Source organism: Nitrosomonas sp. (assembly GCA_031316255.1).
In the GTDB taxonomy this organism is placed as follows: domain Bacteria; phylum Pseudomonadota; class Gammaproteobacteria; order Burkholderiales; family Nitrosomonadaceae; genus Nitrosomonas.
In genome coordinates this window covers 3171712-3229382 of sequence record JALDQW010000001.1, presented here as the reverse complement: position 1 = coordinate 3229382, position 57671 = coordinate 3171712, and the positions used below count along the sequence as shown (strand labels likewise).

At 45.6% G+C, this 57671-nt stretch carries 51 protein-coding genes and 1 pseudogene (2 of these 52 only partly in view); 27 read left to right on the top strand and 25 right to left on the bottom strand.

Going from position 1 to position 57671, the window contains the following annotated elements; genetic code table 11:
- The 7 genes from MRK00_14300 to MRK00_14270 all read right to left on the bottom strand — a co-directional run.
- Nucleotides 1–233 carry the start of a hypothetical protein gene (locus MRK00_14300; GenBank protein MDR4518537.1) on the bottom strand. It extends 478 nt beyond the left edge of the window, so the window shows 233 of its 711 coding nt (coding positions 1–233); it begins with the start codon at nt 231–233; its stop codon lies beyond the left edge, outside the window.
- A 40-nt stretch (nt 234–273) separates the two neighbouring features.
- Nucleotides 274–1590 carry a serine--tRNA ligase gene (serS, locus tag MRK00_14295; GenBank protein MDR4518536.1) on the bottom strand — a complete coding sequence of 439 codons (1317 nt, stop codon included), beginning with the start codon at nt 1588–1590 and terminating at the stop codon, nt 274–276.
- A gap of 91 nt (nt 1591–1681) precedes the next feature.
- The gene (locus tag MRK00_14290; protein MDR4518535.1) at nt 1682–3013 is read right to left on the bottom strand and encodes a replication-associated recombination protein A; all 1332 of its coding nucleotides are present in this window, start codon (nt 3011–3013) and stop codon (nt 1682–1684) included.
- A complete protein-coding gene (gene lolA / locus MRK00_14285; protein ID MDR4518534.1) occupies nt 2997–3641 on the bottom strand; it encodes an outer membrane lipoprotein chaperone LolA in 645 nt (214 codons plus the stop codon). Before lolA ends, MRK00_14290 begins: the two co-directional genes overlap by 17 nt.
- Nucleotides 3642–3704: 63 nt before the next feature.
- Nucleotides 3705–6005, bottom strand: coding sequence for a DNA translocase FtsK 4TM domain-containing protein (locus MRK00_14280; GenBank protein MDR4518533.1), 2301 nt, complete (start codon nt 6003–6005; stop codon nt 3705–3707).
- Nucleotides 6006–6162: 157 nt separating this feature from the next.
- Nucleotides 6163–7101 (bottom strand): GGDEF domain-containing protein, encoded by a 939-nt coding sequence (locus MRK00_14275; protein ID MDR4518532.1) that lies wholly within the window; start codon nt 7099–7101, stop codon nt 6163–6165.
- A gap of 347 nt (nt 7102–7448) precedes the next feature.
- Nucleotides 7449–7865, bottom strand: a complete 417-nt coding sequence (locus MRK00_14270; GenBank protein ID MDR4518531.1) for an RDD family protein — start codon at nt 7863–7865, stop codon at nt 7449–7451.
- Between the two features lie 280 nt (nt 7866–8145).
- Between MRK00_14270 and MRK00_14265 the strand changes: the two are divergent.
- The 5 genes and pseudogenes from MRK00_14265 to MRK00_14245 all read left to right on the top strand — a co-directional run bounded on the left by MRK00_14265 (nt 8146) and on the right by MRK00_14245 (nt 10938).
- Nucleotides 8146–8241: pseudogene (locus MRK00_14265) on the top strand (TetR/AcrR family transcriptional regulator).
- Nucleotides 8215–8667, top strand: coding sequence for a TetR family transcriptional regulator C-terminal domain-containing protein (locus tag MRK00_14260; GenBank protein ID MDR4518530.1), 453 nt, complete (start codon nt 8215–8217; stop codon nt 8665–8667). Before MRK00_14265 ends, MRK00_14260 begins: the two are co-directional and overlap by 27 nt.
- A gap of 344 nt (nt 8668–9011) precedes the next feature.
- On the top strand, nt 9012–9722 hold the full coding sequence (locus MRK00_14255) for an energy transducer TonB (GenBank protein MDR4518529.1): 711 nt from the start codon (nt 9012–9014) through the stop codon (nt 9720–9722).
- A gap of 5 nt (nt 9723–9727) precedes the next feature.
- Nucleotides 9728–10516 carry a MotA/TolQ/ExbB proton channel family protein gene (locus MRK00_14250; GenBank protein ID MDR4518528.1) on the top strand — a complete coding sequence of 263 codons (789 nt, stop codon included), beginning with the start codon at nt 9728–9730 and terminating at the stop codon, nt 10514–10516.
- Nucleotides 10516–10938 (top strand): biopolymer transporter ExbD, encoded by a 423-nt coding sequence (locus MRK00_14245; protein MDR4518527.1) that lies wholly within the window; start codon nt 10516–10518, stop codon nt 10936–10938. Before MRK00_14250 ends, MRK00_14245 begins: the two co-directional genes overlap by 1 nt.
- Before the next feature lie 7 nt (nt 10939–10945).
- Here MRK00_14245 and MRK00_14240 read toward each other — a convergent pair whose 3' ends face one another.
- The 5 genes from MRK00_14240 to MRK00_14220 form a co-directional block, all read right to left on the bottom strand.
- Nucleotides 10946–12244 carry a dicarboxylate/amino acid:cation symporter gene (locus tag MRK00_14240; protein MDR4518526.1) on the bottom strand — a complete coding sequence of 433 codons (1299 nt, stop codon included), beginning with the start codon at nt 12242–12244 and terminating at the stop codon, nt 10946–10948.
- A 54-nt stretch (nt 12245–12298) separates the two neighbouring features.
- Complete coding sequence (locus MRK00_14235; GenBank protein ID MDR4518525.1) at nt 12299–13444, bottom strand: trypsin-like peptidase domain-containing protein; 1146 nt, start codon at nt 13442–13444, stop codon at nt 12299–12301.
- A gap of 61 nt (nt 13445–13505) precedes the next feature.
- Nucleotides 13506–14699: a PhoX family protein gene (locus MRK00_14230; protein ID MDR4518524.1), complete on the bottom strand. Its 1194-nt coding sequence runs from the start codon at nt 14697–14699 to the stop codon at nt 13506–13508.
- 208 nt (nt 14700–14907) lie between these two features.
- On the bottom strand, nt 14908–16065 hold the full coding sequence (locus MRK00_14225; protein MDR4518523.1) for a PQQ-dependent sugar dehydrogenase: 1158 nt from the start codon (nt 16063–16065) through the stop codon (nt 14908–14910).
- A gap of 138 nt (nt 16066–16203) precedes the next feature.
- The gene (locus MRK00_14220) at nt 16204–18246 is read right to left on the bottom strand and encodes a TonB-dependent receptor (protein ID MDR4518522.1); all 2043 of its coding nucleotides are present in this window, start codon (nt 18244–18246) and stop codon (nt 16204–16206) included.
- Between the two features lie 606 nt (nt 18247–18852).
- Between MRK00_14220 and MRK00_14215 the strand changes: the two genes are divergently transcribed.
- Nucleotides 18853–19446 carry a DsbA family protein gene (locus MRK00_14215; protein ID MDR4518521.1) on the top strand — a complete coding sequence of 198 codons (594 nt, stop codon included), beginning with the start codon at nt 18853–18855 and terminating at the stop codon, nt 19444–19446.
- Between the two features lie 107 nt (nt 19447–19553).
- Entirely contained in the window at nt 19554–20030 is a 477-nt protein-coding gene (locus MRK00_14210) for a hotdog fold thioesterase (protein ID MDR4518520.1), read from the top strand.
- 138 nt (nt 20031–20168) lie between these two features.
- On the opposite strand, the gene MRK00_14205 is transcribed toward MRK00_14210, so the two are convergent.
- Together MRK00_14205 and MRK00_14200 are read right to left on the bottom strand one after the other, a co-directional pair.
- Nucleotides 20169–20450 carry an Lpp/OprI family alanine-zipper lipoprotein gene (locus MRK00_14205; protein ID MDR4518519.1) on the bottom strand — a complete coding sequence of 94 codons (282 nt, stop codon included), beginning with the start codon at nt 20448–20450 and terminating at the stop codon, nt 20169–20171.
- 219 nt (nt 20451–20669) lie between these two features.
- On the bottom strand, nt 20670–21230 hold the full coding sequence (locus MRK00_14200; GenBank protein ID MDR4518518.1) for a L,D-transpeptidase: 561 nt from the start codon (nt 21228–21230) through the stop codon (nt 20670–20672).
- A gap of 99 nt (nt 21231–21329) precedes the next feature.
- Here MRK00_14200 and MRK00_14195 point away from each other — a divergent pair, with 99 nt between their 5' ends.
- The 5 genes from MRK00_14195 (at nt 21330) to MRK00_14175 (ending at nt 28945) form a co-directional block, all read left to right on the top strand.
- On the top strand, nt 21330–21575 hold the full coding sequence (locus MRK00_14195; GenBank protein MDR4518517.1) for a HypC/HybG/HupF family hydrogenase formation chaperone: 246 nt from the start codon (nt 21330–21332) through the stop codon (nt 21573–21575).
- Between the two features lie 3 nt (nt 21576–21578).
- A complete protein-coding gene (gene hypD, locus MRK00_14190; GenBank protein MDR4518516.1) occupies nt 21579–22739 on the top strand; it encodes a hydrogenase formation protein HypD in 1161 nt (386 codons plus the stop codon).
- Between the two features lie 68 nt (nt 22740–22807).
- On the top strand, nt 22808–23797 hold the full coding sequence (hypE, locus tag MRK00_14185) for a hydrogenase expression/formation protein HypE (protein MDR4518515.1): 990 nt from the start codon (nt 22808–22810) through the stop codon (nt 23795–23797).
- A 1-nt stretch (nt 23798) separates the two neighbouring features.
- Nucleotides 23799–25529: a hydrogenase maturation protein gene (locus MRK00_14180; protein ID MDR4518514.1), complete on the top strand. Its 1731-nt coding sequence runs from the start codon at nt 23799–23801 to the stop codon at nt 25527–25529.
- Between the two features lie 98 nt (nt 25530–25627).
- Nucleotides 25628–28945, top strand: a complete 3318-nt coding sequence (locus tag MRK00_14175) for a hypothetical protein (protein ID MDR4518513.1) — start codon at nt 25628–25630, stop codon at nt 28943–28945.
- 47 nt (nt 28946–28992) lie between these two features.
- On the opposite strand, the gene phoB is transcribed toward MRK00_14175, so the two are convergent.
- From phoB to MRK00_14160, 3 genes are all read right to left on the bottom strand, one after another.
- The gene (gene phoB, locus MRK00_14170; protein MDR4518512.1) at nt 28993–29727 is read right to left on the bottom strand and encodes a phosphate regulon transcriptional regulator PhoB; all 735 of its coding nucleotides are present in this window, start codon (nt 29725–29727) and stop codon (nt 28993–28995) included.
- Between the two features lie 220 nt (nt 29728–29947).
- Nucleotides 29948–30625, bottom strand: coding sequence for a HAMP domain-containing histidine kinase (locus MRK00_14165; protein ID MDR4518511.1), 678 nt, complete (start codon nt 30623–30625; stop codon nt 29948–29950).
- Between the two features lie 32 nt (nt 30626–30657).
- Entirely contained in the window at nt 30658–32253 is a 1596-nt protein-coding gene (locus MRK00_14160; GenBank protein ID MDR4518510.1) for a response regulator, read from the bottom strand.
- A 321-nt stretch (nt 32254–32574) separates the two neighbouring features.
- On the opposite strand from MRK00_14160, the gene MRK00_14155 reads away from it, so the two are divergent.
- From MRK00_14155 to MRK00_14120, 8 genes are all read left to right on the top strand, one after another.
- Nucleotides 32575–33363, top strand: a complete 789-nt coding sequence (locus MRK00_14155) for a DUF3450 domain-containing protein (protein MDR4518509.1) — start codon at nt 32575–32577, stop codon at nt 33361–33363.
- A 3-nt stretch (nt 33364–33366) separates the two neighbouring features.
- A complete protein-coding gene (locus MRK00_14150; GenBank protein MDR4518508.1) occupies nt 33367–34896 on the top strand; it encodes a MotA/TolQ/ExbB proton channel family protein in 1530 nt (509 codons plus the stop codon).
- A gap of 11 nt (nt 34897–34907) precedes the next feature.
- Nucleotides 34908–35534, top strand: a complete 627-nt coding sequence (locus tag MRK00_14145; protein ID MDR4518507.1) for a MotA/TolQ/ExbB proton channel family protein — start codon at nt 34908–34910, stop codon at nt 35532–35534.
- Between the two features lie 18 nt (nt 35535–35552).
- Nucleotides 35553–35960 (top strand): biopolymer transporter ExbD, encoded by a 408-nt coding sequence (locus tag MRK00_14140; protein MDR4518506.1) that lies wholly within the window; start codon nt 35553–35555, stop codon nt 35958–35960.
- Nucleotides 35961–35990: 30 nt separating this feature from the next.
- On the top strand, nt 35991–36641 hold the full coding sequence (locus MRK00_14135; GenBank protein ID MDR4518505.1) for an energy transducer TonB: 651 nt from the start codon (nt 35991–35993) through the stop codon (nt 36639–36641).
- A gap of 39 nt (nt 36642–36680) precedes the next feature.
- Nucleotides 36681–37844 (top strand): tetratricopeptide repeat protein, encoded by a 1164-nt coding sequence (locus MRK00_14130; protein MDR4518504.1) that lies wholly within the window; start codon nt 36681–36683, stop codon nt 37842–37844.
- Between the two features lie 43 nt (nt 37845–37887).
- Nucleotides 37888–41103, top strand: a complete 3216-nt coding sequence (locus MRK00_14125) for a TonB-dependent receptor (protein MDR4518503.1) — start codon at nt 37888–37890, stop codon at nt 41101–41103.
- Nucleotides 41104–41307: 204 nt separating this feature from the next.
- On the top strand, nt 41308–42903 hold the full coding sequence (locus MRK00_14120; protein ID MDR4518502.1) for a hypothetical protein: 1596 nt from the start codon (nt 41308–41310) through the stop codon (nt 42901–42903).
- Between the two features lie 259 nt (nt 42904–43162).
- On the opposite strand, the gene guaD is transcribed toward MRK00_14120, so the two are convergent.
- From guaD to MRK00_14100, 4 genes are read right to left on the bottom strand one after another with little or no spacing between them, the layout of a single operon-like run.
- On the bottom strand, nt 43163–44545 hold the full coding sequence (guaD, locus tag MRK00_14115; protein ID MDR4518501.1) for a guanine deaminase: 1383 nt from the start codon (nt 44543–44545) through the stop codon (nt 43163–43165).
- A 35-nt stretch (nt 44546–44580) separates the two neighbouring features.
- Nucleotides 44581–45060 carry a cytochrome c gene (locus MRK00_14110; protein ID MDR4518500.1) on the bottom strand — a complete coding sequence of 160 codons (480 nt, stop codon included), beginning with the start codon at nt 45058–45060 and terminating at the stop codon, nt 44581–44583.
- 10 nt (nt 45061–45070) lie between these two features.
- Nucleotides 45071–45622 carry a DUF411 domain-containing protein gene (locus MRK00_14105; GenBank protein ID MDR4518499.1) on the bottom strand — a complete coding sequence of 184 codons (552 nt, stop codon included), beginning with the start codon at nt 45620–45622 and terminating at the stop codon, nt 45071–45073.
- Complete coding sequence (locus tag MRK00_14100; GenBank protein MDR4518498.1) at nt 45619–46086, bottom strand: cupredoxin domain-containing protein; 468 nt, start codon at nt 46084–46086, stop codon at nt 45619–45621. The genes MRK00_14105 and MRK00_14100 overlap by 4 nt, the downstream gene beginning before the upstream one ends.
- A gap of 124 nt (nt 46087–46210) precedes the next feature.
- Between MRK00_14100 and ttcA the strand changes: the two genes are divergently transcribed.
- Nucleotides 46211–47107 (top strand): tRNA 2-thiocytidine(32) synthetase TtcA, encoded by an 897-nt coding sequence (ttcA, locus tag MRK00_14095; protein MDR4518497.1) that lies wholly within the window; start codon nt 46211–46213, stop codon nt 47105–47107.
- 37 nt (nt 47108–47144) lie between these two features.
- Here the strand turns inward: ttcA and MRK00_14090 are convergent, their stop codons facing one another.
- The 3 genes from MRK00_14090 to MRK00_14080 all read right to left on the bottom strand — a co-directional run bounded on the left by MRK00_14090 (nt 47145) and on the right by MRK00_14080 (nt 50105).
- Nucleotides 47145–47732 (bottom strand): TlpA family protein disulfide reductase, encoded by a 588-nt coding sequence (locus MRK00_14090; protein MDR4518496.1) that lies wholly within the window; start codon nt 47730–47732, stop codon nt 47145–47147.
- Between the two features lie 75 nt (nt 47733–47807).
- A complete protein-coding gene (gene dsbD, locus MRK00_14085; protein ID MDR4518495.1) occupies nt 47808–49760 on the bottom strand; it encodes a protein-disulfide reductase DsbD in 1953 nt (650 codons plus the stop codon).
- Between the two features lie 24 nt (nt 49761–49784).
- A complete protein-coding gene (locus tag MRK00_14080; GenBank protein MDR4518494.1) occupies nt 49785–50105 on the bottom strand; it encodes a divalent-cation tolerance protein CutA in 321 nt (106 codons plus the stop codon).
- Nucleotides 50106–50387: 282 nt separating this feature from the next.
- On the opposite strand from MRK00_14080, the gene MRK00_14075 reads away from it, so the two are divergent.
- From MRK00_14075 to MRK00_14050, 6 genes are all read left to right on the top strand, one after another.
- On the top strand, nt 50388–50585 hold the full coding sequence (locus MRK00_14075; GenBank protein ID MDR4518493.1) for a hypothetical protein: 198 nt from the start codon (nt 50388–50390) through the stop codon (nt 50583–50585).
- Between the two features lie 57 nt (nt 50586–50642).
- Nucleotides 50643–52139, top strand: coding sequence for a glycerol kinase GlpK (gene glpK, locus MRK00_14070; GenBank protein MDR4518492.1), 1497 nt, complete (start codon nt 50643–50645; stop codon nt 52137–52139).
- Between the two features lie 246 nt (nt 52140–52385).
- Nucleotides 52386–52781: a hypothetical protein gene (locus tag MRK00_14065; protein ID MDR4518491.1), complete on the top strand. Its 396-nt coding sequence runs from the start codon at nt 52386–52388 to the stop codon at nt 52779–52781.
- 288 nt (nt 52782–53069) lie between these two features.
- Nucleotides 53070–55520 carry an ATP-binding protein gene (locus tag MRK00_14060; protein MDR4518490.1) on the top strand — a complete coding sequence of 817 codons (2451 nt, stop codon included), beginning with the start codon at nt 53070–53072 and terminating at the stop codon, nt 55518–55520.
- The gene (locus MRK00_14055) at nt 55486–56142 is read left to right on the top strand and encodes a response regulator transcription factor (GenBank protein MDR4518489.1); all 657 of its coding nucleotides are present in this window, start codon (nt 55486–55488) and stop codon (nt 56140–56142) included. The genes MRK00_14060 and MRK00_14055 overlap by 35 nt, the downstream gene beginning before the upstream one ends.
- A 94-nt stretch (nt 56143–56236) precedes the next feature.
- Entirely contained in the window at nt 56237–56701 is a 465-nt protein-coding gene (locus tag MRK00_14050; GenBank protein MDR4518488.1) for a hypothetical protein, read from the top strand.
- A 448-nt stretch (nt 56702–57149) separates the two neighbouring features.
- Here the strand turns inward: MRK00_14050 and dapE are convergent, their stop codons facing one another.
- Nucleotides 57150–57671, bottom strand: partial view of a succinyl-diaminopimelate desuccinylase gene (gene dapE, locus MRK00_14045; GenBank protein ID MDR4518487.1) — the 3' end only. It continues 609 nt past the right edge of the window; 522 of the gene's 1131 nt are visible here — the last part of the coding sequence; its start codon lies beyond the right edge, outside the window; the stop codon is at nt 57150–57152.

The following is a 57671-nucleotide window of genomic DNA, read 5'->3' as shown; positions in this document are numbered from 1 at the left end:
TGTTGTTGCGCACCTTCATGAACGCCATTGGCTACTGCGGTCACAATGCGGCGAATGGAGTCGATATCAAGACGGTCTGCATTAATTGTTTTCAGCGTCAAATTATGAACGGTTTCCTGAATATTGACACCGTTTACGAGTGCATCATGTATGTCTCGCTCCAGTTTGCTAAGATCGTTGTCTATACCCTTACTCGTACTGTTATTGTATTCTTCACTGTTTTTAGTTTGCATGGTTGTATCCTGTCATTTATAAAATAATATTACTCTGCTTTCATTGTCCTCCTGCAATCCTCAATTGGTCAAGACCATTCATATAAGGTCGCAGTATTTCGGGAATCGTTACACTGCCGTCAATATTCTGATAGTTCTCAAGTATGGCAACCAGTGTTCTGCCAACAGCCAGGCCGGAACCATTTAGAGTATGTAGCAATTCTGGCTTGTTTTTTTCATTTCGGAAACGTGCCTGCATGCGTCTGGCTTGGAATGACTCGCAGTTACTGCAAGAGGAAATTTCCCTGAAGGTATTTTGTGCAGGTAGCCAGACTTCAATATCATAGGTTTTTGCAGCAGAAAAACCCATATCTCCGGTACACAATGCCATGACCCGGTAAGGCAATTCCAGTTTTTTCAGGATTTTTTCGGCATTACCAATCAGTTCCTCCAGCGCTGCATACGATTCATCAGGCTGAACTATGTGTATCAACTCGACTTTGTCAAATTGATGCTGACGAATCAAACCGCGTGTATCCTTGCCGTAGCTGCCGGCTTCTGAGCGAAAGCAGGGCGTATGGGCGACAAACTTCAACGGCAGCGAATTAAGCGCGATAATTTCATCGCGGACGATATTTGTAAGCGACACTTCCGCTGTTGGAATCAGATAATAGCCGGGTCCCTTATTATCGTCTGTAGCAATTCTTCCCCCGGCATTAACGACAAAAAGATCTTCTTCAAACTTGGGCAATTGGCCAGTACCCTGAAGGCAATCATGGTTGACCAGATAGGGCGTATAGGCTTCAATATAACCGTGTTCCTGTGTATGCGTGTCCAGCATGAATTGTGCTAAAGCACGATGCAGGCGGGCCAGATCACCTTTCATCAGGGTAAAGCGTGCACCGCTGAGTTTCGCCGCTGTTTCAAAATCCAGTAGTTTTAATCCTTCTCCAATACTGACATGGTCTTTTACTTCAAACTCAAATGAACGAATTTTCCCCCAGCGCCGAATTTCCTGATTATTGTCTTCTCCAGCACCTTCGGGCACGCTGTCATGCGGAAGATTTGGGACATCAAGCAATATTTTTTGCAATTCGGATTGGATTTGTTCCAGCTTGAGCTCGGATTGTTTGAGTTCATCACCGAGTTGGGCGACTTCAGCAAGGATACTAGAAGCATCTTTTCCCTCTTTTTTAGCCTGGCCAATTTGTTTTGAAGCGGCATTGCGCCGGGCTTGCAGGTCCTGGGTTTGTGTTTGAATGGTTTTGCGATCAGTTTCCAATTGATTGAACCGGTCAACTGGAAAATGATAATTTCTAGTGATCAGTTTTCGAGCGACATGGTTCAGGTCGGTCCGTAATAATTGGATATCTAGCATGAAAACTCCGCGTAATGTGTTATCTATATATATTTTATTGTAAATTTTGTGTATGGATGATTGAATGTCTTATATCAGTCCGTTTGTTTTTCTATTTGGACAGTTTTTGTTTTCTGGCTTTCTGGTCCTGGCTACGCAAATAATCGAGTTTTTCCCGAATTTTACTCTCTAATCCGTTGTGAGTTGGCTGATAAAACTGGACATCGGGCATGTCATCCGGAAAATAATTTTCTCCTGCGACATAGCTTTCCGGATAATCATGGGCATAATGATAATCGCGACCAAACCCTATTTTTTTCATCAGTTGAGTGGGTGCATTGCGTAAATGTAAAGGAACTGATCTGGATTTATCTTTTGCGATAAACGTACGTGCTTTCTTATAGGCCAGATAAACTGCATTGCTTTTAGGCGCACAGGATAAATACACAGCAGCTTGCGCTAAAGACAATTCACCCTCGGGACTGCCCAGTCTTTCATAAGTTTCGCACGCATTCAACGTGATTTGCAAAGCACGCGGATCTGCTATGCCGATATCTTCTGTTGCCATACGCACCAAGCGGCGTCCAAGATACAATGGGTCTGCACCACTGTCCAGCATGCGGCACAACCAATAAAGCGCAGCATCCGGTGATGAGCCACGAACTGATTTGTGTAACGCAGAAATCTGATCATAAAACGCATCACCCCCTTTATCAAAAATGCGGGTATTACGCGATAATACATTTTGTACATTGTCGACATCAATTTCAATCAAGTTTTGCGTGTCAGCCACTGTAATTATCTGCTCAATCATATTGAGCATGCGCCGCGCATCGCCATCAGCAAATGCAACGATTATCTGGCGTGCAGTATCAGTAAATGTCACCGGCTTTGGTATTTTTTTCAGTGCGCGGATAAATATCTGATTTAAATCATCATCCGTTAATACGGTTAATGTGTAAACCTGGGCGCGCGATAGTAATGCGCTGTTGACTTCAAATGATGGATTTTCGGTGGTCGCGCCAATAAATGTGAATAAGCCTTGTTCGACATGCGGTAAAAAAGCATCTTGCTGCGATTTGTTAAAGCGATGCACTTCATCCACGAAAAGTATGGTATGGCGACCATTTTGCTGCAAGACAAGTTGGGCCTTTTCAATTGCACTGCGAATATCCTTGATACCCGATAGTACAGCGGATAGCGCTATAAACTCAGCATTGAAAACACCCGCCATAATCTGCGCCAACGTTGTTTTGCCGGTCCCCGGTGGCCCCCATAGAATCATGGAATGCGGCTTGCCCGACTCAATAGCCAGTCGCAAGGATTTTCCGCTTCCTAGCAAGTGTTGTTGCCCGACAATGTCCTCCAGTGTCTTCGGACGCAACTGCTCTGCCAGCGGTGATTTGGATTTTGGGTGGGTAAAGAAATCACTCACTGATGATATCTGCGCCATCTGGTGGCTGGAATTTAAAAAAACCTTCGGTTAGGCTGGGATTTTTTGTTAAATCAGAAAAAGTCAAATATGTGGTTTGGCCAAAATTATCTCTTAACGCCATATATTGTAAGTCGCCTTTGAGTGAGAACCCCAGTTGTATAAATTCAAATGCGCTGTCTTTGCTCTTTGGAATGGCTTCCATCCATTCGATTTCATCCTGCAAGCCAAGATTGGTCAATTCAAAGTTATCCTCAATTGTATCGTTGCCAGCCAGTAGCGCTGCAGGACTGCTGCCAATAGCAATGTTAAACTGACGGATAGTTACCTGATTCAGGTCGTGATCATAAAACCAGACTTGCTTGCCGTCGCCGACAATGGACTGTTCATAGGGTTCCAGGTATATCCAGCGAAACTTGTCCGGACGCTCAAATTCTAAAGTACCCTTTGATTTTTGAATGTTCCGGGCGTTTTTGTCGAGCAGTGTTTGAGTAAAATTTGCACGTACTGTTTGTGTTTCCTGGATAAAGGTTTTGAGATTCTCGATAGCAGATGACCATGCAAGCGCAGGCATCATGAGCAGTAAAACAAACAGATATGCATTAATGAAAAAAACAATACGGTTGATTGTGAGGTTCATAATTCCATTTCTAAATCAGAAAAGTATTTGCAAAGACAGGGGAAACGTAATGAAAAAACCGGTCTATTCGCTGCGTGCCGGAACCAGAACTTCGCGGTTACCGTTGCTTTGCATGGAGGATACCAAGCCGGCGCGCTCCATTTCTTCAATTAACCGTGCAGCCCGATTATAGCCAATACGCAGGTTTCTTTGTACTAAAGAAATGGATGCGCGACGGGTCTTGATGACAATTTGAACTGCCTCGTCATATAACGGATCACTGTCTGCGCTTGCCTGTTTTTTGGATTCATTCTGGAAATCTCCAGCGCTGTCTTCTTCAGCAGTGCTCAGTATTTCCTCAACATAACACGGTTCGCCATGTTCCTTAAGATATTCAACAACATGATGAACTTCGTGGTCTGCAACATAGGCGCCGTGAATGCGCTGTGGATAACCACTGCCAGGCGGCAAGTAGAGCATATCCCCTTGACCCAGCAACGTTTCAGCACCCATTTGATCTAGAATAGTACGGGAATCGATTTTGCTGGATACCTGAAAGGCGATCCGAGTTGGAATGTTTGCTTTGATCAGTCCGGTAATTACGTCCACAGATGGGCGTTGGGTTGCCAATAATAAATGAATCCCGGCTGCCCGCGCTTTTTGCGCAAGTCTGGCGATCAGGTGTTCAACCTTTTTTCCTGCAACCATCATTAAATCAGCCAGTTCGTCAATGACTACGACAATCAGCGGTAATTCTTCAAGTTGCTCGGGCGTTTCATTTGCTAACAATGGGTTGTACAGTGGTTCTTCTTTTTTGGCCGCTTCACGGACTTTCTGATTAAAGCCATTCAGGTTGCGTACACCCAATGATGACATCAGCTTGTAACGACGTTCCATTTCCATCACTGACCAGCGTAGCGCGTTAGCTGCCTCGCTCATATCGGTAACAACAGGCGTCAAAAGGTGAGGTATGCCTTCATATACGGATAACTCCAGCATTTTAGGATCGACCAGAATCAGACGTACCTGTTCGGGCGTGCTTTTATACACCAAACTTAATATTATGGCATTAATGGCAACGGATTTTCCAGATCCTGTGGTGCCCGCAACCAGTGCATGCGGCATTTTTGCAAGATCTGAAACGATTGGGCGTCCACTGATATCCTTGCCTAATGCTATGGTTAGTGGCGATGCTGTCTCAGCGTAAGGCTGTGAATTGAGAATCTCGACAAGACGAACAACCTGTCTTTTTGGATTTGGAATTTCCAATCCCATCGTTGTTTTCCCAGGTATTGTTTCAACGACACGGATACGTGCAACAGACAGTGCACGCGCAAGGTCTTTAATCAGATTGATGATTTGATTACCCTTGACGCCAATTGCCGGTTCAATTTCATAACGTGTAATGACCGGCCCGGGAAAAGCTGCGACGACCTTGACAACAACACCGAATTCTTTGAGCTTGCGCTCAATCAAACGTGATTCCGATTCAAGTATGTCATTGGATAAAACTTCAATATCTTTATCGGGTTCATCAAGCAAGTGCAATGGGGGCAGGGATGATGCTGACAAATTCGGAGATAGGGTTTTTTGCCTGTCTTTTGAAACACGTTCTGATTTGGTGATAGTAGCTGCTGGTGGTTCTATATGAATCGGTGTATCTGTAAGCGTTGGTCTTTTTTCGAAGGTGATGGTTTCATCAGTTTCATATTTGCTGTCTGTCGATTCCGTATGCGTATTTCGGCTGTCAATCAAGCGTTCATGAATCCATAGAAAATTATTTTCGATAACCTCGCCGATTTTTTCGACAAAGCGCACCCATGATAATCCTGTAAATTGACTAAAGCCGATGGCAGCCAGGATCAGAAGTGTCATTGTTGCACCCGTGAATCCAAGCAACTGGGATAAATAATGACCGATGCCTTCTCCAATTAAACCGCCTGGTTGAAAAGGCAAAGAGACATTTAGCGAATAAAAGCGTAATGATTCAAGTCCGCTGCTGGCTAACAGCAATACAAAAAAACCACCAACTGACAGTATTATCGAATGACGATCGAAAATACCTGCTACATCAATGCGCCGGTAGCTCCAGGAGACCGCGGCAAGAAAAAAAGCAATCCACCACCATGCCGATACACCAAAAAGAGATAACAACAGATCAGCAAGCCATGCGCCAATATGTCCACCTGCATTCCGGATATGATCAGAATCTCCGCTATGAGACCAGGCAGGATCGCCGCGATCATAACTGTAAAATATTAAAATCAGGTAAAACGCTGCGCCAACAAGAATTAACCATCCGGATTCACGTAGTAGTCTGGATACGCGCGGTGACAACGTGCGGCCATTCGATTTGTTGGCTATCGATTTATTAATCAAACTCATGGATATTTCAAAGCATTATGGCTTTATTTGATCGTATGAGATTTGAATTATATAAGAAAACGGCCAAGAATGCGTTGTTGGCGCAGGGCTGACAACGCATTCTTGGCTTTATGACACTCTTATTTCACCGATTTTTATGTTTTTTATTATTTGAAAATTAACTTGATCTCGGTCGACATAAGATAGCAGGTACAGATGTTTTATCAGTACGTGTTGTTTCTGGTAACGTTGCTATTTGATTGTATCCATTTTTTTGAGCGATTAGCAATGCGTTTTCTGCGCGTTTAAATAGCTTTCGTAAGCTGTCCTCAGTATCTAGCATGGTAATTCCTGCGCTAATGCTCAATTCTTTTTGGGGACTTTGCGAACTCATAATGGAAACTTTCTTGCATAATGCATCACTTGCTTCCTTGGCTTTTTGAATATCTGTTTCAGCATACAACACTGCGAACCGGTAAAGGTCAATTCGGTATAGTTGATCTGAGCTTCTTATGGATTTCCTGATTTCATCAGCGATAATTTTGATCTGTTGATCGCTGATATGCGTATTCGACTTCTCAAACGTGTTGAGTTGACTTGTATTTGTAGTGTCAAAAATGGCCAGCGACAAGTTTCTTTTATATCGTTTGCTTCGTTTTATTTCAACTTTTGTTTCTTCCTCAAACGCCCGGTTGTTTTTGCATTGTGTTAACGGATCAATATAGGTGTCGGCCATCAATTCGAACAGTTCATGATTGACTTTCTTTATTTTGAGTACCATGTACGCGGTTATTGTTATAACTATCAGCGCTAAAATGCGGTTTGTCAGTACTACTTCTAAAGGAGCGGCGATTCCTGGCGCCATAAAAAAGCCAATTAACGTGAGTGATATTCCGCTGACTGTTGCGATATAAGTACTCCAATTACTTTTAAACCATAAACTTGCAAAAACGATGAGTGCATATGGTGTTCCTGCAGCCACACCCAGTGGTGTATAAAGATCGAACAAAAAAATCGCTGCCGAAGCGGTCAGGAAAAACAACCAGTAAACATAATTACCATACTCAGTTTCAGGTAATTTAAAATGGGTAAGTTTAGGAAAAATAAATGAACGCATAACGCTAACATCCCCTCTTGTCAGGTATTTATTGTGAAATACTAGTTATACATACTTACGTCATTGTTTTACTTTTTTGTAATTTTAAGTTTAGAAAATACTTTTATTGTGACAAGTCTTATCTAAAAAACAATTCTAGCATATTGGTCTAAAAATAGTTTATTTCTTGTTATAATGTCGAGAGTTATAAACTTATTAAAAGGGATGAAGGAAATTAATTAGTCGTTTTTTTATTGAATGAGTAAATGATTTAATGGTGTAAAAGCCAGGTTTGGTGTGTTTACGGTATGACAATCCAGTCGAATTTAAATGCGCAGGGTTGTGTAAGTATAGTGATATTAAGATAATCAGCTTTCAATTTTGATAATTTGTGTGCCCGCTAATCGATCATGAAGATACTGATGATCACGATCAAGAAATGCCCATAAAATGCCGACGCCGAAGAATGATATGCCAAGTACTGCAATCAGGTAACGCGTAATCGCTTTTCGTCTATTAAGTATTTTGCCATCTACAGTAACTACACGTATTTTCCAGGTTTGCATCGCCAAGGTCTGTCCCCCATGCGTCCAGAACCAGATAAAGTAGTAACCCATGATAACGAGTAAATAAAATTGATAGAGTGGGATAAAGTAAAAGGCAGTTGTATCGCGGAAAACGATATGAAAAATAAAACTCGCAATAAAAATAACAGCTAACAAAATTAGAAATTCATAAATCAGACTGACGAATCGTCGCCAGAAACTGGGATAAGAGACTGTCATGGTAATTATTTTAATTTAGGTGAATGGTAATTCAACACTTAAAGTTTTTAATTGGCAAAAAATGGTATTGGAAGAATATCAGTAATTCAATACTGGAGGGAAATTTTGTCTTTTGTAATTTTAATAATAAATAATAATATGGAATATGGTAAAGAATATGAAAACTACAAACGAATTACTTACAAAGGAACCACAAACGAATAAACGCAAGAAAGGCCGCCCGCTCGGTTATGATCCTGAAGAAACGTTGGAAATCGCAATGAATCTTTTCTGGGCTGATGGGTACGATGCAACATCTCTCGATGATATTTTAAATGCTGCAAATATCTCAAAAAGCAGTTTTTATCACATGTTTGGTAACAAACATCAATTGTTTGAACGTTGTCTGACACGATATTGCGATCAACAAATCGCGCAAATTGAGAAAGGGGTGCAGCAATCTTCAACAGGCCGAGATTTTATAGAAACATTTCTGCATGGCTTGGTTGATACAGTTCGCAAAAGAAATAGGCACAAGCGATATATAGGATGTTTTGTAACAAATACGATCTATGAATTTAATGATCGTGACGCCAACATCTCAAAGATGATATCAAATGTAACTACCAAATTTAATGAGTTGCTGCAACGAGCAATCAAAACGGGGCAATCAAAAGGAGTCATTACCAAAAACAAGACACCAAGTGCACTGGCTCACTTTTTAATGAGTAGCATAGCTGGTATTAGAACAATGATACACACACAGGTTGAAATTGATCAACTGGATGAAATAGTTGATTCAACACTTGCCGCACTCGATTAATCCTTACTTTTCTGGATTTTACTGAATTAGTTGCTCTGATTATCGCTGATCTGATATTGCAATCCTCGGGTGGTATGACAACGCTAAGGAATGACCTAGATTATTATTGATAATTATTATCGTTTGCTTTATTATTTAGAGCTTGGCAAATTATTTTAACTTGATAATCGTGAGCGATGATATTAAGTGTTTCTGGGTCATTGCGTACTCTATTGGATTTGATATACGACGATCTAACATTTTATTTAATCAAATTCTCATGTCTGACCGCAAGTGTTTAATCGTGCACATTTGTTTGTAAAAATCGAAATAAGGCTGCTGAAATTGGTGTAGATTATTCTGCAATGCATGCACTAACACATAAAAATACTGATTATTTAGGATCTAAGCAGAACTTTATTTCGTTGCCAGGATTGTTCATCGTAGTGATCGCTCATGGTGTTTTGTTTTACGGTCTATGGAACCAGCGCCTGTTACCGCCACCAGAACAAATGGTAACATTGTTTGCTGAAATCATTTCTCAGCCTGCTCCTCAAGCTTTGCCTGAAGTCAGGCAGGAACCAACGCCCGTGGAGCTAAAGCCGGCAAAAAAACCCGAACCAAAACCTGAAATCAAAAAACTGGCTACAAAATTACCTGTCCTGCCCAAACATGAATCGGTCATGCTGCCAGAACCGGAACCTGCGCAAGAACACATCCTTGAACAGGAAATTATGCCTGAACCAGTAATTGAAGCGCCATCCAAGCAAATGCAAACGGGCCCGGTGACGCTTTCTTCTGAACTGTCTGTATCGTGTCCGAAATTGTCTGCGCCAACATATCCCGCAATTTCACGCCGCATGGGTGAAGAAGGCAAGCTGGTATTGCGTGTCGAACTCGACGAAAGCGGTCTTATTGATCATGCTCATGTGATTGATAGCAGCGGCTATGAGCGTTTGGATAATGCGGCACTAGAAGCCGTGAAAAGTTGGCAATGCAGACCGTCAATGCGTAATGGCCAACCGGTTCGAGCAGTTGCGTTGCAACCCTTCAACTTTGTACTGCAAGGAAATTAAATTTAATGGAACAAGGACTTGGTTTTTCACATTTTCTCGCTCAAATTGATGGTGTAGGTATCAGCGTGCTGGTGTTGCTGATCTCACTCTCAGTAGCAAGTTGGTACCTGATTATTACAAAAAGTATTACTAATTTTATTGCAAAAAAAAGGGCAACGGCATTTTTGAGTCATTTCTGGAGTGTTGAATCGCTCGATGAAGTGAGAAAATCGTTAAACGCAACCACACCGAATAATGCATTTGCGGAATTGGCCAAACTAGGCATTGAAGCATCGGATGACTCCAAAATTCATGACTCACATAAATTGGCTGCTGCCGGCGGAACTAGCGAATTTTTGACACGCGCATTAAGAAACGGCATTGATCAGGAGGCAACCCGCGTTGAAAACGGGTTGACGCTTATTGCGTCCGCCGGATCTGCGGCGCCGTATATCGGTTTATTTGGTACGGTATGGGGTATTTATCATGCTTTGATCCAGATTGGATTATCCGGACAGGGTACTCTTGACAAGGTTGCCGGACCCGTAGGTGAAGCGTTGATTATGACGGCACTAGGACTTGCTGTCGCGATTCCCGCAGTTCTGGCTTATAACGCATTTGTACGCCGCAACAGAATCTGGCTTGCGCGTCTTGATGCATTTGCACACGATCTTTTTGTACTGATCACCGTCGGTGGTGATGGCAGCACTAACGGTAACCGGGGCAAGGAACACCATCAATCGCATTCGACTTCAATTCCACAAACCATCGCACCTGCGACAACCTATTCAAATCTTGAAGAAAGGGGACAATAATGGCATTTGGTAGTATGAACAGCAGCGGGCAGCAAGCCCCTATGGCAGAAATCAATGTCGTGCCATTGGTTGATGTTATGCTGGTTTTATTGATCATTTTTATCATTACTGCGCCACTGTTGACTCATTCTGTAAAGATTGATTTGCCCAAGGCTGAAAGCACGCCGAATATAACTCAGCCGGAACATGTCGAAATGGCTATTCGGAAAGATGGCAGCTTGTTTTGGAATGGTGAACCGGTGATGCTTGATCAACTGTCAGTGCGTTTTTCGACAACTGTTGCCCAGGAACCGACAACAGAATTACATATCAAAGCTGATAAAGAAGCGCATTATGAACATGTCGCACGTATTATGAGTATTGCCGCCAACGCTGGAATGGCAAGAATTGGATTTATCACTGACCCAACGATACAGGAATAGCGTTTGGTTACGTATTGTGCGTATCGTCATGCGGTAAATGAACGGATTCCAGAATACCTGCGCAAGGGTCATTGTATACGTCCTGTGACAAATTGTTTTCGCTGTGTGCGACAATAACTGTAACAACTGCGTCGCCGGTGACATTTACCGCAGTGCGTATCATGTCCAGCAGACGGTCTACCCCCATAATCAGTGCAATGCCTTCAACAGGAAGTCCAACTTGATTGAAGACCATGGCCAGCATAATCAGACCCACACCTGGAACACCGGCGGTGCCGATTGACGCCAGCACAGCCATGCCGATAACTGTCAGATAACCACTAACCCCTAATTCTATACCATAGACATTGGCGATAAAGACAGTGGCAACGCCTTGCATGATGGCTGTTCCATCCATATTTATGGTGGCGCCGAATGGAACGACAAATGATGCTGTTGAGTTATCGACACCCATGCGTTTTTCAACTGTTCTGAGTGTCACAGGAATCGTGGCGTTTGAACTTGAAGTGCTAAAAGCAAAAATTTGCGCAGTCCGAACTTTTTTGAGGAATGTAATGGGATTGAGTCTTCCCAGCAGTTTTAGCAAGATCATCAGTGTACCTGTTACATGACAGAGTAAAACAACGACAACGACACTAAAATATCCAATCATAGGAATAATCAGGCCGATTCCTTGCAGCGCAAAGGTTTTTGCCATTAATGCAAAAACGCCGTAAGGTGCGATGGACATCACGATGGTGACAACTTGCATCATAACGTCGTTGAGCCTTCCGACGCCATCAATGATAACGCGCCCGCGTTCACCGATCATGAGCAGACAAATTGCAAATAAAATCGTAAAAAAGATAATCTGCAACATATTGCCTTCAGCGAAAGCGGCAACAGGATTGCTTGGGACAAGATCGATTAATACTTGAGTAAATGGCGGTGCTTCCGGTGCTATGAATTCAATCGCCGTACTTTCTGACAAGTTAAAATCTTTACCCGGTTCGATGTAAACAGCTACAAGTATTGACAAAGAAATTGCCAAGGCTGTGGATATAAGAAACAGAGCCAATGCTTTAATACCGACACGTCCCAGCTTGTTAATGTCGCCAATTCCGCATACGCCGCATATAAGCGAGAAAGTAACCAAAGGAACCACAAGCATTTTTAGGAGATTGATAAAAACCGCGCCGATGACATGAAAAAAGCCGTTTACGAGGTAATCCTGGATAAAAACATGATCTTGTGCAAAGTTATTAATCAGACTTCCAAGTACCAGCCCTGCAACCATCCAGATCAGTATTTTTGTGGTTATATTCATGGTATTGAAATGCGTTAAGACGCAACGATTACGGTCGGTGCTGGTGGATTGCGTTTATTCTCCCGGCTGCAATGTGACAGGAACTTCTATTTCCTGTTCATTACGAAGTATTCTGACCTGTATGGTATCGCCCACGCGATACCCGTCTATGATCGACAACAGTTTTTCGACAGAATCAACCAGCTTGTTATCAATGGCAATAATAATGTCTCGAGGGGTAATTTCACCATTTGATGAAATATGTGCGCCTTTGAGGCCGGCGGTATCGGCTGCAGAGCCGCGGCTGACTCCGAGAACGACAACGCCTGCTATATCAATCATGCCTGTTAGGCGTTCATTGAATTTACCGTCGACGGTAATACCCAGTGCCGGGCGAATATATTTGCCACGGCTTATCAGTTGCGGCACAACACGGTTAACGGTGTCTACAGGCACCGCAAAACCGATGCCCGCACTTGCACCGCTTGGACTGTAAATTGCCGTATTAATACCGATCAGCCGTCCTGCAGAGTCCAGTAACGGCCCCCCAGAATTTCCAGGATTAATCGCTGCATCTGTTTGAATTAAATTATCGATTGTACGGCCACCTTCACCGGGTAGCGATCGGTCAAGTGCAGATACTATGCCTGTCGTTAATGTCCAGTCCAATCCAAAAGGATTACCGATAGCAAAAACTTTTTGACCGACTTTAAGATCGTTACTGGTACCAAGCGGAACCGGTGCGGGGCGTTGAAAACCGATGCCGATTCTAAGCACGGCAATATCATGGGCTGGACTTGCGCCGACCAGCGCGGCCTTGTAATCACGGCCGTCTACCAAGCGGACAATTGCTTCACTGGCACCCTTGATCACATGAAAATTAGTAATGATATGACCATTATCATTCCAGATAAAACCGGATCCGGTTCCACTGGGTACGGAAAAAATATTTCGCGTCCAGGCATCCATAACACGTTGCCGGGTGGTTATAAACACAACCGAATCGCGTGCATTTTCAAATAATGCAATGGTGCTTTTTTCATCTTCCGCCAGATTGCCGCGTGCTTCAACAATACGCGGCGTGGCATATTCCCGCTTGCCGTCCGGTACAAAAAAATCTGAAACAAGAAAATCGGGCAGGTTGCGTAAAAATATGAGCAACAGCAGGGCTGCCATTATAATCCAGAATAAACGGGATAAAAATCGACCGTTAACGGACATATGGGTTTACTCCTTGTAGATCAACGCAATTGATTTGATCAAATTGCATGGTATTAATAAATCAGAACGGTCCGGATACTTCAAAAGTAATGCCGTCTTCATGCATGCCTGAAGTGCCTCGTTGTGAGCTGAAATACAAGCGCGAACCATCAGGGCTAAAAGCCGGACCGGTGATTTCCGATTGATCTTGATTGACGACTTGCAACAGCGGCAAAACGCCTTCCGGACTGACTACAACAATTTGCATTTTACCGCCGTCCTCGGCAACAATGAGTTCGCCATCCGCGTTGGCTGTAATATTATCCACGCCGGTCAAAGCAGGAAACAAATAATAGGACGCATTATAAACAATGCGCAGTTGCATGTTCCGGGTATCGTAAGACCAAATCCGGTTGTCGCCTTTGGTGGTAAAGTAAACGATTCCTTCGTGATACCAGATGCCTTCGCCGCCGTCGAACGGCGTACTGTGATTAACCTGGTAACGCGTGGGCATAGAGGTTGCGTGCGGATCAGGTAAAGAATGCCAATGAATTTCGCCAATTCGGCCATTGATGACTTCGGCAACCTCTAATATGCCGTTATCCAGATCTAGCTTGCCAGTCGAATCGATTGCATTGGACGTGAAACGGTAAAAGCGACCATCCGGCTTGTCTTCCGTCAAATATAACTGTTTCTGGAGGATATCAACCGCAACCGCTTCATGTCTAAATGTACCAAGTGCAGGCCTCATGCGCGGCGGAATTTTACCAAAAGGATCGCATTCCCACACTCGTCCCTTGTTAGTTTCTTCGCATGATAACCAGGTATTCCAGGGCGTGTGACCGCCTGCACAATTACGGCTGGTATTGCTCAAGATGGAATAAGCGTCAACGATTTCACCGTGTCGGTTGAAGCGCATAGCGCCGACGCCACCTTCCTTGTTCTTGAGCTCGCAATTGGAAACATAAATCCAGCCACCATCCTCTTTCACGGCAAATGTGGCGCCGCCATCAGGTGCAGCATGCCATTTATACCCGAATAGTGTTTGGCCGGAACGCGCAACAATGCGGGAACTGAATCCCCTGGGCAAACGCACGCCATTAGCATCGGGCGGCAACAGTCCACTGCTGGCCGCATGAATCAATGAAGCGGCCTGGCTTGGTACAGAAGACCAGTGGCCAGAAAAGAAAATACCTAATCCGCTGACCAGGCCGAGCTTGAGAAATTTTCGGCGTCGTTGCGCAAATATATTCATATCGGTTGAAGATAACGTCATCCGTCCAGGAGTTTTAAATTAGAATAAACGAAAACTGCTAACAGGATGTGTTGCATTATTTTAAAGCTCTTATTCTATATCCATCCCGGTTGTTCAATGTACTTTTTTGAACAATTGCACAAATGAACCTGTATAAGACCAATCCCTTTTATCCGGAGACAATTGAATTTGAATCAAGCTACATTAATTAATCTCATCAGTGGCACGCTTACTGCGTAACAGCCGGGGTCATTTTGAGAATCTTGCCGTCTTCCTCATCTGTCAATAAATAAATGGCGCCATCAGGGCCTTGTTCAACATCGCGAAACCGCAAGGTGTTTTGCAGCAGTTGTTCTTCACCTAATACTTTATCATTGCTGGCTGTCATTCTGACGAGATGTTGACCGGCCAACGCACCTATAAACAGATTGCCTCTCCAGCCCGGAAAAAGTCCGCCCGTATAAAACAACATGCCGGAAGGGGCAATAGAGGGCGTCCAGTAGTAAATCGGTTCTTCAAAGCCCTGTTCAGCATGCTCATCCTTAATGGGTATCATCGAATAATGTACGCCGTAGCTGGCTTCAGGCCAGCCGTAGTTTTTGCCGGGCTTGAGAATATTGATTTCATCACCGCCGCGCGGGCCGTGTTCATGAATCCATAACTCACCGGTCTCCGGATGTATTGCTGCACCCTGAACACTGCGGTGGCCATATGACCAGATTTCGGGTTTTGCTTTCGGATCTTTGACAAAAGGATTGTCATCGGGAATTGAACCGTCCGGCCGGATGCGGATGATGGCGCCGATATGATTTCCTGGGTTTTGGGCTTCTTTCATATGATTGCCACGGTCGCCAAGGGTGATAAACAAATTGCCATCGGGTGTGAATACAAGACGCGAACCGAAATGCTGCCCGCCGTGGGTTTTAGGGTTTTGACGAAAAATCACTTTTAAATCGCGCAAACTGTTTTCCGCGAGTTCGGCACGGGCGACAGCGGTGCTGGCAACAATACCCTCCGATGTGCTGACAGGCTCGGCATACGACAGGTAAATCAGGCGATTGGTGGCAAAATTCGGATCGAGCGCGACATCGAGCAGGCCGCCCTGTTGCTCGCTATAAACAGTGGGGACATTTTTGACTGGCTCAGAAATTTGTCCGTCGGACGTGATTATGCGTAACCGGCCTGGGCGTTCTGTAACCAGCATTTTTCCATCCGGCAGGAATGCCATACCCCAGGGGTGTTGCAGGCCGCGGGTAAGAATTTTGACATCGAACTGTGTTGCAATGCGTTGTGCATGCGCCAGGGATGTCAAAATGTAGGTACAAAAAAACAGGATAAATAACGCACCAATTTGTGTGCTTGTTTTGAATGAAGATCGCTGGAACATCTTTTCTCCTTTATTCTGGCTACACCGGTTGCAAATTATCCGGTGTGCATGTTCTTCACAACTTAACCGGGTATTGGGTTGTGCAAACCTCAATGTATCATCGTTGACAGTCAGTCTCAATACTTGATTGTCCACGCGCTAGAGTGGTGTTAGACGAATATGCAGTCCGCCGAATACATTGACCGGTGCGCCCGGCTCGAAATATCGGCCAAAGGCAGCATTGATGCGTGTATTGGCATTGTATTGTGCATCAAACAGATTGTTGATTCCAACAAACAGTGAGCCCTCCAGCCAGCGGTGGCGTGTGCGCCAGCCCATGAGCAGTTGGCCGAGATTATATGCGTTATTGGCAACCGAGTTGGTATCATTGACGAAGAACGCGCCAATCCGTTGCACATGAAACTGACCGAAAAATCCAAATGGATGCGTATAGCGCAGCAATCCTTCCCAACGGTGCCGGGGTATGCCGGGAAAGGCGTTCCCTTTAAGACTAACATCGTTGATTACATACTGTTCAAATTCAAAATCCGAGTAGGTGTAACTGACTTCTCCGCGCAGTCCTTTCCATTCCAGCGTCGCCAGCCGAGTTTCCACACCTAGACGGCTGGATTCGCCGGTATTGCGGAAAAACGCCCGCCCTGGAGAATCGGGGCGTTCAAACGGCAGAATCTCATCCCAGGTATAAATGTAAAACAACGTAGTTTCGTATTGAAATCCAAGTTGACCGCCGCGTATGCCGAGTTCCTGACTCAACGAAGTTTGCGGATCCAGGTTTGGATTGAATCCGCCTTTGCCGGATGGGTTATTGATCAATTCGGTGGTGGTGGGGGTCTCGAAAATCGAAGCAATGTTGGTGTAAATCTGATGCTGTTCATTCAGGTGATAGACCAACCCTACGGTGCCGCTGCCCTGAGACAACGTTTTATCGCCCGACTGGTTGCCGTCATCGCTGAAGGCGTCTTTTACCTTAAAATGCAACCAGTCCCAGCGACCGCCCAGCACCAGGTCTATTTTGTCCTGCACGCGCCATTCGTTTCGGAAAAAAGGCCCAACATTCTGTACGCGTTCAATCTGGTTGAGCGTCATGGCGCCGCGTAAACCGTCGTTATTATTGAACCGCTGCCGATCGTCATTCTGAACACCGTAATCTACGCCGACGATTAAACGATTGGGACGGTCAAATAAACGGTGGTCATGTCTGTATTGTAAAGCAACGCCACCCACATAACGGTCAAACTGTACCTGTCCGCCATCAAAAAAGGGCAGGTGGTTTTGAAAATCGCGGTGCAGCATATGCGCGGTGACGGACAACTCCTGATTTACAGTTGGTCTTTTGCGAAAACGAACGCCCATTTGCTCCTGATCGACGGTTTCACCAGCTTTAAATTGCAGATTTCGCGTTGATGCCTGACGAGGGTTGACCCGTATTTCTTCAAGCGTTAGACTGCCGGGATCGTTGGCTTCAGGCGAATAGAATTTCCTGAACAACAACATTAAATCCGAATCGTCGCTGATTTTGAAATTCAACCGCGCCTGCGAAAAATAATTCTGTACTGCGCTGTGGTCACGCCAGCCATTTTTTTGCAGATGCGAGCCAAACACTGTGTAATCAAAACGCTGATGGCGCCCGCCCGCAAACAATTCGGATTTGAATAACCCATACTGGCCAAAGACCTGACGTGGAGACAAAGCAAACCGTTCTGGCGCTTCACGTGTTGACATGCCGATCATGCCGCCAGAGGCGTTGCCGTACAGCGAAGCCAGTGGGCCGCGTACAATCTCCATATGATCGATAAGCGACGGGTCGATCGAATCGAGTTGTGTCTGGCCATCCGGCAGCGTCTGCGGGATACCGTCGACATGCATCTGAATCCCGCGCACGCCGAATGCCGAACGCGTACCAAAACCGCGAATGGCAATCCGCAAATCCTGGGCAAAATTAGTCTGATTCTGAAAAAAAACGCCGGGCGAGCTGCGCGCAAATTCGTCGAGTGTGACGCCGGGTTGAAAATCCTGTTGCGGGTAGCGATTGAAATGTGAAATTGAATTCGGAATTTCATTAGTTTGCCGTTCGCTACGTGTTGCAGTAATGTTAATCGGGTTGAGGATGATAGATGAAGGTAAAGTAGAGATTTCAGGCTTTTCTGCTGCAACCGGCGCTGCTAACCCGATTAAAATCAAAATGCATATCAGATAAGTGGTAGGTAATATAACGCGATAGGTTTGAGTTTGAATCGATCGAAAGGATAAATAAATCAAGTCTACACACACGTCAAAGCTAATCGCTGGAATATCAAAATGCGGGCAAGTGTATCATTAATCGGGATGATGACGCATCCATCGGAAAAACAGAGTAATCGAGGCCCAATGTTTTTAGAAGCATCTTGTTCTTCGGATTAAACCCATTTCATAGCCAACTTGGTATAATTCATGCTGATAAGCTGATCGTTTTGACGTGAAGTTGACAAACCTTTACCACTTAAAAGAGTAGCCCTTGTATGATAAAAAACATAATGATTGCTTCTTTAGCTATCTCCTTCATCTTATTTTTAGTTTTTTTTATTACCGGAGAAGGTGCGGTGTTGGCGTATATACTGATAGGGCTGTTTGTCAGTTTTGTTTGTGCGATGATAGAGTTAAGCAACCGGTAAATGGTTTGATTTTTAACATTTTTGGATGAACGTTAAAAAGTACAGCTTGTCTCTCAATTTGTTGTTTTCCTCATAGATGCCCGAATCTCATTTTTCAGAACACGCATTGCCGCGGCTTTTTTATATATATGATCCCATGTGCAGCTGGTGCTACGCGTTTACCAGGAGCTGGTCTGCGCTAAAGCAGGAATTACCCGAACAAGTTCAGATTATTTATATTTTGGGCGGACTGGCGCAGGATACTGAAGAACCCATGCCAGAAGACATGCGTGTCATGATCCAGCATACATGGCAGAAAATTGAGAAAGTGGTGCCGGGAGTCCATTTCAACTATGATTTCTGGACGAAAAATACGCCAATACGCTCCACATATCCGGCTTGTCGGGCGATTCTGGCTGCCAGAAAACAGAACCCTGTGTCAGGTCTTGATATGTTGCAAGCAATCCAGAATGCGTATTATCAGAATGCGAAAAATCCGTCTTTATCCGAAACACTTTGTGATTGCGCTGAAGCAATAGGGATCGATCGCGCATTGTTGAGCTCAGATTTGGCCAGTGAAAGTATTGAAAGTGCGCTAAAGCAGGAACTCAGTATGGCAACCAAATTACGCGCTTTTTCATTTCCGTCGCTACGAATGATGCATGAGAACAGGCTTTATCCGATTACAGTGGATTATCAGGATCATCATAAAATGCTCAGTGAAATTAACGCCGTGATAAGTGGCGATTAATGTATCCCAGTGTTTTCACATTCATTTATCAAAAATCTGCACGCGCATCAGTGCGCATAACACATGACAACACTCCTAAGAAAAACAATTTAAATTAAAGGAATTTTATGAGCAGTATCTGGTTTAAAGATTACACCGTTGAGTATCTGGAAGGTTTACGTAATGCCAATATGGGTGAACATATTGGCATCCATTTCACCGAAATTGGTCCTGATTTTCTGAAAGCGCGCATGCCGGTTGATAAACGAACAACGCAGCCCTTTGGTATTATGCATGGCGGGGCAAGCTGCGTGTTATCAGAAACCTTGGGTAGCGTTTCCGGTTGGATGACTATCGATCCCGATAAATACCGTGCAGTTGGTCTGGAGCTGAATATTAATCATATCCGGGCAGTGACTGAAGGTCATGTTATTGGAACGTGCGCACCGCTGCATACCGGACGGCGCACGCAGGTCTGGCAAACGGATATAACCGAAGAAGCCACCGGCAAACGTGTGGCAATTTCAAGACTGACGTTGGCGATTATTGACCATGGTACCCTGAGTGCACAGAAAGGGCATGTTGTGGTCGACCGAAAAGATTAAGCTGTGTCGTTTCAAAGTTTCCGTATATTGAAATTTATTGGAATTTTTAACCGGAAACATTTTGATGATCAGATAAAAGTAAATAATAAAGCCCCTCGTCAGGAGGAGCTTTTAATGATAAAACCTAAAAGATAAGTATTATTTTTGCATCGTTTTTCTGAACATGCGATCAATTTTTTCGGCAGTATCCATTGAACGTCTGTTTGCCTCATTGGCGGTGTTAACGGCATTATCCGCTTTTGCATTGGCGGAGGCAGCGTCTGACCTTGCTGATGCTACATCAGCAGACAGTCTGTCAATCTGCGATTGCAAATCGGCTCTGGCAGAATCCAGGTCACCTGTTGAAGCACATCCTGTCAAGCCAATGAATACACCGACTGTTACGATTAATGCCAATTTATGTTTAATATTTTGAGTCATCCTACTTATCTCCTTTTTCATTTTTAAAAACTTTTACAAGACAATACAATCAACCAACCTATGTAATTCCACTTCTGATCATTATTTTATCAGCAGTAACTGAATATTAGCTGATTTATTTTGTAAAATAAATGGCTTCCGCAGGGATTTTGGAAATCTTTTTGGTAAAGATTTAAGTTTTTTCCTGTTGTGTCCAAACCGGTTTGTCGGATACTGGATTTAACGGATCTTAACCATGACTCCCGGTTTTAACCATTTTCCGAGTTGATCAATTTGTTCATTTGTCAACGCGATGCATCCATTGGTCCAGTGAAATTGATCATGTATTTCAGGATCGCCGCGCCCAATGCCATGAATTCCGATATATCCACCCAGAACTGTATTTTGTGGCGGGGTTCTTTCCTGATTGGTTGCCTTCAATATGGACAACCAGGTTTCTTCAGAAATCAGGTTTTCTTCCAGTGCGCGTTGTGCAGTTTCGCGATTGGGATAGTCCAGCCCAAAGAACCGGTGATAACGGCTTTGTTCGTTGATCCAGCCGATTCTGAAATCACCAAGCGGCGTTTTATCGTCTTTGGTTATCTTATACCATGTTGTGCCGAAGCGTCCAATGGCAATTTTTTCAAACGTTTGCTGCACTTTATCGCCCTGCATAACGGTTAAGGTATGCTCGGTAGTGTTCACATCAATCCATATTTCATTGGCGCTGGCATGGAAAGAAAGAATAGATAAAAAAAACAGACCTATTGCGTTGCCTGTAAATCTCAGCAGTTTGAGCATAAAAACCGTCCAATTGTATCGATTAAGCGCTTTTGTCAATATGACCAGTGATTATGTCATAATTTGTGTATTCGAAATTTAATTTTGTGAATTAAGCAAATGTGTCTTGCTGTTCCTGTTGTTGTTGAACAACTCACTTCTGATGGTCTCGCTATCGTTAATCTGTCCGGCATACACAAAGAAATCTCGCTGGCGCTGGTTGATAACGTTGCGCCAGGAGACTATGTTATCGTGCATGCCGGTTATGCGCTGCAAAAACTCGATCCCGAGGAAGCGGAACGCACACTGGCGCTGTTCGATGAATTATCGGAACAGAATAATGAACATAAACAATCATCACTGTAGCGTATGAAGTATATAGACGCATTTCGTGATGGCGCGCTGGCACGAAAGATTTCCGCCAGGATAACAGCCGAAGTCAACCCGGACCGCGAGTATTACCTGATGGAATTTTGCGGCGGCCATACCCATGCAATATCTCGTTATGGCATCGCCGATTTGTTACCGGATAGTGTGCATATGATCCATGGTCCCGGTTGTCCGGTATGCGTCTTGCCGATGGGGCGCCTGGAGAACATGATTCAGCTCGCCCGGATGCCTGGCGTTATTCTGTGCAGTTATGGCGATTTACTGCGCATCCCCACGGCCAATGGTCACAGCCTGTTGAAAATGAAAGCGCAAGGCGCGGATATACGGATGATTTATTCTAGCGCTGAAGCTCTGAAAATTGCTCAGCAGAATCCGCAAAACCAGGTCATATTTCTGGCAATCGGTTTTGAAACCACCACACCACCGAGCGCAGATGTGATCAAACAGGCACAGGCACTTGGATTAACCAACTTCACAGTATTTTGTAACCATGTGCTGACGCCCTCTGCCATTTCACATATTCTGCAGTCACCTGAAATACGTGAATTGGGCCTGGTGCGCCTGGATGGATTTATCGGGCCGGCGCATGTGTCCACCATAATCGGCAGTGCCCCTTATGAATATTTTGCGGAAGAATTTCAAAAACCGGTGGTGATTGCCGGATTTGAACCGCTTGACGTGATGCAGGCCATCCTGATGTTGATACGGCAATTAAATAATAATCGTGCTGAAGTGGAAAATGAATTTACCCGTGCAGTTTTGCCGTTTGGCAATATAAAAGCGCAAATGCTTGTGGCTGAGGTGTTTGAATTGCGCAGGTCTTTTGAATGGCGCGGACTCGGTGTAGTGCCCTATAGCGCACTGCGTATCAAATCCAATTTTGCCGACTTCGATGCCGAACAACGGTTTGAGTTGCCGTCTTTATCGATTGCGGATAACAAAGCCTGCGAATGCGGCGCGATTTTGCGCGGTGTTAAGCATCCACGCGATTGCACAATATTTGGCACTGCGTGTACACCGGAAAACCCTATCGGTTCATGCATGGTGTCGTCCGAAGGTGCTTGTGCTGCTTATTTTCGTTATGGGCGGTTTCGTGAGGCCAATAATCATTGCAACAATAGTCATACGGTAAATCTTTGATGCAGCAATCTGGCAAGAAAAAAAAGGTTTACACACGACCGCTGGATTTTAAAAATGGTTGTGTTGAAATGGCGCATGGCAGCGGTGGGCGCGCCATGATGCAACTCATCGAGCAGCTTTTTATGCAGTCATTTGATAATGCGTTTCTGTCCCAAATGAATGATCAAGCCATTTTTCCCGGATACAGTGGGCGTATGGTGATGTCGACAGACAGTCACGTGGTTACGCCTTTGTTTTTCCCCGGTGGAGATATTGGCTGCCTGTCCGTACATGGGACTGTCAACGATGTTGTCATGTCGGGTGCTGAGCCCTGTTATTTGTCTGCCGGCTTTATTCTTGAAGAAGGATTGCCGCTTGCGGATTTGAAACGCATTGTCGAATCCATGGCCGCAGCCGCCAGGGAAATTGCCATACCCATCATCACCGGAGACACCAAGGTTGTGGAGCGGGGTAGTGGGGATGGCGTTTTCATCACAACCACGGGCATCGGTAAAGTGCCGGAAGGTATCCATATTTCCGCGGAACGGGCAAAACCAGGCGACAAAATCCTGGTTTCCGGCACAATCGGCGATCACGGTATTGCGATTATGCTGGCGCGTGAAGATTTGTCTTTTTATGGCACACTTAAGTCCGATACCGCTTCACTGCATGGCCTGGTAGCCGCAATGGTCAGAACGGCGCCGGATATCCATGTGTTGCGCGATCCGACGCGTGGTGGTATCGCGGCTTCACTGAATGAAATTGCACAACAATCCGGGGTTGGAATGATGCTTTACGAAAAATTGATACCCGTTAAAGAGCAGGTCAGTGCTGCCTGCGAGTTTCTCGGATTTGATCCATTATATGTAGCAAACGAGGGCAAACTGATTGCAATCTGCTCATCAGAGGATGCCGATAAATTATTAGCCGTAATGCATGCGCATCCGTTGGGACGGGATGCGGCCATTATCGGTGAAGTCATTGAAGATACGCACTCATTTGTGCAGATGGAAACCCGCTTTGGTGGCAAACGGATTGTGGACTGGCTGAGTGGGGGCCAGTTACCACGCATTTGTTGAGATGAAATTATTGATTTTGACGCACAGTTTTAACAGCCTCACACAACGTTTGTATGTTGAACTGACACGCCGCGATCATACGATCTCAATCGAATTCGATATCAACGATGCCGTCACCGTGCAGGCTGTCGAATTGTTTCAGCCTGAATTGATAATCGCGCCATTTCTGAAGCGGGCGATTCCAGAGAGCGTTTGGCGCAAGGTGCCCTGTTTTATCGTGCATCCCGGTATTGTCGGTGATCGTGGACCTTCTGCGCTGGATTGGGCCATGATGCATGAAAAATCAGAATGGGGCGTTACTGTGTTGCAGGCGAATGCCGAAATGGATGCCGGGGATATCTGGGCAGCAGAGACTTTCCCGATGCCATCGGTACATCTGACAAAAAAAAGCAGTCTGTACCGCCATGAGGTTGTTGACGCGGCTGTCAGTGCGGTTTTGACAGCGATAGACCGTTTCTCTTCCAGAAGTTTCAAACCGCAACCGTTGGATTATTCGCGCCCCGACGTGTTTGGACGAAAACATTTACCGATACGACAATCGGATCGCATGATCGACTGGCAACGGGATAATGCCCATTCGATCTTGAAAAAAATCAATGCCGCCGACGGTTTTCCAGGCGTTCTCGATACGATTGACGGCACTCACTGGTATCTGTTTGACGCCCATCCCGAAGTCCATCTGAAAGGCGAACCGGGTCAAATTATTGCAAAACGGCATAACGCCATTTGCCGGGCGACAATTGACAGCGCTGTTTGGATCGGCCATTTAAAACGTAAAAGCGAAAACCCGCAAGATCAGTTCACATTCAAACTGGCGGCAACACGGGCTTTACAGCACTATTCAAATACCATTTTGAATAGTGTGCCGGAAGTGTCTTGCGATCCATTTGCCCCGTCATCGAATGCAACTTACCGCGACATCTGGTTTAAGCAAAAGAATGACGTCGGTTATCTGTATTTTGCGTTTTACAACGGCGCAATGGATACCGATCAATGCAACCGGTTAAGGCAAGTCTACCTGCGAGCAACGTTACGTAAAATCAAAGTAATCGTGCTTATGGGTGGCCCAGATTTCTGGTCGAACGGCATCCATCTCAATCACATCGAACATGCCGACAGTCCCGCCGATGAATCATGGCGCAATATCAATGCCATGAATGATCTGGCGTATACTATTATTACCAATGAGCGGCAATTCACCATCACCGCTTTGCAGGGCAACGCAGGTGCGGGTGGTGTATTCTTGTCTCTGGCGGCAGATTTTGTCTATGCCCGGGAAAGTGTCATTCTGAATCCGCATTATAAAAGCATGGGTAATCTATACGGCTCGGAATACTGGACGTATCTGCTTCCCAAACGCGTTAGCCAGGAAGAAACGATTCGGCTCACACAAAACCGCTTGCCAATCGGTGCCTGTGAAGCCCGGGACATGGGCCTGGTTGATGAATGTTTTCTATTGGATAAACATGCGTTCATTGAGGCTATCGAACACAGGGCTGAACAGCTAGCACTTTCTTCGGATTATACAGCGCGATTACAACAGAAAATCCAGCAGCGTCAAAAAGACGAACAACAAAAACCGTTGCAGCAATATCGCGACGAGGAGTTGAAGCATATGCAGCTTAACTTCTACGGTTTTGACCCAAGCTACCATGTTGCCCGTTACCATTTCGTGCACAAAATCCCGCATGCATGGACGCCGCTGTATCTCGCACGGCATCGACGAATCTGAATTTTATTGATATCGATCAAAGGCTGTGCGGAAAATCACCGATTACTTACCAGTAGATTGAGACAATTGATCATGTCAATCTGTTGGAGTGATTGGTTATGCATGAGCAGAATAAACCTGATAGCACGCCAATCCAGTTGCCAAGCTATGCGATTATTGCGTTGATTTTGGGGCTGTTTGTTTTCAAGGACACCGTTTTTGAATCTTCTCGTCCAGCAATGTCAGAGACTGAAAAAAACAGCAGCGAGGATGTTCGGTCCAGATTATGGCAGGATCCATTCGAAGCAGTAGCGTTACATCGTAAAAAATTTCATCAATATCCAGATGATAATAATTACAAGATAGTTTCTGGCAGAGGAGATACCTATGCTTATCAACTGGATCAATCAATACAGCGCATTTGTTATTCAAATGATCCGAATATTCGTGCACACTCGATAGAGGAATTGCGTTGCCAGATACAATTGAACTCGGAATTTTCCAATGAAAATGAGGGTACAGGGAATTTACATGTATTAGCCGTTATGGTTCCAGGTGGACCATATGCCGAAGATCAGGAATGGCGACTACGCAGTCGGTTTGCATTGATTTCTGGACTGAATGCAGCCGGTTTTGTTCCTGAAGAAGCAGAACATATCGGTTTTGTCGATTTTTCTTCAGCATGCAAATCAGCAATTGATTCCTTTGATCATGAGAGAATTAATTTGTGTGATAAGCCAGCTTATATGCCTTATGAATGGTATAGCCCGTTATTGCCTGGTACCAGCGAACTTAATGATGGCAAATCTAAAACAACGAAAAGAATTTTGGTGCTCTGGCTGGATAACGATGTATTTTCGCGCACCGATATGCCTTTGAACATTCTCGGACGTTTAATTAACGGAATTACACATAGAGAAGGTGAAAAAAAATCTGTTAATTCTAAAGTTGCCGAATCTAAATTTAGTATTATCGGACCACAGAGTTCTAATGTACTGAAAAAGATGTTTAATGAAATCCAGAAAATTGCTGAAATCTGCTCGAATGAACCAGAAAAAAATGTATGCCAGAAACATAATTATCATGATCTGCTAACGACATTAATTTTTTCACCATTTGCAACTAAAGATGTCGAGTTGGAAATCAGTGGGAATGGCGGGAGAGCAACTGACTTTTCTTTGACTGGCCAGCCAAATAATGATTTGAAATGGCTTAAAGATAGAGTAATAAGAACAATCAGTACGAATGAGAAGCTGGCAGGGGTTTTGGTTTGTGAGCTAGCGCTTCGGGGTGTGAATTTTTTTAATCCCACTGTTGTTGATACTGGAAATGAAAAGAAAGATTGCGCTTTATCAGCATATGGTTTCAGATCACGAACAAAGAAGGAAAAAGATCATATCGTGTTGATTGGTGAATGGGACACTGTATATTCCCGGAGCTTAATTAAATCAGTAAAAGAAAAGATTAAAAAATATAGCGGTGAACAGGAAAATATCGATGAATGGGTGCACAGCTTTAATTATTTGCGTGGGATTGATGGTATTAATGCGGAGCAAGCAACACGCACCCAGACAACTAAAAAAGACGACTCTCAAAAACTGGATTCATCTCAGGAACACAGTATAAAACGGTTACGCCGTCCGACTGGTTCAAATCAATACGATTATCTGCGACGTTTAGTCGAACATCTCGAATATCTCGATAAGACTAATACAAAGAAAGGCGGAATCAAAGCGGTTGGCGTTTTGGGCAGTGATCCATACGATAAGCTTCTGATATTGCAAGCACTACATAAACGGTTTCCTCAGGCTGTCTTTTTTACAACGGATCTGGATGCAAGATTCTTGCATCCAGCTGAACTTCCTTGGACACGGAATCTGATTGTCGCATCATCATACGGCCTTAAGTTACATGAGTCATTACAGCAAGACACAATGCCTTTTCGTGATAGTTACCAGACGGCATTATATATGAGCACAAAACTGGCAATTCATTGTCGACTGGAACATTTGCCATTTTCTCCTTACTCCAAAGTAAAATGTGGTGATTCAAGTTTGCAAGAGATAATTGATAGTAAAAAACTATTAACAAATCCACGGTTGTATGAAATTGGTAACCATACAGCTGTTGATTTGAGTCATACGTCAGGGCATGGTATTCATCCTGAGTCTAAAAATTTATCCGAAAAATTAGATGCCTTGGACTTCATGTCTTTATTAGCTTTTATCACCGTGATGTCGTTTTTTTTAATTAATTTAGTTCCCAAAAATTACAGACCTATCGTTTACCTCATATTATCTGGTTTGCTTGGTGTTTTGGTCTTGTACATGATACTGCAATTGAGAGATAGCGCTATCCTACATACCTTCTCATTTACTAATGGTACGAGTACCTGGCCAGCCAATGCAATTCGGTTCTTCGCGTTAATCACTGCAATCTGGTTTTTTGTTTTTTTAAAACAACAACTGCACAAGAGTAATCAAAAAATATCGGAAAATTTTATTCCTGCTGCACAGCAGTATTCAAGTGGACATCAAACGCAAATGTCAGATGATAAAAACTGGCTGTCGTATTTATTTATAGATGCCTGGAGCAGCGGAAAAGAAAAAAGTAACAAAAGCAATACAGTGTATTTTATCGACTTATGGAACCACTATCTCAAAATGAGAGAGGTGAAACATTGTGCCTCAAGAGTAATTTTAGCGCTGCTGCTATATATAGGATGTATAGCCATATTAGGACAAACAAGTTTTTTTGAAATGTCCAGTATTCCCGCTCGTGGTGAAGCCAGTTATAACATCAATAGGTTAATATTACTTGTGGTTGTTTTGTTGTATCTGACACTAATTTTTATTATCGCGGATATCACACATTTGAGCAGTCACTTTATAATGCTATTAAAAACAGAAAATGTGATTTGGCCGAAAGAAATACAGGATACTTACATTAAGAAATACGGCACTTCAGAAAATGAAAGATTAGCCAAGAATAAATTAAAGATGGATCTGATCAGTCGTCTTGCCGGTGATGTCAACTCGTTTATTTATTATCCATTTATAATTCTGTTTTTGCTGATTTTGTCTCGTAGCCATTACTTTGATAACTGGCACTATACACCACTGCTTTTCATGATTATTTGTTTTACAGCAGTGATCGCAGTGGGTAGCGCCATCAGATTGAGGAGTGCGGCAATTAACGCTAGGGATAATTTTCTGGAGAAACTTAATTTTTGTTACTGGCAGTCAATAGCCCATGAAGCTCAACAGAAGAATGGAGAAATGCACCATGGAATCAGGTTACTGACTGAGGAAATAAAAAACCTGAACTCTGGTCCCTTCCAACCAATTGGGCGACATCCTATTGTTTTGTCTTTACTTATGCCATTGGGAAGCGTTGGGGGATTATATTTAATTGAGTATTTTCTGGCCGCAGCATAATTTTTGATAGGGTTAAATTGCCAGAAAAAACATTGAAAATCAGAAAATTAAAGTTGCTGCTCCTCACTGGCATCATACTCACTCGAAAACCGGTATCCGGTTCCTCTGACGGTTTGTACGAGGTCGTCTTTTCCGATTTTTTCGAGGACTTTGCGTAAACGGCGGATATGGACATCGACGGTCCGGTCTTCGATAAAGACGTGATCGCCCCAGATACGGTCGAGCAGTTGTGTGCGGGTATAGACGCGTTCTTTATGCGCCATAAGGAAGTGCAACAGCCGAAATTCGGTGGGGCCAAGTTTGACTTCGGTGGGTTCTGAAGGGTTATTGTCAAGATACGCAAATACACGGTGCTGCGTAGGGTCGATTTTGAGCCCACCGGCTTCAATAATTTCATCCGATATTTCAGGTACGCGCCGGCGCAGTACCGCCTTGATGCGTGCGATCAGTTCGCGTGGCGAGAACGGTTTGGTGATGTAATCATCCGCACCTGCTTCCAGTCCGGTGATCTTGTCTTCCAGTTCGACCTTCGCCGTCAGCATAATGATTGGCACGGTTTGCGTGCGTGTGTTGCGCCGTAAATGGCGTGCAAATTCGATGCCGCTTGAATTCGGCAGCATCCAGTCGAGCAGCACAAGATCCGGTAATATATTATTGATCATGACCGCAGCCTGTTCGGCATTGGTTGCACAGACTGGCGTCAGCCCGGAGTTTTTTAAGTTGTAAGAAATGAGTTCCTGTATTGCCGGTTCATCTTCCACGACCAATACGGTTATAGACATTTGAGAAACTCCATCTAGTTTTTATTGTGTATTACGGTATATATTTGGTACATCATGGCCCATAGGTCCAGGTAATTAATCACTGGTTTTATGCGCAGCGTTCAGAGATACTATAAAAATTAGATTACAGTTTTGTGACAATCGAATGAACGGTGTGTTTTACGATGAAATAGATTGCAGGGTTGTTTCTAAAAATAATGTGTGATCAGGAATATAGATATTATGGTAGATCGATAGAAATGCAGCCGCCGCCACTGATTCCTTCATTGCTGATGGTTATGGCGCCCGATTTTCCATTATTCTGGTGCATTTCTGCGGCAATTTCCGAGAAATATAATCCGAGCCCGGTATTGCTGGATGTAAAACTGAAATTTTTCTGCTGACCCGATGTGCGTGAGTGTAATACTTCCTCCGGGTAACCGTTGCCGTCGTCCTTGATTTGCAAAATGAACCGATTGTTTTCGGTGTAGGCGGTGATCTCGATGGCTGATTGTGCATGAGCGTATAAATTGTTCATGATATTGGTGATCGCGCCATTGATCAGTTCACGGTCGATATACCAGTATAATTCATCCGTACATTGAATTGTGATGGAAATATTTTTTTGTGCAAATAATGGAAAATACAGCTCCAGAGATTCGTTTAAAAAATCCTTGATTCCTGTTTCTGTAATATTGGCAAAATAGTGTGCCTGTTCAATGCGATACAGCACCAGTAATTGAATCAAATGGCTGCTAATGCGTTTGCCGTGATACTGTAATTGCTCCAGTTCGGATTTGTTTTTTTTATCTGCAGTAACGGCGCTGATTTCGTCAATTTTGTTGATCAACAGGGTGAGTGAATTTTTGACATCGTGAACCGAACTGGCCAGTATGGTTGAGAAGTCGATTGTTTTCATCTTTGAATCATTGGCTATGATTGCTTCTTTTATCAGGCTGCCTGGCTGTTGAGATCTTCGGCCAGTTTGACTAATTGAAAGTATTTCTGGTTTTGCGGATCGATTTTATGGCCTTGCTCCAGTAGCTGTTTGGATAAAGGTAGGTATTTGCCTATCTCGCCCGTTTTTTTCATCTGCTGAATCATGGAATAAGCAGCGTTAAAATTAATCGTTGCATTATTCGGCATGCCTTTTGCGGCCTGTATGAAGAAATCTATCGATTGCTCGAGTTTGCCATCCTTGGCCAGTTTAACGCCTTCATTATTGATTTTTACGATTTCCTGTTTTGAGCTCTGAATCAGTTTATTACCTTCTTCGAGTTTGCCGGCTTTTTCGTACAGGTCACGGACCTGATTCAACAGGTGTTCATTTTCGAAATGGTTACTGACGAGTTGTTTGACAATGTCACCGGCCATTTCAAGATTATCCACGGCTAGACAACTCTGCGTAACGTCAAGTGCAATTTGCGGACTCATGTTTTCGGGTTGCGATTTAATAAGACTGTTTACAGTTTTCAAATATTCACTGCACTTATCCAGTTCATTGGTTTCACGACAAAGAATCGAGCTGGCAATCGCTGCATGCAATCGCGTATCAGGATTGTTTTTAAAATCTTTCTGCAAACTCTCGATCGATTTAAAGGCTTCCTCGGTTTTTCCCTGGTTTATCATGGATTTCGTCAAACCGGAAAGGTCTGACATGTTGCCAAAACAGGAATGCTTGCCTTCCATAATTGCATATTCATATGCCTTTTCGGCAACTTCATAGGCGCCATTCTGGAGGGCAATTTCGCCGAGTTTTCGTTGCCTGACAGGTGACTTGGGTGATTTCTCAATGGCCTGTTCCAGTAGTGTTTGGCAACGGTCCAATTCACCTTGTTTCTCCAGTGTTGCGGCCAGCCAGTCGAGGGCAATTACATTTGCCGGGCTATCCTTAATCAATGATTCAAATTGCAGTTGTGCCTGAAAATAGTTACCTTTCTGGAAATATATCTGGCCCAATGCCTGTCTTACCCAGGGAATATTTCTTTCATCCAGAAGCGATTTATAAAAATCTTCAGCGTCATCAATTCGGCCAAGTTTATAAAGCAAATCACCTTTGGTTTTCAGGATTTCCGTTTGACCGCCAGTTTTTTCCTGAAGTTTTTGTTCACATAATGCAGTCGCTTTGGAATAATTTTTGTCTTTAATTGCATTAGCAATCTCTTTAAGGCTGGATTTTTTACGTAAGGCTTTTTCCAGGCGATTCTGTAATTCTGACGGTGTAAACGGTTTGGAGATGTAATCGTCGGGTAAATAATCAATCGCGCCCATGACCATTGTAGAAGTGTTTTCAGCGGTAATGATGATGAAAATCGCGTTGTAACCGATCAGGTTACGATGACGGGCTTCTTCGAGAATCTGTTGCCCATCTTTTCCGCCGCCGAGTTTGTAATCGCAAAAGACTATATCAAATCGTTGTTTCTCAAGCAATTCAATAGCTTCCTTGCCGTTTCTGGCCATGACAATTTTCTCGGGCATTAATGGTGAGAGAATGTCGCGGACAAGAAGACGCATTTTGTCGAAGTCTTCAATGATTAAAACGGACATGTTTTTTAAATTGAGAATATTCATAGATGGTTATGTTTCTTGTTATAACAGTTGGTTAACAATACATTCGATGTGAATGAATAACGACCAGATAGGTATTTTCTTGATTATTCGCTGTAATCCGGAGATTTTTATAAACACCATGAATCTGCTTGTCATAATTTTCAGTCAACCAGTAATCCTGCTACGCAACAATTCATATCGTTGTCATAAAACTGCAACATTCACTCAGTAGGATTCGAGCATGAATAGCCAGCAGACTGGATGTAACTGAGGTTTGATCTGTCTGGCGTTAAGCGATTTATAAGTTACTGAGTTTAAATGAATGAATTTATGTTGAAATATTCGTGGATATCTTTTATCCGGATGTTGGTTTTGTTATTGGCGGCATGGTTTATACCTGTGGCAATTGCGAAAGCGTCGAGTCTGGAGAATCTGGCGCAGTCGCTGGCAAAAATCCGCGGTGAAGTTGAAGCCTTGCAGACTGAACTGGATCTGGAAAAAGAAAAACATGCCAGCAGGATTACCTCGTTGTCGTCGCAACTGGCGGATTTAAGTGTTGAGGAACGCAGGCAAAACACGGCGATCGAGAAACTGGAGCATTCGCTTGCGAAATTATCGGAAGCCTCACTGCAGGCCGAGCAATCCGGCGAGCAGTTAAAACCGATTTTGCTTAAGGTGCTGGCCGCTTACAAGCACTATGTTCTCACCGGATTTCCGTTCAAAATCGAAGACCGGATCAAAGCGATTAAAACACTCGAAGACAATCTCACCAATCAACTCGTTGATCCCAATAAGGCAGTCAATCAGGCATGGGCATTGATTGAAGATGAAATACGCCTGAGCAAGGAAAACGGTCTTTATCAACAAACCATTTCGCTGGATGGAGAGAAAGTGCTGGCTGACGTGGCAAAGCTCGGCACGGTATTTTTGTTTTTCCAGACGCGTGACAACAGGGCGGGAATGGCCAGAAAATCCGAAAACGGTGCGTGGAAATTTGAGGCGGCAAGTGCTACTGGCGACATACAGCGTATTGCAAAGTTGTTTGATGCACTCAAAAAGCAAATCCGCCAGGGCTATTTTGAATTACCCAATCCACTCAGCCAATAAAAAATGAACAAGTTTTTATCCCCGTTATCGATTCTGGCAATTGTAATTCTATTTGCCGGTGTTTCCGTTTCGGCGCATGCCGAAGAATCTGTCAGTGTGGCGTCCGAACCGGTTGCAGCGCCCGCACCTGCGGCAGAACCTGCGAACGGCGCAAATGCGCAGCAGTCATCGCCGGCACAACAAAAAATAGATCTGGAAACCGCGTACAAACGCGAATATGCATTTCTGGCGGCGCAAAAAAGGGAACTGACGGAACGTTTAAGGCAGTACAAATCGAGTACTCAAGGCGAAGACCGTACCCTGAATCAACGAATCAGTGTATTGGAGCGCGGTTCAGTCGAGCGATCCGCCAAAATTGACCAACTCAATGCGCAGCTGATTGAGGCGGAACGTAGCGAAGCGGCGGCATTGGAGCGCAGCGATGCGCTGGAGATCACCTATGCACAGGCAAGCGTTACGCTAAAAAACCATGACATCGAGTTGCCTGCGTCATTGATGGAAACGGCAGGCAATGACGTTAAAAAAGTGGCGCAAATCTTTAGCCAGGGGTTGTCGATACTGCGCAAGCTCAGCGCAATCCAGGCCGCGCCAGGTGAATTTTTTCTTGAAAGCGGTCAGCAGACCCAGGGCAGCATTATCCGGTTGGGCAATATTGCCGCCTATGGCATAAGCGCTGATGGCAGCGGCATACTGGTTCCGGCGGGCGACAATCATTTCAAAATCTGGCGTGAACCCGGCGCCGACAGCGCGATCGCACTCAGTAAAAACCAACAGCCCAAGACGCTGCAACTGTTTATATTCGAGTCACGCACACAAGCCATCGATGAAATGGCGGAAAAAACCGTGCTTGAAATCATCAACTCAGGCGGCATCATCGGCTGGGTCATCGTGGGTCTCGGTGGACTGGTGGTGTTGCTGGTATTTGTGCGGATTTATCTGCTGCGATCAAACAGCGCGAATACGCAGCAGATTTCCGATCAGGTGATACAACAGGTCATAGACGGCGATCTGGAAGGCGCGAAAAAAAGCTGTGAAACCGATTCTTCCGCCATAGCACGCGTTTTATCCAACACACTGCGTCATCTCAAAGACGACCGCGATCACATGGAAAGCGTCGTGCATGAGGCGATTTTACGTGAATCCGGCGCGCTGGACCGTTTCGGTTCCGCCATTTTAGTGATTGCCTCGGTTTCCCCGTTGCTGGGTCTGCTTGGCACCGTGACCGGCATGATCGCCACCTTTGATGTTATCACCGAGTTCGGCACCGGCGATCCCAAGTTACTGTCCGGCGGTATATCGATAGCGCTGGTGACGACCAAACTGGGTTTGATTGTGGCTATTCCGGCGCTGCTGGTGGGTTCGGTTTTATCGGCATGGGCGAGGAATATCAAACGGGATATGGAGCACTCGGCGCTCAGAGTGACCAATGCCTTTCTGGGCAGACCGGTATCGGAACCGGAGCCGCCGCAAGACAATGATAAAACGTTTACGCCAAACCCTGTGACGCCGGCAGTGGGTAATCCGGCAGTCTAGGAAACAGTGACATGTCTGTAAACGTTCATGACTATCTTCTGCTGGTTCAGGAATTGTTCGCTGCTGGCGGCTTCGTCATGCCGCCGCTGTTTTTATGCGCCCTGCTGCTCTGGTACGGACTGGGTTACCGCTATTGGGCGCTGAAATCGAAACGATCCATGACGCTTTACGACATATTGGATGTATACAGCCGGAACAGCAATCAAACACCCTGCAGCATCGTTGAGCAGGCCGTTCAACAAGGCGTGTTACTGAGAAAGCGCAATGTCAAAAGCCTGCGGCGTTATCTGGACGAGTTTTTTTATGGCTATTTGAAGGAAATCCGGAAATTCTCGGTGATGACCAAAACAATCGTCATCATATCGCCGCTGCTCGGACTGTTGGGCACGGTAACCGGCATGATCGAAACCTTCGACTCATTGGGATCGATGTCCCTGTTTACCCAGTCTGGCGGTATTGCAGGCGGCATATCGCAGGCGCTGATATCGACCCAGACAGGCCTGGCTGTTGCCATTCCGGGCATGCTCTTTCACAGCATGCTGCATAAAAAACAGCAGAAAATCGAACGTGAATTATTACAGATCAGAGAGCTGCTGTGCGTGCACTCAGCACCACTGGCGCAGCCATTAAACCATTAATCAAACAGGATTTTTACCATGCAATATCACGACGATCCGATAGAAACCGACGCAACCATCGATATTGGTCCGATGATCGATATCGTTTTTATCCTGCTGATCTTTTTTATGGTGACGACAACATTTGTCAAGGATATGAAACTCGAACTCGAACGGCCCAAGGCGAGTAGCGCGGTAGCGGCTTCGAGCAAGGCGATTCGCCTTTTTGTCGATCAGCATGGCGACACCTATCTCGATGGCGAACCGGTGCGCATGTGGCTGATACAAAGCAAATTACGTGATCTATTAAGCACATCGACCAGCAAAGTGGTTCTGGTGGTGACAGACGAAGGTGTTCCGGCGGGCAAACTGGTTGAAGTAGTCGATCAGGCGCGCTTGTCGGGCGCGGAAAGTGTGGGTGTGGCAACCAAGAAAGAAGCGGGGTAACCAATCATGCAGGCAATAACGACAACGACAATGACAACAACACAGCATTCTAAATTTAACAGTAAACACCGGGCTGCGATCGTATCAATGCTCATTGGCCCGGTGCTGGTTTTTAGCCTGATTCTGGCGATGAATCAGTTTATCGGCAAAGTTGACAAGACGCCGGTGCAGGAAGTCACCGAAATCGCCATGGTCAAACAAATTCAGGAAGAACCCAAGAAAGAAATCAAAAAAGTGGAGCCGCCAAGACGCATCACCCCATCTCAGGCGCCAGCGCCTTTTACCGGTCTTGATACCGCACTTTCGGGAATCGATCTTGGACTGCTGGGGTTGAACGCCGGGCAGATTGGTGAACTCGACGATTCGCTCATCGGCAATACGGGCAATGCCGTCATGACCGCTGATCTGGTCGATGTGCCGCCAAGAGCGGTTTCGCAAGGCAGCTTCAGGTACCCACCGTCGGCCAAAAAGAACGGTATCAGAGGGTATGTGGTTTTATCGATACTGGTCAGCGAGAAAGGCTCGGTAGACCAGGTTCAGGTGCTCGAGTCCAGCCCGTCCGGGGTATTTGACGCAGCGGCATTACAGGGTATCCGTTCGTGGCAGTTTGAACCGGCAAAATATCAGGGTGATGTCGTCAGGGTGTGGGCAAAGCAGCGGATTCGTTTTGATTTGTCGTGATCGGATTGAGTATTCAGACTATCAAGCTGTAGGCGCCTTATGTTTCTGAGAATCCGATGCCTAACCCTGTTCAGCATGGTTGTCTTGCTGGGGATGTTGAACGGCATAGTCTGGGCAGATGAAAACCGGACACAGTCGAGCGATTTTCTGGAACTGGCAGCGGTGATGCTCCGGGACGGTCACAGCGACCGTGCCTTGCTCGCCTTGCAGAGTGTCGATCTCGAAGATGAAAAAACCGATTTGGCGCGGTTTTATACGCTGCAGGGCCTGGCGTATTTGAATCTGAACGATTTCATTGCGGCCAAAGACAGTTTGCAGCGGGCCATTCAAAACGGACAAACGGAAACCGTTATTTTTGTTTATCTGGCGCAGGCGCACTATGCGCTCAAGGAATACCAACACACAATCCAGGCGATAGGCAAATCCGGCGAGCATGCCAGCAGAGCCGACCTGATCGTATTAAAAGCACAGGCCTACTGGCATCTGGAAAAACCCGATGCCGCCATCAATACACTCATTGAAGGGCAACGCTTGTATCCCCAGGATTACAGCTTTCTCAGACGCCAGGTGTTTTATTTTGTCGAGCTTGAGCTGTTTCATGAAGCGGCTCAACTGGGCAGGCGATACCTGGCGCAATCGAAAGCCGCCGCAGAAGATTATATCGCCATAGGCAATGCGCTGCGGCTGAGCAGGCAGTACCAGGAAGCGCTGGCGATACTTGAAATTGCCCGATTGCAATTCCCGAATAACGAAATGGTTGCGAAACTGCTCGCACACACGTATCTTGATCAGGGACAGCTCAATTCGGCGGCGTTCATTCTTGAACAGGCGGCATTACTGAATCCGGAGCTGCTGTCGGAAGCCGCAGAAGTTTACCGCCGTGCAAACCGCTTTCATAAGGCCCTGACGCTGAATGAAGGCGTGCGGGATCAATCGGTCAAGTTCAAGCAACGCTTGTCTATTCTGCTGGCGCTCAAGCAGTACGAGCGCGCCGCCAACATGGAATCCAGCCTGTACCGCACGGGACTGCTGGAAGACCAGCATGTACGTTACGCGTTGGCGTATGCCTATTTCTCCAGCAACCGTTTTCCACAAGCGCATAAACACCTGGAACATTTGACCGAACCCGAACTCTTCAGAAAAGGTATTGAGCTGCGCCGGTTGATGCAAATGTGTAAAGAAGAACCGTGGAAGTGTTTATAACAGTCAAATCAAATCCAGCATTCTGTCCGGTCAGCCCCGCGTTATGAACAAATTCCTGATAATTTTATACCATCTGGCTATTTCATTGATGGTCATGCTGATCAGTGCGTCTGCCTGGGGAGAATCCGGCAAAGCGGAGCTGGCTGAATTCTCGATTTATCTGTTTCAGGAAGGATTGCCGATCGCCGATGCGGAACTGACCATACTCAGCGTGGACGACGGTCAATCAGGGCTGTTGCCCGAATCGGATCTGCCTGCCGTTATCGACTGGCGCGGCAATGGCGGCGCAACCGTTAAAACCGGCGACAGCGGCAGTGTTGCGGCAAAGCTGCCGCCCGGCAGCTACCATATGAAACTGAATACCGGCGGGCAGTCGTTTGAATTCGACCTGCCGTTGCGGCCGGCTGAAAACGTACAAATCCTGTTGACGTTTTATCCCGATGGCCGCGAACCGCAATTGAATATCGAAAGTTCGGTTACCGGCACCATGGCCGGCGCTGACGCCATGGCGGAAAAGCCGGTGGTTGAAGGCGACGGTTTGATGAGTGTAAAAGTGATTTCAATTGAAACCAACCGGCCGGTCAAGGATGTACAGGTATTTGTCAGCGGTTTGCAGCAGCAATTCAGGACAAATGATGAAGGCCTGCTTCAGGCAGAAATCCCGGTTGGCAGCTACAGTGTTTCATTATTGCACCCGGCATTCAGCAGCCAGACACAGGATGCGGTGGAAATTACCAGGGACGAGACAACCGAGCTCGCATTCAGCCTGACACCGGCAGGCGTGGAACTCGCCGAATATGTGGTGCTGGAACCGCATCTGGCGGGCACACTGGCCTCAGTTATCGAGGAACAAAAAACATCGACGGAAGTGACAACCGTGCTGGGCGCCGAACAGTTCACCCGTAGCGGCGATTCGGATGTGGCAAGTGCGCTCAGAAGGGCTTCCGGTTTAACACTGATCGGCGGACAGTTTGTTTTTATCCGCGGTCTTGGCGAACGTTATTCTTCCACGCTGGTGAACGGTGCTGCGGTACCGAGTCCGGATCCGACCCGCCGCGTCGTGCCGCTCGATCTCTTTCCGACCAACTTCCTGGATAACGTAATGGTGCAAAAGACCTATTCAGCCGACCGGCCCGGTGAATTTGCGGGCGGTACGCTGGAAATGCGCACGCGGGGCATACCGGATGAATTCTTCTTTAATATCAGTGCGAGCACGGGGTTCAATGACAGAGCCACCTTTGCCGACGGCCTGTCCTATAAAGGCGGCGGGCTTGACTTTCTGAGTTTTGACGATGGCGCGCGTGATTTACCGGGTTCACTGGCTGCCGCGACTGCCAATGGCGGCACCATCCAGCCGCAGACACTGTTTAACCCGAATGGGTTTACTGCCCAGGAAATTGAAGCCTTTGGCGAAGATCTGTCCGGTGTCTGGGACGTGACCGAGAAACCCGTGGGGCCGGACAGAGGGCTGGATGTGGCGATGGGCAATGTATTCAATAGGGGGGATTTCAGGGCGGGGTTTATCGCTGCGGGCGGCTGGAATCAGCAATTCAGGAAACAAAATGAAATCAACCGTGAATACACGCCAACCACCGGCAGCGATGAGCTGCGCATGATTCAGGATTTCGATACCCGGCGCTCGCTGCAGTCCATGGAGCTCAACGGTTATCTGGCGGCGGATATCGAATACAAGGACAATCACCGCATATTCACGCGCACCATGTTTTTACGCCAGGCCGTCGATGAAGCGCGGATTGCTCAGGGATTTACCGACGCCGAAGTGACCGATATCCGCCGCACCAAACTGTGGTTTCTTTCCAACCAGTTATTTACGCAGCAGGTCGGCGGCAATCATCAGTTCAACTGGGCGAAAGATCTCTCGGTGAACTGGCTGTACACCAATGCGACCGCCAACCGGGATCAGCCCAAGTTGCGCGACTACCGGTTCGATGAAATGGTGGACGGCAGTTTTGCGTTATCGCGCCGCGCGGACAGCAACCAGACGACGTATGCCACCCTGACCGACAAGGATGAAAGCTGGCGTATGGACGTCAAACTGCCGCTGGAATTCACGCCCGCCCACAAAATGGCGTTGCATGGCGGTTTCATCACGCAGGATAAAGCGCGCAATTCACGCATCCAGCGTTTTGCATTCTTCCCGGTCGGACCGCTTGGCTCTGAACAGGCGATCCTGGCCCAGTCATCGCTGGAATCGATCCTGAAGCCGTCCAATATTGGTACCGACGGTTTCCAGTTACGCGAAACCACGCGCCCCACCGACAGTTACAACGCAACGCAGAAGCTGTTGTCCTACTACGGAAAAATGGATTACACGCTCTACGACCGTTTCAATGTCACCGGCGGGGTTCGGTGGGAAAACAACGATCAGTTTGTCGAGACCTTCCAGAACGTCGCCAACAGCAACCAGTCGGTCATCAGCACCATCAACCGCACCGACATGCTGCCTTCGGTAACCAGTACAATGTATATTTCCGACAAGCAGCAACTGCGCGCGGGTTTCAGCCAGACGCTCTCGCGCCCCGATTTCAGGGAACTGTCGCCGGCGCCGTTTACCGATCTGAACACCAACCAGGAAACAACCGGCAATCCTGACCTGAAACAAACCGCCATTACCAATTACGATGTGCGCTGGGAATATTATCTGTCGCCCAATGAAAACCTGATGGCGAGCTTCTTCTGGAAAGACCTGACACAACCGATCGAACTGGTCACATTGCCCGGCACCGCAGGCCTGCAGACGTATCAGAACGCCGACAAGGCGCGGGTATACGGATTTGAAGTCGAAATGCTCAAAGGGCTTGGGTTTATCCATCCGTGGCTGGAGAATTTCTATGCCGGCGGCAACTACACCTGGTCGAGCTCCAATGTCAAACTGAATGCCGAAAATCTCGGTGCGCAGACCACCAATAACCGTCAGTTACAGGGTCATTCCGCGCAAATCTTCAACTTCCAGATCGGTTACGAAAATCCCGCCTGGAAATCTCAAATGACCCTGCTCTACAACGTCACCAGCAAACACATCGTCTCCGCCGGCCTGCTCGGCGCGCCGGATAAATATCAGCAGCCGTTTCATCAGCTCGACTTCGTCTATAACCAGTCGATCAATAAATGGCTGTCTGTGCGCCTGAACATGCAGAACCTGCTTGATGACGATGTGTTGATCCTGCAAGGCGGTGAACTTACACGACAGTTCCGCAGAGGTCGGCAGTTTAACCTCGGCGTGAGAATGAGTTTCTGAGCAAAAGTTCAGATTCTGACAATCGTCAATTGATTAAACGTGCGAATTGCCTTGGTATGATCGGCGTGATTTATGTCCTATCCGAGCAGTTGTAAATATGTACCACGCATGTTAAGCCATTCATCACGATGTAACATGAATGTCATATTAGGTTGGTAAATTAGTCTTGCCAAAATTTCATAAATAATTAACTTGGAGATAAAAATGGTAAGGTTAAAAAACAAACATACAGGGCTCGCGGTTATTTCGGCATTTATGCTTGGCATGTCTGCTACAAACAGTTTTGCGGCGTCGGCTACTTTCAACCCTTCAACGAGAATCGTCGATATGCCCGTTGTTGAAGTATTAAATGGCGCATCATCGGCATTTTTTGATGTGCAATTGCAAATTGACGGCAATGCGCTGAAACTGATTTCAGCCAGTCCGATTCCAGCAACAAAGTCAGCTGACCGCGCCGTATTCGATTTTGCGACGACAGCTTTACACATCCCTTCAATTACGGTGGGCGCGAATGATTTTTATGCAAAACTCAAATTGATACCGGGAACAAATCGCTTTTCGGTTGAACAACTGGTTAGCAACAGTTTCCAGGGCTGTCCGGGTTTTTCAGCGCAGGGTCCTGTTGAAGGGTCTTGTATTTTGAGCGGCGAGTATAACCAGGACATCACGCTGACGAAAAATATCCAGTGGATAGTTTCCGGCGGTGTATTTATTGGCGGTGACAAAACCAACAGCGCAACGCTGACGATTAATCCGGGTACGCAAATTTTCGGACAGCAGGGCGCCGATTTTTTGTGGATCAGGCGCGGCTCTAAAATCATGGCTGAAGGCACTCCGAATAAGCCGATTGTCATGAGCGGTGCGTCGCAACAGGCGGCTGGCGAGTGGGGCGGCCTGGTGATCGCCGGCAATGCGCCGGTCAACGGCTGTAATGCAGGCGTGAATCCTTGCGAAGTGCCGTTTGAAGCGGTTACTTCCGAATCCTTTGGCGGCAACAATCCAAACGACAACAGTGGAGTGGTCAAATATACCCAGATCCTGTTTGCTGGCTTTGCCGTGCGTCCGAATGAAGAGCTCAATGGCCTGACGCTCAATGGCGTTGGCGCTGGAACCGTGCTTGAATTCATTCAGGTACATCAGGGACTCGATGATGGGGTTGAAATGTTTGGTGGCACAGCGCAAATGAAATATATGGTACTGACCAATAATGGCGATGACAGTCTCGACTGGGGCAGCGGCTGGACCGGCAAAGCACAGTTTGTATTGATCAAGCAGGCTTCCAATGACGGTGACCGTGGTATTGAAGCCGACAACAATGAAGTCAACAATGACATAGAACCCCGGGCAAAACCAGTGTTATCCAACATGACTATCATTGGCGGATCGGCAGGCACGCAAGGTATTCTGCTGCGCCGCGGCACCGGTGCCAATATCTGGAACACGGTGATTTCCGGCTTCCAGAACTGCATTTCAATCGATGGTGAAGCCACATTTCTGAACGCAGGTGCACCCGGCAATCTGAGCGGTGAATTGACCATCAACAATTCTTTTGTTCATGGCTGCGCAACCAATTTCTTGGACGGCCCAGGCGCTACCTTCACAACAGCCGACTGGTTCACGTCACAATCGGGTAACAGCCTTGAAGATCCGCTGTTGAACGGGTACCTGCCCGCTTCAGGTTCGGCTTTAACACTCGGCGGCGTTCCGGTAAACGATTCTTTCTTTGATCCCGTCGATTATGTCGGCGCATTCAAAGATGCCGATGACGACTGGACTCAGGAATGGACGTTTGATTTCTAAAGCCAGAAATATACTATCAATCTGATATTGTCAGGCGCAGCGTTACCGTAACGTTAGCGCCTTTCATTCACTCCGGAATTTCCATTAAGGGCACCTCTAAAAATTCAGAGTTTTAAACAAGACGAGGCGAGAGCAGAAAATATTGACGCAGCATATGATTGACATGTAAGGAGATATTTTTTGTGAACAACAAAGTATTGTGACAAAGTATGGATTTTTAGAGATGCCCTTAAGATTTTTCCTGATGGAAATTCCAGCTTTACATGCCAGTTGTTTTCTCAATCCAGCGTCGCCCCATTAAATAAACCGCTTCAATAGCGCGATCGTCCGCAAGCATCATAATCGCAAACAGGCGTTCGGCAAGAGACTGTGTATTTTGCAGGCGAAACCTGAGCAGGGGCGTTGCCTCAGGATTCAAAACAATAAAATCGCCTTCTTTTCCCGGTTGCAGCGAACCCAGCTTATCGTCCAGATGTAGTGCGCGCGCAGCACCCAGGGTTACCAGATAAAAAGCTTTAAAAGGCGTCAAGGAAATTTCATTTTTCGGCAAGTCGACATTGGTTTTTTGTAACTGTGCAATTTTATAGGCTTCGTTCATGGTCTGGAGCATCGAGAAGCTGGTGCCAGCTCCGATGTCAGTGCCCAGGCCGAGTTGAACAGTATGGTGTTGCGCTTTCCTGAAGTTGAATAAACCGCTGCCGAGAAACAGATTTGAAGTCGGGCAAAAGGACAATGCAGCGTTTTTTCTTGCAAGCAATTCAAATTCGTCGTCAGTTAAATAAACACCGTGTGCAAAAACTGTTCTGGGCCCGACCAGACCAAAATCTTCATAAATGTGCAAATAACTTTCAGCCTTAGGAAAAAGATGCCTTGCCAGCGCAACTTCGTTCGGATTCTCGGAAACATGCGTTTGCAAATAAACGCCCTCGTATTCGTCATACAGTTTAGCCGCCACAGCAAGTTGCTCCGGGCTCGAGGTAATCGCAAAGCGCGGAGTTACGGCATAGTGCAGCCGGCCTTTGTTATGCCAGGCATCGATCAGCATGATACTGTCGGCAAAGGCGGTTTCCGGGGTATCCAGTAAACCATCCGGCGCGTTGCGGTCCATCATGACCTTGCCGCCGATGATACGCATGTTCAATTTTTCGGCTTCTGTAAACAGGACATCTACAGAGTTTTTATGAACGGTGCCGAAAACCAGAGCCGTTGTGGTGCCGTTACGTAACAGTTCGTTGAGAAAAAAACGGCTGACTTTATGTGCGTATGATTTGTCTGCAAACTTTGACTCAGCCGGATAAGCGGTTTGCTCGAGCCACTGAGCAAGCTGTTCGCCGTTTGTTGCGATGATTTCGGATTGTGGATAATGAATATGGGTATCAATCAGGCCGGGCAGTATGAATTTCCCGCTGAAATCGATTATTTCATGCGCTTTAAGCTGATACCTGGCTTGTATTTGATCGGCGTTGCCGACGTCAAGTATATGGCCGTCATTACCCAGCAGCAGGATGCCGTCAAAAAAATACTGATAGTCTTTCAGCGGCTCGGGTGCCGTACCTGGGTCATCGGTGAGGAAGAAAATGGAGCCGCGGACAGCCTTTGGAATGCAGTCAGTGATTTGCGTTCCAGCTAAAGAATCTTGCATGAATTATGCTGCGTTGCAATCCGGTCGAACGTTTTTTATTTGTCTTCAAAATTTTGATACCAGGTAGCGTATATCTCATCAGGCCACAAGGATTTGATCCAGACCACAACATCATCCACCTGCTGCTCTGTCAATTTGTTTTCCCAAGCGGGCATGGTGCTGAATTCCGGTGGACCACCTTTAAGAATGGTTTTTTTCAGTACTGCAGTCGAATGGTGCCATGCATGCGCCGTTCCATTCAACGGCGGAGGTGGAAATCTGCCGTCGGCACCCGGTTTGCGCCAGTCTGTAGTGCCTGCCGCCTTCTTTCCATGGCAGTTTTCGCAGTTTTCCTGAAAAACAATTTCTCCACGTTGGACCTGGACGGGATCAAAATTTCTTACCACCCGCTCAGTATTCTGGTTAAGAATATCTTTAAGCGAACGAGTTTCAGATTGACTGGCTTCTTCGCAACCGGCGATAGCAATCATGCAGGCAATGATGGAGCCTCTTAGCAACATAATACGTAACAGCATTATGGTTCGATTAATTATTCAAACGCATAATGGAAGAGGCACCTTCAGCGTTGCTATCGGGTGCTGTAACAGGGGCCTGCGGCATGGCTTTCTTTGCGTAAGGATCATAGCGATTGTAAATTTCCGCGTCCCTGCGCGTATCGCCCGGATTGTTGACTTTCAATACATTGTAGGGGTCGACGCGACTGCCTTCCATGCCGGGTGAGCCGTGCGGCATATCAGGTACAGCAAGCCCCAAGGCATCCGGTTTTTCCCTGAGAAAGCGGATAATATCAGGAGCCGGTATATGGCCTTCCATGACATAACCATTAACCAGGGCGGTATGGCAGGAACCCAGTGTTTCAGACATGCCTACTTTTTTACGAATTTCTTTATTACCGACATCTTTGGTAATAACCGTAAAACCGTGATCACGCATATGATCAACCCATTTAGAGCAGCACCCGCAAGTTGGGCTTTTATACACTTCGACAGTTGTCGTTGCAATCGCATTCGGTACAAAACCGAATAGGACGGCAGTTAAAATTGATCCGGTTAGAAATGTAGCTATCTGTTTTTTCATTTTTTCTCCACGTAAATTGTTCCACGCATACCCTTGAAATGACCAGGTAATGGGCATGCAAACTCAATTGTGCCCGCGTGATCAAAATGCCAAACCAATTCTTTCGTCTCACCGGGTTCTAACTGGATTAATCCCGGTTCGGAATGATTTTTATCAGGAAACATGCGCCTCATTTTGGCGGCTATTTTTAGATCTTTTTTTGTTCCTATGAGCATTTCATGCCGATGATCCCCACCATTCTTTACAACAAAGTTGATCGTTTCGCCTTCAGCAACCTCTATTTCATTGGGCAAAAACATATTATCCAGCTGCGTCAGTTTGATAATTCGGGTGACTTTTGCGGAATCACCCGGCTCGCCGATACCATTCTTTACATTGATCTCAATGCGCGACACGTTTGCAAAGGGGCTGGTTGAAAACAGAACAAACGCCGCCAATGATATAATTAATATGGATTTGATCATTAAGATTTTCTCATAAATTATTCAGAGTCTTTTTTTATCCGGCCACCGTTAGAAAACATTAATGCTAAATTGTTCCAGTTATTTTGTCTATTATACTGCACCCGTCACAGGGCATTTCCGATAAATGTTACCTAAAAAAGCACTTTATAACGCCAACAAACTACAGAAACGCCTCAGAAGGCAGGTCGGCACCGCGATTGCTGATTTCAATATGATCGAGGCCGATGACATTGTCATGGTTTGCTTGTCCGGCGGAAAAGACAGTTATGTGCTGCTGGATATTCTCATGAATTTACAGGCGCATGCACCTTTGCCGTTTAAACTGGTTGCTGTTAACCTGGATCAAAAACAACCCGGATTTCCAGAAGATGTATTGCCCGAATACTTGAGCAAAATCGGCGTGCCTTTCCGAATTGTAGAACAGGATACATACAGCGTTGTGAAGCGTGTTATTGCAGAGGGAAAAACCACTTGCAGTCTGTGCTCAAGGCTGCGGCGCGGTGTCCTGTATCGTGTCGCCAGCGAATTGGGCGCAACCAAAATCGCTCTGGGTCATCATCGGGATGACATCCTGCAAACACTTTTTCTGAATATGTTTTATGGCGGGAAACTCAAAGCCATGCCGCCCAAGTTGATCAGTGACGATGGCCGGCATATAGTCATACGTCCGCTCGCTTATTGCAAGGAAAAAGATATCGCCGCATATGCCGCACGTGTTGCTTTCCCGATTATTCCGTGTAATTTGTGCGGATCGCAACCCAATCTTCAGCGGCAGGTGATTAAGGAAATGTTGCAGCAATGGGACAAACGTTTTCCCGGCAGACTGGAAACCATGTTCAGGGCCATGCAAAACATCCAATTATCTCATTTGGCCGATACGTCCCTTTTTGATTTCAAGGGATTGAAAACGCAAGACACGCCATTTGCCAACGGCGATACAGCTTTTGATGAAGAGTCCTTTGAGCCATCTATTGAAGAAATGATGTATCCACTACTCGGAAACGCTGAAAATTCAAATTAGCTTCTGAGCAAACACCCATTTCACGAACTGAAAAGTGTTATATTTCGGCGGCGTGCTCTGTGGTCTGCGCGTGTTCTTTTAGCAGCGGCAGAATACTCTTTTCCATTGTTTTCTTATGAACACGGCCTAAAAAGGTGTCCGTAATATTGCCCTGTCTGTCAAAAACAACCGTATAGGGAAGTACAGACATCTCATTGCCTGCCGCTTCAGCCAAAGACATCGCACCCAACCCCCCAATCAGCACGGGATAATTGATGCCAAATTCCCTGCTGTAAGCAACGACTTTGTTTTCCTGGTCAATAGCAATGCCAACAAAAATCAGGCCCTGGTCTTCATATTCGCGTTGCAGTTCGATGAATTCCGGTATTTCTTCCCGGCACGGTGTGCACCAGGTCGCCCAAAAATTTACGACAATCACATTTCCCTGCCATTGGGAAACCGGTTGCGATACACCTTCAATATCGGGAAGATTTGCGGCTAAAATAACCTGTGCGCCTTGTTTACTTATTTCTTCAGGCAGCGGCGGTTGAGGGCCGTCCATGAAATAAGCGCGAAACCAAACGCCTGCCGACAAGGCAACAATTGCTGCAGCGGCAAATAAAATGATCTGACTCAATTTGGGCATTGTGAATCCTTTAGAAATAGCAAGTATCTGATGAATTTGTTTTGTTGTTCTGATTATGCGGATAATACGGTTCTTTTAGGTCAGTACAGCGTTTAATACTGTCAGGAAATCATCTTTATTCAAAAATCCGATGACACGGATATCCGGTATCTCGTTGCCTTGACGGTCGATAAACAGAATTCCAGGCGGTCCGAACAGGTTAAAGCGTTTGAGCAATGCGGCATCATCCGCTGTACCGTGGGTCACGTCAACCTGAAGCAGAACTACATCTTTCAGTTTTGTTTGTACTTTTGCGTCTGACAGCGTAAATCGTTCCATTTCCTTGCAGGAAATACACCAGTCGGCATAGAAATCCACCATGACATATTGATTATTGTTTTTGGCCTGGAGAATATATTCATCCAGTTCGGCAATACTTTTAACGCGCTGGAAGGGGATATGGCCGTTTGAATTATACGCTGCATTGTCTCCGTATCCTGATGCCGAGCTGGCAATATTGAATTTGGATAAAGGCTGCAATACATCGCGGCTTCCCGACAAAACGCCAATCAATAACGCGACACCAACCAGCAATGCCATGACGCCAACGCCTTTGAGAAATTTACTCAATCCGGACGCGCGTGGCGGCAAAGGATCGATTGCATGCAAATAAATCGCTGAAATTATGAGCAACGTCGCCCATAGCAACATGTGCATCACTTCATTAATGACCGGAGAAATGATCCAGATAGCCACAGCGAGCAGCAATACCCCAAAAAACTGCTTGACCGATTCCATCCACGGGCCCGTTTTAGGCAGCAGGGCGCCGGCCGAAGCACCCAATAGTAACAACGGGACACCCATGCCCAAAGCCATTACAAACAGTGCCGAACCGCCCAAAATAACATCCCGAGTCTGACTGATATACAGCAATGCACCAGCCAGCGGAGCTGCGACACATGGGCCCACGATCAACGCGGATAAAGCGCCCATGCCAAAAACACCTGTCAAATGCCCGCCTTTCAAATGCCCGGCTTCTTCGGACAACTTGCTTTGGATGCTGCCGGGCATCTGCAATTCATAAAACCCAAACATTGACAGGGAAAGCAACACAAAGACAATTGCAAATGTGCCTAAAACCCAGGCATTCTGAAGTGCGGCCGACAGCATCGCGCCGGATAAGCCTGCAATTACACCGGCAATCGCATAAGTGATCGCCATGCCGAGCACATAAGCCAATGCCAGCACAAAGCCTCGCCTTTTTGTCAAATGTTTGCCTTTTCTTGCAATTATTCCGGATAAAATTGGAAACATGGGGAAAACGCAGGGTGTAAAGGCCAGTAACAGGCCAATGCCAAAAAAACCGCTCAAAATCAACCAGAAATTGCCGGTTTCGAACATGCGGTCAATTTTATAGGCTTCGGTCTCTATAACCGGTGTTCGTTGCGATGACCGCGACGGTATCTGGAACAGATCCGAGGCCGCATCATAGGGGGCAGCGGTTGCCTGGCCACTGACCGCATTGGCTACTGCATCAATCGCCTGCAAGGCGGGCAGCGTCAAATCAAAATCCTTCTTGATCGGTGCGTAGCATACGCCGACAGGCTCATTACAGCCTTGATAGGTCGCCGTAAGCGACAGCGGTTGTTCAATTGACGAAGCTTCCCGCTTTAATGAAATAACTGCCTGGATCGGTTCATAATAGACTTCGACATGACCAAAAGTCAGATCTTCCTTCATCTTGCCTGCGGGCAGCGTTACTTTTTCAATGAAGATGCTGGTTTCTTTTGGCTCAAACGCGATTTTGTCGCGATAAAGATAATAATTCTTTGCGGGTGTGAATTGCGCAATCAGCGTTTTCCCATCGCGGACTTCAAGTGACATCTTGAATGCTTCATCAGGCGGCAGCAGTTCCTGGGAATTTTGTTGTCCCAGCGTGATGCCGAGCTCCTGCAATTTGGAAAACAGGCTGAAAGTACCGCTTTCCTGAGCAACCGCATTGGTGCTCGTTAATGAAAATAATAGCAATAAAATCGATAATAAATGCATATGAACGTACTTTGTATTCAGTTTTTATGGTCTTGTTTCTGCAATAATCCACTGCAAATAAGCAGGCATGCCACCGGTAATAGGGACAATTATCACTTCGGGTAGTTCATACGGATGCATGGACTTAATCAGTTCCTCAACCTGCTTATAATGCTTTTGCCGGGTCTTGATGAAAACAGGTGTTTCGTCAGCCGACTCTGTCACATCCTGCCAGCGGTAAATGGATGTGCAAGTGTTCATAATATTGACACAGGCAGCCAGTTGTTCGTCAATCAACTTATGCGCAAGTTTTGACGCGCTTTCCTTATCGGGAAAATTGGTTAATATCAGTATAGCCTCTGTCATGACTTGAACTCATTATAAATCGATTAATTTTCTTTGTCCTCAACAGGTTTTTATCAGGCCTGCGGTTTGCATAATTCCTGGAGTAAAAATAGAGATAAAAACCATTCTAAGTGTTTTGGTGCTTAAACAATCAAACAAGTACTCCACCGGTGTATTTCAAACCGGATATGATCTGCTGCCATAATCAATTCATACAATTAATCCTTGCATCAAAACAGTTTTATTGCGCAGAATAGAATATCGAATTATAAATTTATTTGAATAAAACAGGAATGCAGAACGATGAAACGTTTTTTTCTATTAATACAGGTGCTCGCGATTTTAACGCCGGTCACGATTTTTTTTGGCTATATCATTTTGGATGAAGGCGACCAGTTTACCGCAGAGCACTACATGATAACAGGCCTGAGTGCACTGCCTTTCGTGATTGCAATGCTGGTCAAGTTTTTGATGGTCGATGTTGATAAAAAGTCTGATTAAGATATTGTATTTCGATTGCTGCCCGACTGTCTTGAATAGATTGATTTTTTATATATCATGAGCTTGCCGCATAACAAGGCAGTACTGGCAATCGATCAGGGGACAACCAGCACGCGCGCCATTCTGTTTTCTGTCAACGGTGAAATACTTTCAATCCGGCAAAGAGAACTGGCGTTGCATTATCCGCATAAGGGGTGGGTTGAACAACATCCAGAAGCCATTTGGCAAGACACCTTATGGACCTGTCGAGGGGTCATCAATGACGCACAGCATAACGATATCGAAATCGCAAGTCTTGGCATAACAAATCAGCGCGAAACGACTTTGATCTGGGATCGAAGGACAGGGGAGCCGGTTTACAACGCGATTGTCTGGCAAGATCGCAGAACAACAGATTTCTGCAATTGCCTTAAAGATTTGGGTTATGAAAAAACAATCACCGAGAAAACCGGGTTGCTCATTGATCCCTATTTTTCAGCGAGCAAAATTTCCTGGATACTGGATTATATTCCAGGTGTAAGAGCCCGGGCAGAAAAAGGCGACCTGGCATTCGGCACTGTCGATTCGTTTTTATTGTGGAAACTGACAGAGGGCAGGGTGCATGCAACCGATATTACCAATGCCGCACGGACGATGCTGTATAACATCACCGAACAAAAATGGGATGAAGCGCTGTTGGAAATTTTCAATATTCCTGCCGCCATTTTACCGGATGTCAAAGACAATGTTGCTACGTTCGGTACAACAAAATCCGAATTTCTTGGCGCATCCTATTCCATTGGCGCCATGGCCGGCGACCAGCATGCTGCGTTAATTGGACAGGGTTGTTTCACACCGGGTATGATAAAAGCCACCTACGGCACGGGTTGTTTTGCCCTGATGAATGCCGGAGAAAATTTCAGAATCTCAAAAAACAAGCTATTGACGACAATCGGCTACCGCATCAATAACAAAATCTGTTATGCGCTTGAAGGTTCGATTTTTACCGCTGGAGCGGCCGTCCAGTGGTTGCGGGATAACCTCGGCTTGCTTGTTGATGCGCCGCAAAGCGAAGCAATTGCGCACTCTGTGCCTGACAGCAATGAAGTCTATTTTGTTCCGGCCTTTACAGGACTTGGCGCACCGTACTGGAAACCCGAAGCACGGGGGGCAATCACAGGAATCAGCCGCGAAAGTAACGCTGCCCACATCGTACGTGCTGCGTTGGAAGCGCAAGGTTATCAAAGCCGTGACATGATTGAAGCGATGGAAGCTGAATACAGTGATACGCAACTTACGGGAATACTGCGTGTGGACGGCGGAATGGCAGGAAACGCGTTTGTTTGCCAGTTTCTGGCCGATATGTTGAATCGAACGGTTGAAATCCCAGAAGTCATGGAAAGTACCGCCTGGGGGGTTGCCGCATTGGCCTGTTTGCACAGCGGACTGTTTAATGAACTGGATGATATTTCCAGAAACTGGATTTGCGCCCGTCGTTATCAACCACAGATGGCCAAAGCCGACAGGCAAGTACTGTATGACGGATGGCGAAAGGCTGTTAATTCAGTTTTATAAAACCATACGATTTGATAAATTCAGCATCTGCACTCAGTAATTTCAAAGTCAGAAACCCTATTTCACCCATGTTCTCCATTGCGTGTATTTACTAGTGGCATGGATTGCACGGCATCACAAATTACCACAGCATTCTCTATCTAATAGTTTCACTTAGACGAATATAATTGTTTCCCCAATATACTTCACGCTTTGATTTTTTTAGACTAGCCAACACGTCGAAAGTCAAAAAAAGGAGCTATTATCATGAAAACAGAAACAGTTCTATATTCAACCATGGCATTAATCATCACCTTTATCATTTTTGCCGCGCCGACAAGTTCTTTTGCTTCAGAATTCGATTCAACTGCATCAAACAGTCAAGACAATGTTGATCATACTGCTCTGGCAAATTTCTATGAAAACCAAGCCAAAGAAATGCAGGCTAAAATAGAGGAACAGGTTGAAGCATTGAGTCACAAGCCACGCAGCAGCTTTTTTGGTAAGCATGGCAAAAATATTAGAAAACACGTGGAATTTAAAATCGACCAATTAGAAAAAGAAGCCGAAGATAATTTACAAAAAGCGGCTTATCATAAAAATATGGCTGCAGAGCAATCAGGTCGCCCTGCATACGCAGAAACGGGCAAAACTAAAGGCTAAATTATTGCCCTTATGTGTAATCAATAAAAACAGCCCAAGTAAAGTGCTTCCTGTTGTGGCCTTCTAATTGGTGTCTTTTTGCAAACCCACCTCGGTGGGTTTTTTTTATTGGCATTAAAAAACTGATTTTCTCGAAATTTTTCTTGTCTCTTCGTTTATATCAAATAGAATAATTAATGAGTTTATTTATGTAACTATCCACAAATCACGCATACAGAACATGCCAGGGCAATGAAAAATATCTCCCATAAAAAGAAATATACTTTTCTTTCAATTCATGATAATCAGATGATAATCATCATTGGCGGCTTATTGTTAATAGGTCTGACCTTGGCGACTGGCATTGCGGTCTACGGCGTTATGCGACAACAGATAGAGTCATCTCTTGGCAGGGGTCTGGATGTTGCTTTACAAGGCAAAGGCCATTTGCTGGAAAGCCAAATCGAAAAAAGCCTGGCAAACGCACGTGCGCAAGCTTCTCATCCACTGTTGATTCAGGCGGTGGAAACACTGAGCACCCACTCCGACAGTAACGCCGCACACAGTGAGTTGGACCGCAATATTCAATTTCTAACCGAGACGGGTTTTGCCGCAATAGCTGTATTCGATATGCAGGGGAAAAAACTGTCTGAAGCGGGCCGCTTTTCAGATAATCAGGCGCACGCCTTGCCGCTGGATAATATGAATAACAGGTTATTAATTTGGGATAAGGAATTTATACTTCATTCCAGCGAGGAGATCATTGATCAGAATGGGCGCAGTATCGGGCGCATCACAATAGAGAGCACATTGCCACAGCTCAGTCGCAGGTTTGGCGAAATTCGGTCAATTGGTGAAAGCGGCACATTCGTGTTATGCGCGCCTGCCCAAGTAAATAATCAAAAAATGGCATGCCTGTTAAGTCAGGTTGACGGTATTAAATTCAAATATTTATCGCGTGCCACGGAAGGTGGTGTGCTGCCAATGGATTTTGCGCTTAGTGGAAAAAGTGGCGTTGTCGCGGTCAGAGATTACCGGAACATACCGGTTATAGAAGCGTATGCACCCCTCAGTGCATTTAGCCTGGGAATGATTCTTAAACTGGATGAAACAGAATTGTTCGAGCCTATCAGGGATAAACTAAAGATTATCATCGTGTATGTAAGTATTCTAATTATCGCCGAGATACTGCTATTAAACGGGTTCATACGCAGGCTGATTAATTCTGAGCGGGAAGCCCAACGCGCAAAAGAAGATGCAGAACAAATTTCCCTTGAACTGAGTCATAAAGAGACTCAGTTACAAGAGCGTTTAAAAGAAATTACCTGTCTTTATGAAATCCGGCGCAGTGTTGGAACAGAATTATCGGTAAACGATGTATGCCGTCAAATCTTAAAAAATTTAATTTCAGCAATGCAATATCCTGAGAAGGTTTCAGTAACGATTGAAATCGACGGAAGCCAGATCAGTTCTAATAATCACAAGTATCATCAAACACAAACATTGGTATCGAAGATAAAGGTCAATGGTAAGATTTGCGGACATCTCAGTGTTTTTTACCCTGATGATTACGCTTGCAAGGTATCGGAAGAGCAACGGCTCATCGACACCATCACAGGTGATTTGGCTGACTGGCTTGAGCGCAGGCAGGTTGAAGAGTTATTACACGAAAGACTCAAAGAAATTACGTGTCTCTACGAAATTCGCCGTAGCATAAGTCTCGAGATATCGCTCGAAAAAGTTTGCCAAAATATTTTCAAACACCTGATTCCGGCAATGCAGTTTCCAGAAATCGCATCGGCAGTTATTGAACTTGACGGCAGGCAATTTGTCTCCATAAATCACCATTCGCAAATTAATACAGAATCGTCCGAAATAGGACATGACGACAAAGTATGCCATGAATGTTACAAACAGCGGAATACAGTTGGACATATCTTGCGATCAGCCATTTGTGTCAGTGGCAAGGAGTGTGGCTATATCTGCGTTTTTTATCCTGAGGACAAACCGTATCTAATCCAGGAAGAGCAGAAGCTGATCGATGCCATCGCGAGTGATCTGGAGAGTTGGCTTGAACGCAAGCATCTGGAACAAGCGTTGGTGTTTATTGCAGAGGAACAGGCGTTTACAATCGGGCAGGAATTGCATGACAATCTGGGGCAGCAAATTGCTGCTGTCGGATATCAGGTTCGGGCACTGGAGAAAAAATTGCTTGCAGCCGGAAACGAAACAATGATAGCGATTGCGGCTTCAATAGCATCCCAGGTACAGACTGCGGTAATACAAATCAAACAACTCGCTCAGGGGCTATTGCCATTTGAGCTCGAGGCCAATGGCCTGGTTGCTGCACTCGAAAAACTTGCATCGAGAATTGCAAACACTTATTCAATTACCTGTAATTTTACAAACGATAATGAAACAAATATCAATGACAAGAATCTTGCGCTCAATTTTTATCGGATTGCCCAAGAAGCTGTAAATAATGCGATCCGGCATGGTGCAGCGCAAAATATCGAGATATCCCTGTCTTCCGGGAATGGAAAACTTTTTTTATCCATAAGTGACGATGGGCGTGGCTTTGTTGCTGAGACAAAAAGCGAGAAAGCATCCGGAATGGGCATTAAAATTATGCGATATCGTTCTAAAGAACTCGGCGCTAAACTCCAGTTTCTACCAAGAACTGGTGGAGGGACTGAAGTACGGCTGGAAATGGGATGGAATTATCATGACACATTCAAAAGCACAAATCCTGTTGGTTGACGATCATCCGATGATGCGTCATGGAATGGCGATGCTGATCGAAATGGAACCGGAACTGGAAGTATTTGCACAGGCAGGAGATGGTGAGGAAGCATTAAACATACTCAAAAACGACAATCCCGTTGATATTGTCCTGCTCGATGTCACGCTTAAAACCATTTCGGGGTTTGAAGTCATCAAAAGCATACATATTCATCATCCTGAGTTGCCTGTGCTGTTTATATCCATGCATGATGAAACGATATACGCCGAACGCGCCTTGCGTGCCGGAGCACGGGGTTATGTCATGAAACAGGAGCCGGGTGAAGTTTTGATTTCGGCAATACGGGAAGTTTTGAAAGGAAATGTCTATTTGAGCAAAAAAATGCATGCGAAATTGCTGAATCGCATGGTTGCGGGTAATGCTGAGCCTCAATCGCTTATCGACAGGCTTACACCCAGCGAATTCGAGGTGCTGCATCTAATCGGACTGGGGCACAGCAGTCAGGAAATTGCTGATTTATTGAAACGCAGCATTAAAACGATAGAAACACATCGGTTTAATATTCGTACCAAACTGAATTTAAAAGACAGCGCCGACCTGATACGCTATGCAACACGCTGGATTTCCGAAGAACAATAAAACCTATTTAATGGTTTCTCCTAGAATAAAACAATAGTTTCCCTAATCATCAAATCGTTCTGATTTGGATAGAATAAACCCGTGTTGAATTTACTTGGAGTCATTAATTATGAGATCAAACGCGAGTATCCACGCTGCTGTATTTTCTACGTTCTTTTTACTTATTGCTTGTGTACCTGTGACAGCGCTTTCATCTACACAAAACAGCCATCACAATCATGCTGCGCTGGCGGAACACTATGGGAATTTAGCTGCAGAAATGCAGGTTAAAGCACAGGAACAAAAAGAAATACTCAAAAACAAACCGCGCACAAGTTATTTTGGCAGAAATGGCCAGCATATTAAAAAACGTGTCGCGCAAAGAATACATAACTATGAAAAGGCGGCAGAAATAAATCTAGCAAAAGCGGCCGATCATAAAAGAATTGCCCAGGAACAGGCAAAGCATGAATTTTTCGGTAAACCTGGAGCTGGCAGTGAGCAAATTGACAAGGCCAAGCTCAGATCCAATGATTCTTCATCAGCAGAAGAGCGCACAGACTTTAAAGAATCTTTATAACAGCAGAAAATAGCGAGTAAAAACCTTATTCTAGTATCTGTATCGATCTGATCAGATAATGCCGCGATCAAGCGTTTATTTGATCAGATTTTTTCGTCGGAACTATCGAGGTAGATAACAGCTCCAACAGTTCATCTAATGGTAACCATTAGAACAAAATAATAGTTTCCCCAATAGGCTGAATATTGCAGGCCGATTAATATGACAGCAAGTTGCCATAATGTCAGTCTTGCTTGATTTGTTAAATGTATAGTGGCGCGCGAAAAATGATTATTTTTTCAATAACTTCATAATACTAGGACTCGCGTAATATGTATGACGGAACGAAAATTCATTACATCGTATTGCCAATACTTGTCTTAGCGGGGAAATATTACGCTGCATTGGCAATGCTGCTCGCATAGTTTTCTAATCCCAATTTCCAGTGGATGAAAATGTTGCGTGTTAATTAGCGTAATAATTTTTCCATGGTAATCCGGTAAATAGCCGAAAGCCGTTCAATATCGTCCACATGAACATGCTCGTTCAACTTGTGTATGCTTTCGTTGCAGGGACCGAATTCGACAACCTGTTTGCAGATATCTGCAATAAATCGTCCATCAGAAGTGCCGCCCGATGTTGACAGTTGCGGCTCGATAGCCGTAACCTGAATAATTGCTTCACGTATTGCGTTGGCCAGTTCGGCTTTCGGCGTTAGAAAAGGTCTGCCGGACAATTCCCAGTCAAGTTCATATTCCAGTTCGTGTTTATCTAGTGTCGCATATACGCTTTCTTTTAAAGAGTCCACTGTGCTGGCAGTCGAGAAACGGAAATTAAACAATATGTCCACCGTACCGGGGATGACGTTTGTCGCGCCTGTGCCGCCATTGATATTGGAAATATGCCAGGTGGTCGGTGGAAAATATTCGTTACCTTCATCCCATCGAATCTGCGCCAATTCGGCGATTGCGGGCGCCGCAAGGTGAATCGG

Coding starts and splice junctions, on each gene's coding strand:
- serS (MDR4518536.1), bottom strand. CDS start 1,590: ATGCTAGATATCCAATTATTACGGACCGACCTGAACCATGTCGCTCGA.
- lolA (MDR4518534.1), bottom strand. CDS start 3,641: ATGAACCTCACAATCAACCGTATTGTTTTTTTCATTAATGCATATCTG.
- MRK00_14280 (MDR4518533.1), bottom strand. CDS start 6,005: ATGAGTTTGATTAATAAATCGATAGCCAACAAATCGAATGGCCGCACG.
- MRK00_14275 (MDR4518532.1), bottom strand. CDS start 7,101: ATGCGTTCATTTATTTTTCCTAAACTTACCCATTTTAAATTACCTGAA.
- MRK00_14270 (MDR4518531.1), bottom strand. CDS start 7,865: ATGACAGTCTCTTATCCCAGTTTCTGGCGACGATTCGTCAGTCTGATT.
- MRK00_14260 (MDR4518530.1), top strand. CDS start 8,215: ATGTTTGGTAACAAACATCAATTGTTTGAACGTTGTCTGACACGATAT.
- MRK00_14255 (MDR4518529.1), top strand. CDS start 9,012: ATGCATGCACTAACACATAAAAATACTGATTATTTAGGATCTAAGCAG.
- MRK00_14250 (MDR4518528.1), top strand. CDS start 9,728: ATGGAACAAGGACTTGGTTTTTCACATTTTCTCGCTCAAATTGATGGT.
- MRK00_14245 (MDR4518527.1), top strand. CDS start 10,516: ATGGCATTTGGTAGTATGAACAGCAGCGGGCAGCAAGCCCCTATGGCA.
- MRK00_14240 (MDR4518526.1), bottom strand. CDS start 12,244: ATGAATATAACCACAAAAATACTGATCTGGATGGTTGCAGGGCTGGTA.
- MRK00_14235 (MDR4518525.1), bottom strand. CDS start 13,444: ATGTCCGTTAACGGTCGATTTTTATCCCGTTTATTCTGGATTATAATG.
- MRK00_14230 (MDR4518524.1), bottom strand. CDS start 14,699: ATGACGTTATCTTCAACCGATATGAATATATTTGCGCAACGACGCCGA.
- MRK00_14225 (MDR4518523.1), bottom strand. CDS start 16,065: ATGTTCCAGCGATCTTCATTCAAAACAAGCACACAAATTGGTGCGTTA.
- MRK00_14215 (MDR4518521.1), top strand. CDS start 18,853: ATGTGCAGCTGGTGCTACGCGTTTACCAGGAGCTGGTCTGCGCTAAAG.
- MRK00_14210 (MDR4518520.1), top strand. CDS start 19,554: ATGAGCAGTATCTGGTTTAAAGATTACACCGTTGAGTATCTGGAAGGT.
- MRK00_14205 (MDR4518519.1), bottom strand. CDS start 20,450: ATGACTCAAAATATTAAACATAAATTGGCATTAATCGTAACAGTCGGT.
- MRK00_14200 (MDR4518518.1), bottom strand. CDS start 21,230: ATGCTCAAACTGCTGAGATTTACAGGCAACGCAATAGGTCTGTTTTTT.
- MRK00_14195 (MDR4518517.1), top strand. CDS start 21,330: ATGTGTCTTGCTGTTCCTGTTGTTGTTGAACAACTCACTTCTGATGGT.
- hypD (MDR4518516.1), top strand. CDS start 21,579: ATGAAGTATATAGACGCATTTCGTGATGGCGCGCTGGCACGAAAGATT.
- hypE (MDR4518515.1), top strand. CDS start 22,808: ATGGCGCATGGCAGCGGTGGGCGCGCCATGATGCAACTCATCGAGCAG.
- MRK00_14180 (MDR4518514.1), top strand. CDS start 23,799: ATGAAATTATTGATTTTGACGCACAGTTTTAACAGCCTCACACAACGT.
- MRK00_14175 (MDR4518513.1), top strand. CDS start 25,628: ATGCATGAGCAGAATAAACCTGATAGCACGCCAATCCAGTTGCCAAGC.
- phoB (MDR4518512.1), bottom strand. CDS start 29,727: ATGTCTATAACCGTATTGGTCGTGGAAGATGAACCGGCAATACAGGAA.
- MRK00_14165 (MDR4518511.1), bottom strand. CDS start 30,625: ATGAAAACAATCGACTTCTCAACCATACTGGCCAGTTCGGTTCACGAT.
- MRK00_14160 (MDR4518510.1), bottom strand. CDS start 32,253: ATGTCCGTTTTAATCATTGAAGACTTCGACAAAATGCGTCTTCTTGTC.
- MRK00_14155 (MDR4518509.1), top strand. CDS start 32,575: ATGAATGAATTTATGTTGAAATATTCGTGGATATCTTTTATCCGGATG.
- MRK00_14150 (MDR4518508.1), top strand. CDS start 33,367: ATGAACAAGTTTTTATCCCCGTTATCGATTCTGGCAATTGTAATTCTA.
- MRK00_14145 (MDR4518507.1), top strand. CDS start 34,908: ATGTCTGTAAACGTTCATGACTATCTTCTGCTGGTTCAGGAATTGTTC.
- MRK00_14140 (MDR4518506.1), top strand. CDS start 35,553: ATGCAATATCACGACGATCCGATAGAAACCGACGCAACCATCGATATT.
- MRK00_14135 (MDR4518505.1), top strand. CDS start 35,991: ATGACAACAACACAGCATTCTAAATTTAACAGTAAACACCGGGCTGCG.
- MRK00_14130 (MDR4518504.1), top strand. CDS start 36,681: ATGTTTCTGAGAATCCGATGCCTAACCCTGTTCAGCATGGTTGTCTTG.
- MRK00_14125 (MDR4518503.1), top strand. CDS start 37,888: ATGAACAAATTCCTGATAATTTTATACCATCTGGCTATTTCATTGATG.
- MRK00_14120 (MDR4518502.1), top strand. CDS start 41,308: ATGGTAAGGTTAAAAAACAAACATACAGGGCTCGCGGTTATTTCGGCA.
- guaD (MDR4518501.1), bottom strand. CDS start 44,545: ATGCAAGATTCTTTAGCTGGAACGCAAATCACTGACTGCATTCCAAAG.
- MRK00_14110 (MDR4518500.1), bottom strand. CDS start 45,060: ATGCTGTTACGTATTATGTTGCTAAGAGGCTCCATCATTGCCTGCATG.
- MRK00_14105 (MDR4518499.1), bottom strand. CDS start 45,622: ATGAAAAAACAGATAGCTACATTTCTAACCGGATCAATTTTAACTGCC.
- MRK00_14100 (MDR4518498.1), bottom strand. CDS start 46,086: ATGATCAAATCCATATTAATTATATCATTGGCGGCGTTTGTTCTGTTT.
- ttcA (MDR4518497.1), top strand. CDS start 46,211: ATGTTACCTAAAAAAGCACTTTATAACGCCAACAAACTACAGAAACGC.
- MRK00_14090 (MDR4518496.1), bottom strand. CDS start 47,732: ATGCCCAAATTGAGTCAGATCATTTTATTTGCCGCTGCAGCAATTGTT.
- dsbD (MDR4518495.1), bottom strand. CDS start 49,760: ATGCATTTATTATCGATTTTATTGCTATTATTTTCATTAACGAGCACC.
- MRK00_14080 (MDR4518494.1), bottom strand. CDS start 50,105: ATGACAGAGGCTATACTGATATTAACCAATTTTCCCGATAAGGAAAGC.
- MRK00_14075 (MDR4518493.1), top strand. CDS start 50,388: ATGAAACGTTTTTTTCTATTAATACAGGTGCTCGCGATTTTAACGCCG.
- glpK (MDR4518492.1), top strand. CDS start 50,643: ATGAGCTTGCCGCATAACAAGGCAGTACTGGCAATCGATCAGGGGACA.
- MRK00_14065 (MDR4518491.1), top strand. CDS start 52,386: ATGAAAACAGAAACAGTTCTATATTCAACCATGGCATTAATCATCACC.
- MRK00_14060 (MDR4518490.1), top strand. CDS start 53,070: ATGATAATCATCATTGGCGGCTTATTGTTAATAGGTCTGACCTTGGCG.
- MRK00_14055 (MDR4518489.1), top strand. CDS start 55,486: ATGACACATTCAAAAGCACAAATCCTGTTGGTTGACGATCATCCGATG.